Below are 57671 nucleotides of genomic sequence, written 5' to 3' on the forward strand. Positions count from 1 at the left end.
CACACACACCAGATTGATTTGGGTGTTTATAGATTATCGTGTTTTTGTATCCCTCAACTCAAAATTGACAGACTACTAGTACTCGACCGGGGAAAGTAAAAATGTCAACAAAAATGGTTTTTCATCTCTTTTTTACCAAATTCCCAATTTCTAATCCCAAATCCCCAACTCGACACTATTTTCCAAACTCCCCACACTCCCACACTCCCACACTCCCACACTCCCACACTCCCCACACTTCCCACACCCCCCATACTTCCCACACTTCCCACACTTCCCAAACTCCCTACACTCCCCACACTTTCGCCGATCCCAATCCCCATGACTGATGCATTTTTCCATGAACAACTACATCGTACCCCTGCACTAATGGGAAAGTTAAGAGATTTTCCTGTTACTATCTGTGGTGCGGGAGCTTTGGGTGCAAACCTGACCGAAAATCTTGCTCGTTCCGGGTTTAGTAAATTGCGGGTAATTGATAAAGACAGAATTGAAGAGCGCAATCTTTCAACCCAACCCTACTATCGTTCTGATGTAGGAGCATATAAAGCCAAAATTCTTACTAACAGCTTATATCGGGCTTTGGGTATTGCAGTAGATGGACGTTCCCAGGAACTTACTCCAATCAATGTAAAACAATTATTAAATGGAAGTGCTCTTGTCATTGATTGCTTCGATAATAGTATCGCTCGTCAAATAGTCACAGATTACTGTGCTACTCATATACCTTGTCTTCACGTAGGTTTAGCAAGCGACTACGCAGAAATCATTTGGAATCAAAGCTATCGCGTACCGACATCAGCTAACGATGATGTCTGCGACTATCCCTTAGCCCGAAACTTGGTTCTTTTGACTGTCGCAGTTGCTTGTGAAGTGATTACAAGTTTTGTCAGTAGCGAACAACAGAAAAGTTTTACCGTTACCCTCACTGATTTTGCGATCAAGGCTTTTGACTTGTGAGGTTTTGACTTATGAAGCAGGAAAAATCTTCGAATAAAAGAAATTGTAGATCTACGACATATGCCATAATCTATTAAGTTTTAGTCTTAATAATTAAAATTTAGTCCTAATAATTAAGAAATTATAGAGGAAAATCAAAGGCTATGGAGGAAAATCAGCAAAAACAGCGTCGCACAGCTGCTCAAGAATTTGAAGAATCTTTAGAGCAGTTACAAAACATTCTGCAGGAAGATGAGAATACAGAAGAAGAAAATACTCATTCAATTAGCGACACTACAAATAATGGCAAAGTAACTGATAACTCCTCCGGTATTGACTTAGCAAGTTGGGAAGATGCTGTTGCTGATATAGAACAATATTTGGAAAATAAAAATAAGGATAAGAATAAGTAGATTGGTGATGAGTAATGAGTAATGAGTAACTGGTAACTTTAGCCCGTAAGGGCGTACGTGGTGTTAGCCATAAATTGATAACTGTTAACGTGACAGATGTGATGTAGATACACCATTCAACCAGATCTCTGAATTACGACATTCTAACTTGACAATTCCACAGTTAGGAATCCTTAAAGACTTGATAAAAGCTTGAAATTCTTCCATTGTTTTAGAGTTGATTTCTACAGCATTGCTAAGCATTAACCACAAAAATGCTCTGATAAATGTTTCGTGTGTAAAAACTGCAGTAAATTCTTCCTCCAATCGATATATTTTTTGCCGAAAATCTTGTACTCGCTGTATCATATCTGCGAATGACTCTGCACCGATACCATCAACATAGTTTGGATCGCACCTTTCCCAGTAAGATTCCGACATTGGAAGTCTTTCTTTTGCTGTTGTGTTATGACGTCGGTCAAGGCTAAGGTAGGTAAATTCATGTACTAACCATTCTGTTTGAGGAGTAGAAGTAAAGCGCTCAACAGTAGGTTGTGCTGTTTGCTTGGTACGAATGTAAGGCGAAGTGACAATCAAAGAAGGTGCTTGGGTAAACGCTGAAACAGCTTTTTTTGCTTGTTGGTGTCCTTTCTCTGTCAGGTTGATTAAAGCAACATCAGAAGTTGGTAAACCAGCGTTAGCTTCAGACTCTCCATGTCTAATTAACCAGATTGATATCATCGCAGGAATTCACTATTTTTATTCTTAGTTAGATTATCCCTTTAGTAGATGACTTAACTAGGAAAAAGACTACATTTACGGATATTATCCGATGATTTTTGCTACAGGATAAAAAACCCATGCATCACATCCGATCAAAATTCAGACAAATTTCTAATGAAAATTGAGATTTCAGGAAAAAACTCTATAACGTGGTAAAAGACAGTAATAGATTGAAATTAGTCAAATGCTGTAAATATTTATGATTTTCCCCTAAAGGTTTAAGTTTTATTTTGTAAATAATTCTGTAATCGAGATAAATTTTCTATTCTTTTTATGGCACTTGCATTTAGTGAATTGTCATAGATTATTTATCATAAATATATTTTATACCAATCTCAAAAAAAAACTGCTACACATCAATTATTCCAATCTGTTCCCTGTTCCCCCTTCCCTGTCTTGCTTGCACGCACCTACCTACGGTGAACAGCATTCCCACCCTCGGACGCGGCAAAGCGGAACGGGTTAGCTTCGCCGGATTACGTCTATCGGCGGCGGTCTGACCCCTGTTCCCTTTTATAAAAAAAGTGTAGCCATATTAAAGGAAATTGGTATTATTTTAAATCAGCTCAAATCTTGAAGAATATACAAAGATTAGAAACCATGTATTGAAACTATTTTATCTAGGTGTAATATATTTATTAGTGACAAGAGTAGGAATAACTAAAAAATTATACTGAATATTAATTTATCGCTTATTTTCTTGAAATGTCAGCCAATTTTTTGAAAAAGTGATCTGATGTTCAACATCAAATCTACAGAGACGTTTTCTAACTCCGTTTAAAGTTTATGAAATCTTCACGATCTTTTTTTCAGCATGCAATAAGGAAGAAATATCAACTTCCTTTAGTATTCCCAATAGCTTGAGGGAGTAAAAAATTAGTTAAAAATTATTGCTCCAATACTACTACTATTTTCATGGTGGTAAATATGGTGGTAAATATAGTCTTACAGCTTGAATTTGTGATCGCTCTGTAAATTTTTATTTATTTTAAAGACTTGAATATTTAATTCATTATCAAGTCTTTTGCTTCAAAAAAAAGATTTTTTACCTCCAAGTGATATTCTCAGCTATCGCTTAATTGATATTGAGGAAATATCCATGCTTTCTCTCGATCTAATAGCGATTGTTGAAAAAACTTTTTAAAACATAAATTCACTTAAAAGCATTAAATCAATTACTTAAATTTTCTGAAATAGTACTCATACAACTTAAATTAAAAGATAAAGGTTTGGGGCATAACGCAACCAATTACTTATACTTGCAGTAATATTTATTACAAAATACAAGATTTTGCTTCTACCAAAGCTCCATTAACTGACTGAAGAGCTTGTATAAGTTACTAAAATTTGCTTTTAAGATCGATTGTCATTTTCATTCATTTTCAATAATTTTAAAGATTTAACCCAATGCAACATCAAATCTTTTTCAATAACCCTTTCTTAAATAATGATTTTGAAGTTCAATCTTTTGATGGGACTGGAAACAATCTGCAGAACCCTGAATATGGAGTGACTGATAGTGCTCTGGTAGATATTGCACCACTTAATTATGGTGACGGTTTCTCTACTCCCACAGGAGAAGACCGTCCCAACCCACGGGAAATTAGTAACGCTATTTCTCAGCAAAATGAAGATATTTTCGATCCTAGAGGACTGACTAACTTTATTTGGGCTTGGGGACAGTTTCTTGACCACGATCTCAGCCTAACTCCTGAAGATGGAAGTAAGCCTGTTTCTATTCCAGTACCTGCAGGCGATCCTTTTTTAGACCCACAAAATACAGGTAATGTAGTTATTGAACTTAATGATTCTCAAGTCATTGAAGGTACCGGGACTGGTGACAATAATCCCAAACAATTACCCAACGTTATTACTGCTTGGATCGATGGCTCCAATGTATATGGCTCTGATGAAAAGCGTGCTGATTTCTTGCGTTCTTTTGAGGGAGGTAAACTCAAGACTAGTGAAGGTGACTTATTACGATTTAATTTACCCGCAGATAAGGGTGGTGTAGAAAATGATAATCCCACCCGCCAAGTTCCTACAGATTTATTTGTTGCAGGAGATGTCCGAGCGAATGAAAATGCCGTACTATCATCGGTTCACACCCTCTTCGTAAGAGAACATAACTGTATTGCAACAAAGCTTGAGGAAATAAATCCAGAATGGACTGACGAGCAACTATTTCAACGCGCCCGTCAAATTAATATAGCCCAAATGCAATCAATTACTTTTAATGAGTATATTCCAGCATTATTGGGTGACAATGCTTTACCTGAATACACAGGTTATAACTCCGAGGTCAACCCTGGTATTACTCGTGCATTCAGTACTGCAGCATTTCGTTTAGGTCATACTCAACTTAGTTCAAATATTGTCCGCTTAGATACTGAAGGTGAGGTTATTCCGAAAGGAAATCTCACTTTAAGTGAAGTCTTCTTTCCAGGTTCTGGAGTTCTTCAAGAAGCTGGGATCGATCCGATTCTTAGAGGTATTTCTTCTTCCCAAAGCCAACAGGTGGATAATGAAATCATTGATGATGTGCGTAACCTGTTATTTGGTATGGGTCCAAGAGGTTCTGTCAGCGCCAGGGATTTAGCAGCAATTAATATTCAACGCGGACGACTCAATGGCTTGGCTGATTACAATACAGTTAGAGAAGCCTTTGGTTTATTTCGCGTGACTAGTTTTGCAGAGATTACCTCTGACCAAGAGAAACAAAATACTTTACAAGAATTATATGGTAACGTAGATAACATCGATTTTTTTGTCGGTATGCTAGCTGAAGACTTACTACCTAATGCTAGTGTTGGCGAGAGTGTATATGCTGTCCTCAGTTACCAATTTCAAGTCTTACGAGATGGCGATCGCTTTTACTATGAAAATGTCTTCACGCCAGAAGAAATTGAAATCATAGAAAACACTCGTCTAGCGGATATCATTAAGCGAAATACCGATACAACTATCATTCAGGACAACGTTTTTTCTCTCGTTAATAAAGGTACATCTAATGATGATATTCTCAACGGTGGTTTAGGTAACGACACTATTTCCGGTTTGAGAGGCGATGACCTTATTCATGGTTATGCGGGTGAAGACAGCCTCAATGGTAATGCTGGAGATGACATTCTCAAAGGCGGAAAAGGAAACGATATTCTCAAGGGTGGTAAAGATGATGATATTCTTTACGGTAACCAGGGGGATGATAGTCTTTACGGGAATCAAGGAGACGATATTCTCAAAGGTGGTAAAGGAAACGACACCCTGAAAGGTGGTAAAGGAGATGATATCCTCAAGGGTGGAAAAGGAGACGATCTTCTTTATGGGGGTGGAGGAGACGATCGCCTTGATGGCTATTCTACAGGTGGCACAGAATATGACACTCTAGTTGGCGGAAATGGATTTGACACCTTCGTTCTGGGTGATTTTTCTGGAGCTTATTACCAGGGTGAAAGTTACGCAACTATCCAAGATTGGGATTACAAACGTGATTTTATTGAAGTCGGTGGAAATTCCGAACAATACTCTCTTGGTTTTGATAATTTAAGTGGTAGTTCTGAATCTGATACTTTGATTTACTTCCAAGATGATTTGATTGGTGTTATTGAAGATTCAACAAATGTCAACATTTTCCGAGACTTCTTTGTTATCTAAAATTTAGTTAAGTTTAAGTTGTTCGACATTTAGTTTGAAATAAGAAATCAGACTGTAAAAGCATTACAGACACGCTCATTATTAAATTTAAGTGTGCAGTCAGCTTATCAGTCTAATCTTGAATTTTAAGAAAGGATTAAAGAACTAAAAATTCTATCATCACATCTCATTTGTTATTACAAAACTTACGCACTGACAAAGCACTTAAATCCTTATTTTTAGCTAGTGGGTGCGTAAGTTCTATCTTTTTAGAGATTGATTGATAAGTTGTTTCTAGTCCATATTTGAGATTTTGTTAGTTGTGGGAATGAGTCATATGAATCTGCATAATGAATCAAATACCCATCTTTTAGGTGTTTGAGCTTGTATGATATAACTAGTTTAATTTGAACCCAATAAAAATCTACGGTTTAAATTTTGAACTGGTCTTGCATTAAGTGGAAATAATTTAGAAAATTTTTGTACTTGTGTGACCGAAACCTCAATTGGTTTTTTGTAAACAATCCAATTAACCTTTTCCGAACAAGGTGGTGTGGTCAAAGAGCCATAATATCGATAGAATTCTTTATCCGTTGGTAGCAATTCAGAAGCGTTAATTTCTACATTAGGAATTATTTGTTCTTTTCCTTTTTTCTCCGGTAAAACCTCCCAAATAGATTCTAAAGCTTTATTTGCTTTACCCTGTTTGAGAAATACACCTAATACAGCTAGAGACCCTTTTTCATTTTGGTGAACTAGATGTAGTTCCATTGGAAAATTTTGACTGTTAACTTTGTGCTCGCTGGGGTGATGAAAGTGAAATTGCACGAGCTTATAAGTTTCTCCATCTAACTTCAGTACGCTTTCTGACTGATAATTAACTTGGATTGTGTGACCGTTATTAATAATCCGTAATGGAGAGCTTTGATAATCAATTTCCAACTGGTCGAGATTAGCCTCAATAGGTGAGTTTATATCAATTGGTGATTGGGCTGTACCTAAATCACAAGAAGAAAATTCTGGTGATAATTTACCCCAGTTTTCAGGTCCTTCTTCACCGATATAACCCCAATGAGGCTTCTCTTTTTGTTTTGAAGCTACTACTAAATCACGAAAGTTCCAACCAAGGGAAATTGCTGTCACTCCAACAGCTCCGATTGACAAATCTCTTAGCAGTTTTCTTCTTTGCATATGTCTTAAGCTCCAATGTTTAGTTCTTTTGGTGCTGTGTATCGCCTACAACTTCAAATACTATTTATTCGGAAAATAACATATGAGTCTAAGAACATTTTTAAAATTCACTGAATTGTAACTGAAGGTCAAAATTGTGACTTAAGTTAAATCAGAAACATATATTTATTTCTGAAATACGGCAACTTGATCGATTTAATAATTTATGAGGGATGTTGATTGCTCATATGTACCTGAATTATTAGTATTTGACAACTTGCAAATATATACATAGTTTCTTACCTTTTGAGACCTTAAGCACAATTTAGCAAGTAGTATAAAGCACTTTACTATCAGTGTCTAAAATTTTTATATTTATTAACTTTGTAACTTTAGTTACCTTGAGTCTGTTTTGTAATATACCTCACTTGGTATCTGATGAATCAGAAATATATTGAAATGATGATATTTAAATTATACTGAGTAGGGAAATTGATAAAATTGCTAGCTAAATATATGCAGAGGCTACCTATAGGATGTGAAACATCTTTTGATGACGATTATTCTATATTGTCTATTTTCTATATGGCTTACAAGTAAATAGATAGACTTTGATTTTTATCACCCTACTCTTAAGATTTACAGATCGGAGTTCTAAAACCTATTCTAGCTAATGCTTGCTAAAAATTTATCAGTTTCTTGATGCTTGGTAAAAGTGTAAATTTCGTCTAACTTATCCAATGGTGTAATCATCACACCAACCTTAGGAGCATTTCTCAGATCTACAAGTAAAAAATACTTCCCCTTGCCTTGGTATTTTTTTGTAAGTTCACAAAGAGAAGTTTTTATGTAGTAATCTTCATCTTCTGTTACATGATGATGGAAAACTATATTGACATTATCGTCAAAATAAACTTCTCCTGAGTAAATATTCTTTCTGATATTAACAGTTATCTTAACGGGAAATATTTCTGTTTGAATTATGGGCATAGCTTTGAAATGATTCTGATAGGTCTGCACAAAAATATATTTATTGTCTGAGCATTTATTGTTTGAATGATGAATCTAAACCTTGAGCACATCTAGATTCGTAATGCACCTTCAGATAAAAACTCAGGTTTTCAAAATGGGTGTAGCTTAAGAAAATAAATTAACAAAGCTGTAACGCATTATTTTATTTGAAAAAACGTTACAACTATCAATTGAGAAATCAATCTTACTTAAGCTTTCAACTCAAGATTGTGTTCTTTAGCAATTTGAGCCAGCTTCTCAAACTGTTGTTGTGAGGCTTGCTTGATTAACTCATCAGCTTGTTGGGGGTCGTTACCTTCTGATGGAAATAAGTATTTAACATACAGCGAAATAAAATCAGCCATTGCAGCTGCTCCTGATAAACCATGTCTGTCGACAAGTTTTCCTGCAGATACTGCAGCTAAACCATCTCTGATCGGGTTATTTTTCACCTGTAAAAATTGGTCTACAAGTTGGTAGATATATTCATTTGCGGAAAGATTTTCCAATTTACTTTCATTGGGAGTAAATTCATATCCAGCTTCTTTTGCTTGTTCTAAAACACACCATTGAGTAAATTCCTGGAGTGCGACATCAGGAAGAATAGAGAGATGTTGATGTAATGCTAATTCAGACACAGGTTTATAGTTTACAGTGTAGATTTTTGAAGTGAGAATTCAGGAGTCAGAAGTCGTAGAGACGCGACAGAGCCTGCGGCGTCGGCGTTAGCCTCTGTCGCGTCTCTACAGAAGTCAGCTACAAGGAGAACTTATTTTCTGTTGGGCTCACTTGCAAGCTGGAATCAAACTATTACGCAGTACGGAAACGGGCTAACTCTTCACCTGTTTTAGCATCGTGAGCATGAACCGTACAAACCAAACAAGAATCAAAAGACCTAGCTACATGACCGACCTCCACAGGATCGGTGAGATCTTCAATTGGAGTACCAATTAATGCTTGTTCTACTGGACCGCGTACTCCTTCTGCATCGCGAGGTCCACTATTCCAAGTGCTTGGAGCCACAATCTGATAGTTATTGATTTTACCATCTTCAATATCGACCCAGTGACACAAAGAACCTCGTGCAGCTTCTGTTGCACCCCATCCCCGTCCATCTTTTTCTTGAGGCTTAATATACCAGGGATCGTTAAGACGGAACTCTTGCAAACAGCGTTCGGCTTGACGATATAACTTCACAAGTTCGTGAACTCTTGCTAATTGACGTAGGTGAATGCTAGCACCACCCATACGTTTAAAAGTATCAAGGATAAATCCATCATAATGCTGCCAAGATTCGCCGTGTTTACCACCAGCAACTAATTGACGAGCTAAAGGACCCGCTTCCAAGCGACCATAATCTTGATGTTTGACTGCAGTTGACCAAGAATATTTACCATTAAAATCTTTGGCATTATTTTGTATTGGTTTAGTTTTGCGATCGAGAGGGTAAGTATCAGCTTCTCCTTCAGAATACCAAGAGTGAACTGTATTTTCCCGAGCAAAAGAATGGTGCATCGGTACATGGGTGTCACTAGAAGCTTCATACACTCCACTTTTCATTATCATGGCAGCATTACGTCCCTCAATACTGGGATTTTGATACTTTGCCTCGTGGGGTAGATATCCCCAAGTAACGTACTTACCTACACCGGCACCATATCTATCTAAACCTATATCTAAGCCCATCCGCCAATAGAAACCTAAGTCGGAATTACGGTGGCTGAGATTTTCATCTAACCATACCATAAAATCCTCATAAGTTTGAATTTCTTCATAACGTTCTAAAGAACATCCCAACCATACAGGCTCTAACCAGCTAGTGCGGAAATATTCTAGAATTGATAGGGCACGGGTAACATCGGTTAAAGTAGGGGCACACATTACACCCCCTGGTACCATATAACTAGAGTGGGGCCATTGTCCGCCAAAAAGGGCATAAATTTCTACAGGTTTGGCAGAAATAGTAATACCTTTTTCGTAGGAGGTGCCACTAAAAGCAGCAAATCGCTCACAAGCTTCTGTATAGAAAATACTATTTTGATACTTTTTGTTAGTTAAGTCTGTAGCAAAAATACCATAAAAATAACGCGGTATACTTTGTAGAGTTTCAACTATTTGACCCAGATTTCTAGCTAAAATAGCATTACGTGGAACTTCTGTTTGCCAAGCAACATCCAATGCCCAAGAGGCACTCGTAAGATGGGATGCTCCGCAAATACCGCATATTCTGGGAGTAACAATTAAGCCTGCTTGTGGATCTTTGCCACGTAAAATAACTTCAAATCCGCGAAATAGTTCCGCATGGGTCCAAGCATTTACTACATGACCATCTTCAACTTCTACTCTGACATCTAAATCGCCCTCTACTCTCCCGAGGGGCGAAATATCTAAAGTTTGAATTTCCATTCTCCTCTCCTTTTGGCGACTGGGGATAGCACTGTGTGCCGCCTTGCGGCATATAGCGACTGGGGATTGGCGACTGGGGACTTGCAATTGGGGACTGTTTACTCCTAATCGCTTATCGCCTATCCCCAATCCCTTAGACAGTAAAAAAGTCTTCTTCTGCCCAACCTGGTGCGACATCTTTTGATACGATGCTGAGCAATACATAGTCGATTTTGTTGACCCCAGGAGGTGATTCCTTAGGAACACCCATAACAGTTTGGGTTTTAAATACTGTTCCTGGCTTGAGGTCATAAAATGGAAATTCAGGTTCCGTACAACCCAAACAGGGCATTCCAACCCGAGTTTTGGAAGAGACGCGGTTCCACAAAATCCGATTACAAGAAGAATGGGTCATGGGTCCACGACAACCCAAGTCATAAAATAAGCATCCTTTACGCTGACCAAATTCAGCCGCAGATGCTTTATAAGCAAAGTGAATATTGCGGGTACAACCTGTTTGGGTAAAACTTTTGAAAAAGGTTTGAGGACGATTTAGCTCATCAAAAGTGATATCTCCAATTCTACCTGTGGCGATCGCAACCAATATCTGCGTAATCCAATCGGGGTGAGCGGGACAACCAGGGATATTAATTACCGGTACTCCTGACTTGCTGCGAAATTCTTCCCCTAACAAACCACCCTGTTTACGTTTGAGAAACTGTAATCCTTGAGATTCGCTAGGATTAGGTTCCATCGCCGGAATTCCACCCCAAGTTGCACAGTCTCCCACCGCTACAACGTAGTTAGCCACTTGAGCTAAATCCGCTAACCAACTTTTCATTGGACGGTTTGCAAAACGGTTCCATTCACCGGTTCCATTTGGGGCGTTAACAACCGAACCTTCAAATACAAGAACATCAAGAGAAACTCTACCAGAAATGCAATCCCACAACAATCTTTGTACATTGTCACCCAACTCAGTACCTAAAGAAGGGTGCCACAATACATTAATGCCGAAATCAGTTACCAGATCGCAAACCGTAGGTTCTTCTGCGTTGAGAAATGACATGGTGTTACCCGAACAGGCTCCACCTTGCAGCCATAATAAATTAGTCATTAGTGGTCTTTTGTTACAGACTTATAACAGTTAATAGTTAACAGTTAACTGTGCACTCACTACTTAATTTTCTGCACTTGATAATTCAATATTAATTGCTGAGACTTTATTTTTCATCTCAAGTATTTTTGAGCAAATTGTTCACTGTTTACATTATTTTTGGATGATGTGTGAATTGTTCTCATGTAGGGAAATATTAACAGCAAAGAGAACAAGTTAGACACAAATTTTACAGATTTTTTGGCTGTAAATTTTAATAATTTTTGTTGAATTTGGTTTTATGTTATTTTATTACTTTTCTTTTAGTAAAAGTAAAATATCACGAGCAAACAAAAATCTTAAAACTGGGTTAATTATTTTTAATAAAATCTCACAATCCATATAATATGAGAAAAAAGATATTGAGATTGAAAAGACTTGAGTTACCAAATATCATATTCCGAACCTAAAACCTAAAATCTTAAATCTCAAATTCCAAATCTCAAGTTCCAAATCTCAAGTTCCAAAATCTCAACATGAAAATTTGGAATTGTTAATTAAATTTTCAGGAATGGTACTTACTAAAAAATTAAGTATCACAAATTACTTTTTGTAATCTCAAATAATTATGTATTGTTTTGATTTTAATTTACGCTGCATCAGTTTTAAATTAAACATCAAAAAATATATAGTTACCTAGGTTAAGGTTATATGGGGAATTTAATAAAGATTAGAGTTTGTTTTAATTCCTGATTTTCTAATACCAAGGTTGAATTAGAACTATTGGTTGTTTTAGATAAAAAAGCTACTCATTTATAGAATTCATGACGCTATACAGCAACAAATTTTTGGGTTAGGAAAATTTTTCTCTCTTCCCTGTTCCCTGTTTCCTGTTCCCTTTACATAAACTTAGTGCTATTTATTCACCTGCGTCGAGGAAATTGGTAATGATCCCCAGTATGACAGATTCAGCTGTTAAAGCAGCGATGAAAGCTATTACCGAAACTTCAGCAACTACACCAGAAAAAATTGAGATGCTGATTGAAATTGCACAGGGTGTACTTAAAAAGCCCAAAACTGCTGATGATGTATGGAATGCAGTCGCACTATATGATAAAGCTGATGAACTATGTCAAGGGGAACATCCTCTTCTAAAAGCTCGGGCTAAACTAGGTAAAGCCAATGCTTTAAGGACAATTCCAGATAATGGGACACAATTACTGTTACAAGCTAAAACCAATTACCAAGAGGCTTTACCAGTTTTACAAGAGTTAGCTTCACCTCCAGAATTAGCAGAAGCACAAATGAATTTGGGTTTGGTATTGCAGTCACTTATACCGTTTAAATTAGCTCAAGTTACGGAATGCATCCAAATTTATCAACAAGCTTTGCGAATCTTCACCTATCAACAGTACCCACAGGAATACGCTATTTTGCATAATAATATTGCGATCGCATATCTTTCCATGTCCACAGGTTCGCAACAACAATATTTATATGAAGGTTTAGCGGTACAGTCATTTGAAACTGCATTGAAGCACATTAACTTGATCGAACACCCGAAAGAATATGCAATGTTGCAAAATAATCTGGGTAATGCACTGCAATATTTACCATCTTCCCATCCCTTCAAGAATAATTTGCGGGCTGTTACTGCTTACGATGAAGCATTAAAAATTCGTAATGCTCAAGATACACCTTTAGAATATGCGAATACAATTGCGAATAAAGCTAATGCTCTAATTAACTTACCAGACAATCTAGAAAAACCAGAGTCAGGAAATAGTAGGAATCTCCAAAAAGCAATTAATTATTATCAACAAGCATTTGACATTTTTATTAAAAATAAACAAGATGAGCAGGCACAAGTTGTTAGTCAAGCATTACAAGAATTAGGTGTTGCTAAGGAGTAAAAAGTAAGAAGTAAAAAGTAAAAAGTAAGAAGTAAGTAATAAGTCATAAGTAATGAGTAAAAATAATGAGTAATTGGTACAGATAAGAGTTTTAAATACTAATTATATATAATGTTTTAGTTTTTCTCTGTGTAACTCCTATAAGTAAATATCTCTAGTACCGGTGCGCGGAAGTCATTAGGGCAAGCGTGTCCGTAGGACATAAGTAAAAAGTCTTATAGTATCTAGCTTCTCGACTTTATAAATGGTTGCTTTATTTCCGCCGACTTGCACTAGTTTGTAGTTGCTATTAAAAAAGAGGAGAAATATGTCTGAAATTTTGGCTAACCCAACAGTACAAGAATTATTGACAAATTTAGCTGCTGGTGAAATAAATTTAGCTACAGGATTAGTGTGGTTAATATTGGCAGCACTTGTATCTTTAACTGGTGGTGCTATTGGGGGAATGATTTTAGCCGGAAAAGATTTGGGCTATAAATTCTCCGCTATTCTTGGTGGAATATTTGGTACTGCTAGCGTAATTCCCGCAACAATTGTAGGTTTATTTGTTCTCAATTTCTTAGCTGATTTATAGGAGGATTTATGTTAGAGATCGGCTGGTTTTCTACCAAGTTATTTTTTAAAGGCAAAATGCTAAGAGATCCAATCTACTTTTTCCAACAGATTGGAATTGGTTTTAGTATTTCCCTGTTATTACTAATGTGGTTGTCCCAAACTTCAATTCCTTTTTGGGGTACGATCGCAATATCTAGTTTTATCCCTGGGACTATGATGCCATTTTTACTTAAAGATTTCAAAATTAAGTAATTATTAGTAATTATCTAGGTCTTGGGTACTGGGGATTAGGGATTGGATGTTGGGAATTGGACATTACACATCAAACAAATAGTCCTTTCCAGATATAAAACATTTTCTACGGGTAACTCATTACCTTTCCCGATTCAAAAGCACGGGTTTTCTCTTCTTCCCAAAATATTTCTGATGAATTTTTATCATACCGAACAAAAATGAATGATACTGAATTGGAACCTGCAAGCATTGATGAATTGGTAAAGGAAATCAATCGCTTTGAAACTATCATTTCTGAATGGGATGAAAGCCAACGGTGTGTGGTTGTTGGCATACAAAGGGCTATTGAAGACTTACATAAAGAAGCATTGACGCGATTGATTAAGAATATCAAACAAGAATCAATGCCAGCTTTACGTCAGGCTGTTGAAGATGAAGTAGTCTATGGAGTGTTGCTATACCACGGACTCGTTAAATCTCCCTTACAGCTACGGGTTCAGACAGCCCTCGATCGAGTGCGACCACGCTTACAAAGCCATTATGGTGATGTAGAATTGGTTTCGATCAAATCACCAGATACAGTTGAAGTCAGATTGACTGGAACTTGTAGTCATTGTTCTGCTTCTGAGTTAACCCTATCCCAACTTGTTGAGGAATCCATCCAAGACCACTGTCCCGAAATCAAACAGGTTATTGCTGTTCGATAAAGAAACAACTTAAATCTCATTCTCCCTCCATCGCAAGATTTAAGTTTTAAGGTTTTTACTATTCCTCCTTTGTAAGGAGGATTTTCCAACCCTCAAAAATTTCACAGTTAATTTAGCTAGTTGATTTATTTCCTATGCCCGATTCCCCATGTCCTACACCTATTTCCCATACTTCTCTAATGTCACCTCAAGGTGCGGCAGTTATTTTAGGACATAGTATTAAAGCAGGGGAATTAGCTATTCCGATCGCACCAAGCAAAATAAATATGTTTGGACCTCGAGGAGCTTGTTTAATATCGGAAAATGGTCCTTTGTGGATCGCAGATACAGGACATCATCGTCTATTGGGATGGCGAAATATTCCGGTTACCGATTATCAACCGGCTGATTGGGTAATCGGACAACCAGATTTTTACTGTGAGGGACAAAATGCTAAAGGTAGAACAGGAAGAGCAACTTTTAGTGTTCCCACAGGTATATGTAAATTTGGAGAAGGTTTAGCAGTCGCCGATGCTTGGAATCACAGAGTTTTGATTTGGAAAAACTTACCGGAAGATAATAATGTTCCAGCGGATCTAGTTTTAGGTCAGGCTAATTTTAATGATAACCAGGCTAACCGAGGTCAAAAAGATGCTGCTGCCAATACCTTAAATTGGTGTTATGGTGTTTTTTCCATTCGCAATCAATTGTTTGTCGCCGATACTGGGAATCGACGGGTATTAATTTGGCATCAGTTACCCGAAGAAAATGGTCAACCTGCAGACTTAGTCTTAGGACAACCTGATATGATTTCTCACAATGAGAATGGTGGCGATCGCCCTTCAGCATCAAGTATGCGCTGGTGTCATGATATTACCCTATGGGGAGAACATCTGGTTGTAACTGATGCAGGCAATAATCGCGTTATGATCTGGGAAGGAATACCAATAGCAAACAATACTCCTTGCAAAGTAGTTTTGGGACAAAAAAACTTTACTGTTGTCGAAATGAACCAAGGAGTTTATTTTCCTAATGCTAGTAGTTTAAGTATGCCCTATGGAGTTGCTGCAATTCAGAATCAAACTCAAACTAAAACTCAAAATAAAAACCAAGATTGGTTATTAGTTGCAGATACGGCAAATTCTCGATTATTAGCTTGGGAAAAACCTTTATCAATAGAATCTTTACACGGGAAAACAGCCGATATTGTGATCGGACAAAACAACTTTCAAAGCAAAGGAGAAAATCGAGATTATGGATTACCAACCAGAGATAGTCTTAATTGGTCTTACGGAATCAGTACCTGTGGCAAAACAGTAGTAATCAGCGACTCGGGAAACAACCGGATTTTATTATGGAAAACAACTTAAACCCAACATTATTTAATTTATATAGGCACATGTAGGGTGCCGTTAGCGACAGCGTAACGCACCATCAAACGCACCATCATGATTATAAGATTTTGAATTATAAGATTTTAGATTACAAGATTTTGGATTATAAAACTTTGAATTATAAAACTTTGGAAATAACAAAACCAAATAGATGCCTATAGAAGAAATTAGAATTAGCGGTACAGTTCAAGGAGTAGGTTTTCGTCCTACTGTCTATCGTCTTGCTAAAGCTTGTGAATTAAAAGGAAATGTTTGCAACGATGGTGAAGGAGTCTTAATTCAAGCATACGGTAGTAAAACATCTATAGAAAAATTTATCCATAGGTTGTATGCAGAATGTCCACCCTTAGCAAAAATTGATCAACTCAAACGAACTCCCTATCAAGGAAAATTTGACTACGATGATTTTGTCATTTCTGACAGCATTACTACAAAAGTCAAAACAGAAATAGCTCCTGACGCAGCAACTTGTCCCCAATGTCAAAAAGAAATTTTCGATCCACTTAGCCGTTACTATCGTTACCCTTTTACCAACTGTACTAATTGTGGTCCGCGTTTAAGTATTATTCGTGCTATACCCTATGACCGCTGTAACACGAGCATGAAACTCTTTTCTATGTGTTCGCAATGCAAGCAAGAGTATAACGACGTGACAAACCGTCGATTTCACGCCCAACCTGTTGCTTGTTATACTTGTGGTCCTCAAGTCTGGTTAGAGCGCGCTGACGGTAAACCCATTACAGCAGCTATGTTTTCCATGGTAGATGACATTGATGCTGTTTGTACTCTATTGCAAAAAGGTGAAATAGTAGCAATTAAAGGCTTGGGTGGATTTCATCTTGCTTGTGATGCGACTAATGAAGCTGTGGTGCAAAAACTACGCGATCGCAAACAACGCTTTCGTAAGCCTTTTGCTTTAATGGCAAGAGATATAACAATAATTGAAAAATACTGTATTCTCAATCCTAAAGAACGAGAATTACTTGAAAGTCCTGCAGCACCGATCGTATTGTTAGGTATCAGGGAATGGGAATTGGGGAATGGTGATAGAGAAATTATTAGCCAAGAAAAGTTTCCTGCGATCGCTAAATCTGTCGCACCAGGTCAAAAGACTTTGGGTTTTATGTTACCTTATACGCCCTTACATCACTTAATATTGCGACGGATGGAGCGTCCAATTGTTTTAACTAGCGGTAATATTTCTGATGAACCACAATGTATTGATAATAATGAAGCAAAAACCAAATTAAATAAAATTGCTGATTATTTTCTCTTCCATAACCGAGATATTCTCAATCGCGTAGATGACTCAGTTGTTCGAGTTGTTAATGATAATCCAAAGGAAATTACACAAAGTAAAAGACTTTTAACTCTGCGTCGGGCTAGAGGATATGCACCAGCACCACTTAATTTACCACCTGGATTTGAAAAAGTAGTGCCAGTTCTCGGTATGGGTGGAGAGTTAAAAAATACTTTTTGTTTGTTACAAAATGGACGAGCGGTTTTATCCCAATATTTAGGCGATTTAGAAAATGCTGCCACATTTCGAGCCTATCAAGAAACATTAAATTTATATTTAAATTTATTTGAACATCACCCCAAAATCATAGCTATAGATAAACATCCGGAATATCTTTCCAGCAAACTGGGAAAAGAACTAGCAATTGCAAATCAAATAAAATTAGAAAATATCCAACACCATCACGCTCATATTGCTGCTTGTATGGCAGAAAATAATATCCCTTTGGATACTTCTCCGATTTTAGGTATTGCTTTAGATGGTTTAGGTTACGGCGAAGATGGAACTATTTGGGGTGGAGAATTCTTATTAGCAGATTATCGCCAATTTACCCGCCTTGCAACCTTTAAACCTGTAGCAATGATTGGTGGGGAAAAAGCAATTTATCAACCTTGGCGTAATACCTATGCTCATTTAACATCTGATTTTAACTGGCAAGAAATCCAACAAAAATATAGCAACTTAGAAATTATCAATTTTCTAGAATCAAAACCATTACCTTTACTCAATCAATTACAACAAAAACAAATTAATTCTCCCCTAGCCTCATCAGTAGGACGCTTATTTGATGCGGTTGCAGCAGCTATCGGTATTTGCCCAGAAGAATGTAGCTATGAAGGACAAGCTGCAATAGAAATGGAAGCATTAATTAACAATAGAAATTTAGAGAATTGTGAAAAAAATCAAACTTATCCTTTCCAAATTAAAAACTTAGATAAAATTTACTATATGGATCCACATCCCATGTGGGAAGCCTTACTAAATGACCTCCAATCTCATGTAGGTCAACAAATGATTGCGACAAAATTTCATTTGAGTTTAGCGATCGCTATTACACAAATCGTTGATTTACTCCGCCAAAAGTATCCTATAGATCGAGTTGTACTCACAGGAGGAGTATTTCAAAACAAAATTTTGTTACAACAAACAATCAGATATCTTAGTTCGTTAGGAATAAAAATATTAACTCATAGTTTGATTCCACCAAATGATAGTAACTTGTCTTTAGGACAAACAGTAATTTCAGCAGCAAGAAATGTTAAATAAAAAAGTTAACGGGGAACAGAAAAATGTGCTTAGGAATTCCCGGTCAAATTATAGAAATTAATGACACCAACGATAAATTAGCAACTGTCAGCATCGGTGGAGTCAAACGCCAAATTAACATTGCTTGCATCGTAGATGAAGAACATCCTCCTCAATCCTGTGTAGGGGAATGGGTGTTAGTTCATGTTGGTTTTGCAATGAATCGTATTAACGAAAAAGAAGCAGCAGAAACATTAGAGCTATTGGAAGAAATGGCGGAATTAATGGTTGATTATTGAGGAGGTCATGGGTAATTGGTAATTGGTAACAAGTAATAAGTAATAAGTAATAAGTAATAAGTAATGAGTAATGTTAGCGCAGCGGGGCGCGATAGCGCACAGTGATGAGTAATGAGTGATGAATTAATTTTTCTGACTTCTGACTCCTGCTCGCCGTAGGCGCGGTCTGTTCTGACTTCTAACTCCTGACTTCTAACTCCTGACTTCTGACTCCTAATAAATATGAAATATGTTGATGAATTTCGCGACAATTATAAATGTGAAGCCTTATTGTGGCAAATAGGAAAACTATCTCACATGATAGGTAGACCCCTAAAAATTATGGAAGTCTGTGGGGGTCACACTCATTCGATTTTTAAATATGGAATTGAGGAGATTTTACCAAATACAATTGAATTAATTCACGGTCCTGGTTGTCCGGTATGTGTAATGCCAAAAGGTAGATTAGATGATGTGATTTCTATTGCTGAAAATTCTAATGTTATCTTAACAACTTTTGGCGATGCCATGCGAGTACCTGGTTCTAAAGATAGTTTGCTACAAGCGAGAGCAAAGGGTGCAGATATTCGTATGGTTTACTCACCTTTAGATTGTTTGCAAATTGCTCAAGATAATCCCGAGAAAGAAGTAGTATTTTTCTGCATTGGTTTTGAAACTACTGCTCCTAGTACAGCTTTAACTATTTTGCAAGCAGCAGCGGAAAAGATTTCAAATTTTAGTATGTTTTGCAATCACGTACTTGTGATTCCTGCACTTAAAGCATTGCTAAATAATCCCGATTTACAACTCGATGGTTTTATTGGACCCGGTCATGTGAGTATGGTTATAGGAACTCAACCATATGAATTTATTTCCCAGGAATATCACAAACCAGTTGTAGTTTCCGGTTTTGAACCTGTAGACATCCTTCAATCTATTTGGATGTTATTATGGCAATTTTTAGAAAAACGTTGTGAAGTTGAAAATCAATATAATCGCCTAGTAACAGAAACTGGGAATCATCAAGCTTTAGAAGCAATTAATCGAGTATTTGAAATTCGAGAAACTTTTGAATGGCGAGGTTTGGGCGAAATTCCTCATTCTGGATTAAAAATTCGTTCCGAATATGCTCAATTCGACGCCGAAAAAAAATTTACTATTCCCTATTTTACTGTTGCTGACCATAAAGCTTGTCAATGTGGAGAAATTCTTAAGGGGGTGTTAAAACCCTGGGAATGTAAAGTTTTTGGAACTGCTTGTACTCCAGAAAATCCAATTGGTGCTTGCATGGTTTCTTCTGAGGGTGCTTGTGCAGCTTATTACAAATATGGGCGATTATCTCAAATCCGTAATGCCGAACGCTCTATTCCTGAAAAATTAATCAAATAAAATAAATTACGACAAATTCAAATTAAAAATCCCTGGGAAACCTTCCTCCTTATCTTAATAAAACTATATTTGAGGATTTATTATGCCATTTGTTACAGTTCAAATTGCCAAAGGTCACTCCATTGAAAAGAAACGAGAATTAGCAAAAGCAATTACTGACACTTTGGTCGCGACTATGGGTACAAAGCCTGAATGGGTAACCGTTCATATTGATGAGTTTGAACGGGATAATTGGGCTGTTGGTGGTACGCTCCACTCAGATAAACACAAAGGTAGACACATTGAAAAAGGTATTTGATTGAAAAAGGTGTTTAGTTGAAGAAGATATTTAAAAATAGTTAAAATCTTAACTGTTAAATATTTTTAATTTGAGGTGCGTTAGTTTATAAATTAATGTACCTTGAAAACCTAAAATGATGGCAAATGCAACTACGGGCTGCGAACTTAAAGGATATTGAATTTATTCTTAAGCAAGAAAACCGAGATGAATTCATATGATTAATTAGTACTGATGTCAATGCTATAAGATGAGTATTTTCAAATTTACAAATGACAAAATGACTCATAGATTATAAATGTTAAAAATCAAAGTTATAACAAAATCAAATCATTCCTATTAAGTTGTTTTATTATGTATTTAATATCAGAAAATTAATATGAAAATAACTTCACATGGTTCATCACATCATTCGTTATTTCAAAACATAGAAAAAGTCCGACGTCGTCGAGGTAAAGTAAGCGAGCATAACATCACCCTCGCACATGGTAGTGGTGGGAAAGCCATGCGAGATTTAATTGATGATATTTTTGTTGATACTTTTGATAATCCGATTCTTTCCCAGTTAGAAGACCAAGCAAGCTTTAATCTGGCGGGTTTAATGGAATATGGAGATAAACTTGCTTTTACCACTGATTCCTATGTTGTAGATCCTTTATTTTTCCCTGGCTCTGATATTGGGGAGTTAGCGATTAATGGAACTGTTAATGATTTAGCTGTTAGTGGTGCTAAACCTTTATATCTTACTTGTAGCGTCATTTTAGAAGAAGGATTTTCTGTAGAAACTTTACGACGTGTAGCCGCAAGTATGAAAACTGCGGCAAAAAAAGCAGATGTGCAAATAGTTACTGGTGATACTAAAGTTGTCCACCGTGGTGCGGCAGATAAATTATTTATCAATACCACCGGAATTGGGATCATTCGTTCCGGAGTTTGTATATCTGCCAACAACATTCAACCTGGAGATGCGGTAATTATTAATGGTGAATTAGGAAATCATGGTGCTGCTATTTTAATTGCCCGTGGGGAATTAGCTCTAGAAACTGATATTGAAAGTGACTGTCAACCACTACATGATTTAGTCAAAACAATCCTTGATATTTGTCCCGAAATTCGTGCAATGCGGGATGCTACTCGGGGTGGTTTAGCAACAGTTGTAAACGAATTTGCTTTGAGCTCTAATGTGGGGATTCGCTTAAAGGAAGAATGTATTCCCATACGTGAAGAAGTCAAAGGTGTTTGCGAAATTCTTGGTTTAGACCCCTTGTATCTAGCAAATGAAGGCAAATTAGTAGTAGTTGTCGGATCTGAAAATGCCGAAACTGTTTTAGCTGCAATGCACTCTCATCCCTTCGGGAAAAATGCTCGGATTATTGGCGAAGTCATTCCCTCACCGACCGGTGTAGTCCTATTACAAACCAGTTTCGGTAGCGATCGCATACTAGATATGCTTGTCGGCGAACAACTACCGAGAATTTGTTAATTGGTAATTGGTAATGAATGGGTAATGAATAATGAGAATTACTTAATAATTCCCAATTATTGCCTGCCTACGTATGATGCTGTCGCCTCACGCTAACGCCAATCCCAACCCTCAATCATGCACGAACTTGGAATTACTAAAAACATTGTGGCTATTGTCACAGAATATGCTCAAGGGAAAAAAGTAAATCGCGTGTTATTAGAAATTGGTCAACTTTCAGCAATTATGCCTGAATCTATACAGTTTTGCTTTGATGTTGTGTCTCAAGGTACTGTTTTAGCTTCAGCTACACTAGAAATTTTAGAAATTCCTGGTTTAGGTCACTGTTGTGAATGTGGTAAAGAATTTACTTTAGAAAAATATGTTTTTAGATGTGATTGTGGAAGCTCAAAAATAAATATAGTTACCGGTGAAGAATTAAAAATTAAAGAAATAGAAGTAGAGGAACTATGTGTATAACTTGTGGCTGTTCTGATAATGAAAATACGAAAATTACCGATCTCCACAAAGGTGAAGTAGAGACAATTCATTCTCATACTTTAAGTGATGGTACAGTCATTACCCATTCTCACAGCCACGAGTACCATGCCAAACCAGCTTCAGAAATCCATGCTCAGCAGCATGGTACAACTATATCTTTAGAAAAAAATATTCTGGCTAAGAATAATTCAATTGCAGCCCAGAATCGCAGATGGCTTAATCGCCGAGGTATCCTAGCATTAAACTTAATGAGTTCTCCCGGTGCGGGGAAAACTACCCTTTTAACTCGCACGATTAATGATTTAAAACAACACTTGAGTATTAGTGTGATTGAAGGGGATCAAGAAACCTTCAATGATGCAAAAAAAATTCAAGAGACTGGTTGTCCTGTAATACAAGTCAATACGGGAACAGGTTGTCATCTAGATGCGACAATGATACAGAAGGGTTTGCAAAAACTCCAACCGCCCAATAATTCCTTAGTGGCGATCGAAAATGTAGGGAACTTAGTTTGTCCTGCTTTATTTGATTTAGGAGAAAACTTCAAAGTTACCATACTCTCCGTAACTGAAGGAGAAGACAAACCAATCAAATATCCCCATATTTTTCGTAGCAGCCAAGTTATGATTGTTACGAAAATTGACTTAATCCCATATTTACAATTTAACCTGGAAAGTTGTATAGAATACGCACGTCAAATCAACCCAGAAATTAAAATATTTCAGTTGTCGGCATATACTGGCAATGGTTTAGAAAGTTGGTATAATTGGATAGTTAAAAATGCTACTGGTAAACTTCCAGCTTGAAAACTTGAAAACTTAAAACTTGAAAACTTAAAACTTGAAAACTTAAAACTTGAATTTTTAATTCAAGTCAAACTATATATAAATGCGATTGGAATTTAATTAATGATTTCATCGCAAATTATTTTTGCTCTGTAATATATTTCAATTTAATCTCAATTTAATTGCTACATACTAGGAGGTAAATAGATGTGCTGCAAAGCACTAAATTTACCTATCCTTCAGTTTGGTGTGTTTCATTTTAAAGATTAGACTATCGCTTAAATAATTTTAAATTAGAGTTTTAAATTAGATTTCTTGATACCTAAAATTTCTATAAACAATTCCCTATTATTTGTAAATTAATTAGGCTTATAACTGAGTTCTTAATTGCTTCTTATTCTCTTCTTTATCGCCTAACAGCGAAGTCTTATTACGAGAAGAATATAATTGCATGTGTTTGCAACGGTTGAGTTTGGTTCTTATCTGCTAACATTTTTTAGCTAAAAACATGGTGCCTAAAAATAATAAATATCCCCGACCAAATAAGCGTTACAAATACGTTGCTTTCTTCGGTCTTACATTAATAGTTCCGGGTTTAGTTGTTCCTTTAAGTTTATTCATAAGTCGAATTGGTAATTTTTCTTTATCATTAAATGAATTAGAAGTACCCAAAGCGTTAAATGTTGATCATTATATTAAAAAGCCACTCACACTAGAGCATTTTTGTGATAAATACGAAACTATTGGGAGAAATTTTGAGCCTGAAAGCAATAAAACATCAGTAGCAGCAGAAATAACCTTCAAAAGTACTAATTACCCCGATACTCTGACTTTGACAGCTGCACCTTTCCCAAATATTCACGAGCGAGCGCAAAAAGCTAAAGTTTCGGTAGTTATGTATCACGACATTCTACCGAAGAAAGAAGTATTTTTTGATGTCACCCCTAAGGAATTGGAAGCGGATTTTGAGCTAATAAAATCCGAAGGATTAACACCCATCAGCTTGCATCAATTAGTTACTCATTTACGTACTGGAAACCCCCTACCAGAAAAACCGATTCTATTAACCTTTGATGATGGTTATGGAGGTCACTACGAGTATGTTTATCCCCTATTGCAAAAATATAATTATCCAGCTGTATTTTCTGTTTACACCAAAAATATGGGGATCGATACAGGTCGTTCCCATGTAACTTGGGAGCAACTAAGAGAAATGTCAAAGTCTCCATTAGTTACAATTTCCGGTCACAGTAAAACCCATCCTCAAGACTTGACAAAGATGTCTGATGAGGAACTCCAGCAAGAGATTGTAGAGTCTAAAAACATTCTGGAGAGGGAATTAGGGGAATCTATCGATTACTTTACTTATCCTGCTGGAAAGCACGACGACAGAGTAAAAGAGCTTGTCAAAGAAGCCGGATATGTAGCTGCATTAGCAATGGATGACAATAACGAAATATTTGCTGGTGAGTCTAAAGACTTATTTGCGATCGGTCGTTTCGGTCAGTCTAGTTTAGAAGAAGTTGTCAAGCAAGCTTCAGGTGGTCCATCATTACCAAAATGTGGTTTTGACTTCCAAGCAACAATCCGCAAAGAAAAAGTTAGGATTGGTAGAACTCCCCTAATCTTAATCTCTGGCGGTAAACCTGAAACTATTCATGCTGATACTCGCTATCAGGTTCCAGATATTATCAAGAATACAGGTGCTGTTGCTGCAGTTGATGGAGGATTTTTCTCTCTTAAATACCTCAATTCCAATGTGATGATTGGACCTGTTTTAAGCCAACGAGGTAAAGGTTTTATTCCTGGGAATCCGGGAGAAATTCCCAAATTAACAGGTCGTCCTCTAGTTTTGATTAACAACAAAATGGCAAAATTTGTGCCTTTTAATTCCGAGAAACACAACACCTTAAAAGGGATACAATCGGAACTAAATTCTGTTAATGATGCTTTTGTAGCTGCTGCTTGGTTAGTTAAAGATGGAGAACCTCAACCCAGAGAAACATTTGGTGACCTTTATGGTTTTGATGCAATACGTTTTCGGGCTTTTTGGGGTATTAATCAAAATGGACAACCAACTATTGGAGTCAGTGCAAAACCGATTGATTCAGTGAGACTAGGAAAAGTATTAGCTGAAGCTGGATTGCAAGAAGCAGTGATGTTAGATTCTGGTGCAAGTACTTCCTTGGCTTATGAAGGTGAATCTCTGGTTGGATATACTCCCCGTCCAGTTCCTCATGTGGTTGCTTTATTTCCACCCACTTCTGCTTCTTTAGAATCTTCGGATGTAAATGAAAATTCAAACAAGCAGTCAAAGCGATCAGATAAAGATTGAATTTGTATTACCTAGATCTAGATAGATAGTTGATTGAAGACGTAGCAATGCTACGTCTCTACAAGTTTTGATTGCTAGTTTTGCGAACAATTTGCGACCCATTCAATCAGTGCTTGATGTAACCCATCTAACGTATGTTCTTGTGCTTCCACATCAACCCGTCCAATTAATGAATGACAAGTTTTAGAGGTCTGCGGTCCAATAGAAGCAATACAAACTCCTTCTAAACAATGGGACAACAAAGATGATTTGGTATCTTCAGTATTTTCAGCAAATATTTTTTCTGCTAATTCATAGAAAAATGCTACGGTTTTAGAACTAGCAAAAGTAATCACATCTACCGCCCCACTTTGCAAAGCTAACTCAGCGGAAGGAGGAACACCTTGGGGACAACAAGATTGGTAAGCTGCAACTTCTAGTACTTGTGCACCCTGTGCAGTCAATCCCTTAACTAAAACTTCCCTACCACCGCTTTCGACTCTGGGGAATAAAATCTTTTTATCTGTTAGTGCTTCTGGAAAATGTTCTATTAAAGAATCAGCGATGAAATTTGGTGGAATAAAGTCTGGTTGTAAACAACGTTTTTTTAGGCTTCGAGCAGTTTTTTCTCCGACTACAGCAATTTTAGTATTAACCAGTGCGCGTATATCCTTACCCCGTGCGATCAATCTCTCAAAGAAATAATCCACGCAATTAACAGAAGTCAAAATTAACCAATGGAAATCAGCTAAATTTGCGATCGCATTATCTAAAGCCTCCCAGCTAGAAGGTGGAGCAATTTCCAATGCTGGCATTTCAATAACATTAGCACCTGATGTACTTAAAAGTTTTTTAAATTCACTTGACTGTCCAGTGGCACGGGTCACTAGAATTGTTTTACCATTAAGGGGAAGCTGCAAATTTTTAGAAGCAACAGCTTGTGAATGGGTAGATCGAGATTTTTCTGTTTCATGAATAGCCATTTTCTTCGAGTGCAATGCTCGCTTAAGTGGATTCCTTAGATACATAGTCTCAAATTCTAGAAACGAGCGTAACCCCACGACCTCACCAATAACAACCACTGTTGGTGAGAGATTTATCCCGGATACTTTTTTCAGAATAGTTTCTAAGGTTCCCATCCACACTTCTTGTTGTGCTGTTGCAGCCCAACGAATAATAGCAATTGGTGTATTTTGCGATCGCCCATGTTGTTGTAGTCGCTTCACTATTTCAGCAATATTGCGTCCACCCATCAAAATAACTAATGTGTCTATTTTTGAGAGTGCTTCCCATTCAAGGTTATTTGGTTCATGACCGCTGAATACAGCAAAACAGCGGCTGAGAACTTTATCAGTGAGAGGAATCCCTGTCAATAAAGGTGCAGCTAAAGCCGAAGATATTCCAGGTACGACTTCAAATTCACAATCTTCTTTGCGCAAAGCATTAATTTCAACTGCGCTGCGTCCAAAAATAAATGGATCTCCTGACTTCAGTCGAACGACTTGTTTACCTTCTTGGCAATACTTAACTAATATTTGATTAATTATATTTTGGGGAGTACTGGGTTTTCCACCGCGTTTACCTACGTCTAACTTCAAGCAATTATTTGCTACTAAGTCCAGTAAACTAGCATCCACAAGGGCATCATATACCAATACATCAGCATTACCTAAAAGCTGATAAGCCCTCAGACTTAGGTATTCTATACTTCCTGGACCAGCCCCAACAAGGTAAACCTTACCTTTTTTTTCTCCCATTCACCAATCACCAGTTATCAGTTATCAGTTAATGCGCTGTAGACACTAATATTTGTCAGTTAGCAGTTAACAATTACCAATTATCCATTAGCAATTACCCAATCCCCAATCCCCAACTACCACTTATACTTACTGAGGTTAATTTTGCTTTCTGCACTAAATTCAATACCTTCATTTTCAAGTAAATTTCGTTGCAGATAGTCCATACCTCGACGCAGTGGAGAATAGGAAATTTCACCTTTAGCATTGATTACCCGATGCCAAGGAATATCTGAATCTTTATCAATTTGATAAAGAGCATAACCTACCAAGCGTGCCTTACCATAGAGTTCAGCTAAATCAGCAACAGTACCATAAGTAGTTACTTTTCCCTTAGGAATCTGGCGCACTACTTCATATATCCGATCATATGTAGACATTGTTGTCAGTTGTCAGTTAACAGTTAACTATTACCAATTATCCATTACCAATTACCTAATCCCTAGTCGCCAGTCGCTAGTCGCCAATCTCCTACTTCTGACTAATTTTCTGCAATAATTCTTCAACTTTCTTAGCTTTTACTGGTTGGCGTTGTGCTTGTAATAATTCTTGGGCTTTTTTGAGATTAGTAATTGCTTCTTCTTTTTTTTCTTCTTCCATGAAAGCATTACTCAAACGCAAATAAGCTTCGGCTTTTTTCGGCGCGCGACTAATAATTTCTTTAAATTCAGTAATAGCTTCTGCAACCTTACCTTGTTTCATCAAGCTATCACCTAAGAATAGGTGAACAACATCATTTGTTGAATTAATTGCAATTACTTTACGAAATGCAGCTTCCGCAGCTTTATAATCTTGTTGCTGATATAAATCTATGCCTTTTTGAAAGCGGTTGGAGGTGATTAAAGTCTTAACGGCAAAGTAAATTAAGAGAACTATACTAGCTGCAACTACAGCAATCGCAAAAATATTATTTGATTGTAAATTTTCTAGCATCATTTTCAATTATTACATTTTGATAGTGAGGATAAAAAATTTTATTCCCCCAAAATTTAGGAATTCAAAAATTAAATTAATCACAAATCACTATTGAACATAGCTACTAACAAGTTAGTCAGTCTAAGCCAAAAGACATGCAAAAGGGAAAATCAAATATTCAACAAAGAATAACTTCCAAATAAATTGGTAGTAACTAGTTGTATCAATTTTGTCTTGCAAATCCAGGTCTCTACTTTTAAACCACATTAAAATCAGCGCAGCTAAATGGGAAAACATTAAAAAGGAAGAGTTAACAAACTCAAGATCCAAAAACCCAACTAAAATTATGCCGACATAAGAGACACTTAAAACCCAACGTGCCAAATTAAAAACAGTTTCTTTTCCTAATTGAATAGTAAAAGTAGTGATATTGTACTCAATATCGCCATCAACATCAGGGATATCTTTAAAAATAGCGATCGCAAAGGTAAAAACTAGGATAAACCAAGTTAGCGCCCAAACTGGTGGTGGAATGATTTGTGATTGTTTAAATACCCAACTAAAGTGCAGAAATAAACCCAAGTTTACAATGGTTCCTCGCACTGAGAAAATACATAATGCAGCGAAAAAAGGATAACGCTTCAAGCGAATAGGTGGTAAAGAATAAGCGGTACCAATTGCCAAACTAATAAATACCATTCCCAGCAGAAATGGACTGAGAGACCAAGCAAGAAGCAGAGATAAAATACCTGTAGTTATAACAATTATCCTACCTGTACGCAGTGAGAATTCTCCCGAAGCAAGTGGTAAATGTGGTTTGTTAATTCTATCAATTGCCACATCTTCAAGCTGATTCAATCCGACAATATAAATATTTCCAAGCAAACAAGAAATCCAAGTACCAAAAAACACTCCTAACTTTAATTCAGAATCTGGCACTAAAGAAATTACTATCAAATATATGCCTAATACGCTTAAGGTTGTACCAATAATCGTATGTGGGCGGGAAAATTTCCACAAAGAATAAAACCAATTACTTTGAGGTCTTAATTGTCTGGTTATTTGACTCATGATTTGGGGATTGGGGATTGGGGATTGGGAATTGGGGAAAGTGTGGGGAGTGTGGGAAGTGTGGGGAGTGTGGAGAGTGTGGGAGGATGGGGAAGACCAAATTACCAATTACTCATTACCCATTACTTATTACTTGTTACTCATTACTCACTTCGTCCCAGATAACAAACCAAAGCGAATTAACCCACTTTTGTAACCTTCGCTCATTAAACCTAAAGACAAAGCAGCTTGTATCGTGTCCCAACCAGATGTCAACAAACCGAAAATTGCTTTGGGATTGAATGCCGATAAGATTACCAGATCCCAAAATGGCGCTACAGCTTGCGACCAATCAGCAGTACGAATATTGTTTAAAGAAATATTCTGAGCGATCGCTTCATATTCTGGTAAAGAAATCACGTAAGGTAAGTGATAAACCCGATAAATTTCAGCTAAATGTTTTTCCTCTTGTGCTGTTAGGGGTAAACTATCCGTAGGTCGATGACACCAAGTCACTACGATAAGTTTTCCACCAGGTTTGAGCACGCGATGGCATTCTTGGATAAACTTGGTTTTATTTGGCATATGTTCGCCACTTTCAAGTGACCACACCAAGTCATAAGAATTATCTGCAAATGGCATCTCTTGTGCATCTGCAACTTGAAAATTTGTTCTAGCAGCAAAACCTAGTTCGCGAGCGCGTTGGTTTGCTCGTTTCGCTTGTACCGGACTCAAAGTAATACCCGTCGCCTCAGCACCTAATCTTGCTGACAAGTATAAACTGCTACCTCCTATCCCACAACCCACATCTAAAATATTTTTTGCTTGTTCCACCCCTGACCAACTAAGTATTTCCTCAATCAGGTCTATTTGTGCCTGTTTTCGGTCTTTTTCCTCTTTACCATCTACACCATAGAAACCATGATGCATATGTTCGCCCCAAGTTTCTTCCCATAATGAAGAAGAAGCATCGTAAAATTGCTGAATTCGTTGGTATATTGTTGCACTCATGAAGCAAGCAGTGTTAAGAAAAGTCAGAATTTAAATCTACATAAAGTTAGGCTACCATGTGTTTTTATTTGAATTAGGGTGTTTTTCTCCGTCGGGATAGTACCAACTAAATCATCCTACGTAATCATTTGTTTTCATATTTTTACATGACTGTTTCTCGTACAATTTGTTTGGGTTTTCTGACAGTTATTGCTGTTGGGACTATCTTGTTGATGATGCCTTTTTCTACTAGCAATGGTGCTTGGAATAACCCAATTGTTGCTTTATTCACTGCAACTTCGGCTGTTTGCGTTACCGGCTTAGCTGTGGTGGATACCGGTACATATTTTTCATTTTGGGGTCAATTATTTATTCTATTGCTAGCTCAGATTGGTGGTTTGGGTTATATGACCACTACGACCTTTCTAATTCTGCTAACTGGACGTAGATTTGACCTCAGACAGAAAATGGCTATTCAGCAAGCTTTAGACCGTAGAGGGATGCAAGGTAGCGCCAAAATCATTCGTTCAATTATTGCTACTACCTTAATTTTTGAGATTACAGGCATATTATTACTACTTTGGGGATTCGTACCCGAACATGGATGGGGTAAGGGACTATGGCTAGCTATTTTTCATAGCGTTAGTGCTTGGAATAATGCTGGTTTTAGCCTGTTTGCTGATAGCTTGTCGGGATATCAGTCGTCAAAACTAGTGATATTTACTATTAGTGGGTTAATTATTTTTGGCGGTATTGGTTATCAAGTAATTTTAGAAACTTTTGTTTGGTTGCGCGATCGATTTCAGGGAAGAAAAGAAAATCAAATTTTTTCTTTAGATTTTAAAGTAGCTATTAGCACCACTATATTTTTGTTGGTAGTTGGAACTATTGCATTTTTTGGTGTGGAGTTAAGAAATATCGAAACATTAAAAAGCTTAAATTTTGACGGACAATTCTTAGCAGCTTTGTTTCAATCAGTGACCACTAGAACTGCTGGTTTTAACAGTATTGATATTGGTAGCATGACTAATACCGGGTTATTTATCACAATAGCTTTTATGTTTATTGGTGCATGTCCTGGTGGTACTGGTGGGGGAATGAAAACCACAACTTTGAGAGTTTTAACAAGTTGTACCAAAACCATTTTGCAGGGGAAAGAAGAGGTTTTGTTGTACAAACGCAGAATACCAATTCCTTTAGTTCTCAAAGCCATTGGTGTTTTGGTTGGCTCGGTCGCAACTGTGATTGCTGTTACTACTTTTATTTCCCTTACTGATTCCAGTTTGTCATTTTTAGAAATCTTCTTTGAAGTAGTATCTGCTTTTGCTACAGTTGGTCTCTCAACTGGTATCACTGCTGCTTTATCAATTCCAGCTAAGTTGATTTTAGTTGTCACTATGTATATTGGTAGGGTTGGGGTACTGTTATTAATGTCTGCGATTCTGGGCGATCCCCGACCTACTAGTATTCACTATCCTGAGGAAAATTTACTTGTGGGATAGATATAGCGCTACGCGCAAGTAAAAATTCATTAGCGCCTAGCGGAGCGTACCGTAGGTAATGACCTTGCGGTCACACTACGTTAATGCGTGTCCGCAGGACATAAGTAAAAAGCTTACTATATATCGATCAGGACTTTCCCACGGACAACATAAATACGGTCATTGCGACGATAGGTTAGCAAAACATTTCCGTAAGGAAATAGCATTCACCGTAGGTGCGGTTCATCCCAAACCATTGGAAGTTGGTAACGAATGCGTAAGTCCCATAGATCTTATGATTTATAAATCTCCTAACCTAACGATGTAGTGCTATATAGGTTTTAGTACATCTATGAAGAACAGCATTTACCAATGTCCTAACGTAATTAGGGCTTGCTGAATAAAACTGAAACATATAACAGACAAGGTTTTTAAGCTAAAGACCTGAGAAGATAGTTTTTAGAGGGAACAAGAATTAAAGGTTCTTCAAAAAGATTAAAAAATTCTCTCAAACAAAGGAGAAATATATTTTATGAGTGCAAATCACATCAGACGACTTGCAATCATTGGTGGAACTCACGGTAATGAATTTACAGGAGCTTATTTAGTAAAAAAGTTGAAAAGTTTTCCCGACTTAGTAAAACGCTCTAGTTTTGAAACCATAACTCTACTAGCAAACCCCAAAGCATTTGCAGTAGCAAGACGTTATGTAGATCGGGACTTAAACCGTTGTTTTTCTATTAAAGACCTTAGAAATCCCCAGTGTTCCAGTTACGAAGACAAACAAGCCAAGGTGATTCATCAAGTATTAGCCGCAGAAGAAAATTCTAAAGTTGATGCGATTTTCGATCTGCATAGTACCACCGCTAATATGGGATTGACCATTATTCCAGTTAGCGATCGCCCATTCAATCTACAATTAGCAGCTTATTTAAGCAGTATCGATCCAACAATTAAAGTTTACCAATGGCAGCAAAGTCACGATCGCTGCTTTTTGCGATCGAGATTTGAATTGGGATTAACTATTGAAGTTGGACCAATTGCTCAAGGAGTATTGAATGCATGGTTTTTTGAGCAAACAGAAAAACTACTGTGTATGATTCTCGACTACATCGACGCTTATAACCGAGGTCGAGCACCAACAGCACCTTCCCAACTAACCATTTATCGATGTACCGAGATCGTTGACTATCCACGAGATGAAGAGGGGATACAAGCAATGATTCATCCACGATTACAATTTAAAGATTATGCACCTCTTAATCCTGGCGACCCACTGTTTCTAAACTTTGAAGGAAAAACTATTTTTTATGAAGGTGAATCAACAGTTTATCCAGTTTTTATTAATGAAGCTGCTTATTATGAAAAAGGTATTGCCGTATGTTTAACTAAAAAAGAACAAATTCCTATAAAATCCTTCACTCAAGTTGAAAAGTAGTTTTAGTATGAAGCATAGTTTAACTAGTGCAATTAAAGTTAGAGTTATTTAAACTAGATATTATCGGGCTCAATCAACAATGAAATCAACAACTGATTTTAAATGTCCGATTTTGTGCCTTTAATCTAAACAGCAATAATTAAGTAAGGAACTATAGAGTGAGTCTGTCATCATTTGCGTTTTTTCGCGGCTTGCGTAAAGACAATCAGCAATTTGCTGTAATTGGATTGGGTCGTTTTGGTCGTTCTGTTTGTTCCAGTCTACATAAGATGGGCTACCAAGTACTAGCCACTGATGTAGATGAAAAGCAGGTTGCAAAAGCCCTGACAGACGAAATTACTGGTCATGCTTTACAATTAGATTCTACAGAAGCCAGTGCTTTAGAAGAAGCAGGAATTTTCGAATTTGATACGGTAATAATTGCCATTGGTAATTACATCCAAGAAAGCATCATTACTACTCTTAATTTAAAGGAAGGCGGAGTATCCCGGGTAATAGCCAAAGCTTCTAGTGAAGTCCACAGCAAATTATTGCGCCGAGTCGGTGCGGATCATGTTGTTTTCCCTGAAGATGAAGCAGGTTGCGCTCTAGCAAGAACACTGACTAAACCATCAATTCTGGATAGATTTGAACTCGATCCAGATAACAGCATTATTGAATGTATTGTTCCCGAAGATTTTCATCATAAAACTATTGCTGAATTGCAACTTCGTAATCGTTACGGTATAAACGTGATTGCAGTCAGCCATGATGGTAAATTTCAAATCAATCCGGAACCAAGTCAACGTCTAGAAGCAGGTACAGCAATTGTTGTGATTGGCTGCAATCAAGATATTAACCGTTTGCCGATTTAATTGATGGGTGATAGGTAATTGGTAATTGGTAATAGATAATTGCTTATTAGGCGGATAACAACCATTTATAGCACTACGTGTTTAGTTTATGACATTGGTGTTAGACGCAGCGCGTTCTCAGGCTGTTCTGTTTGTCCTACGGACACGTTACACTAATGTCGTAGACGCGGTCAGTATACTTTTGTTAGCACCTAGCGACAGCGTACCGTAGGTCATATTTTGACTTTTGACTTTTTACTTGCGCGTAGCGCCATAACTGAACTTGAATCAAACATCTTCATAGGAAACATCTTTTACAAAACAAAGAGTTGTATAAATTTTTTTGAACCCTATGGATTCGTATAATTTCAATGCACCATTAGGATTATCTGCATCTACACCCAATTTTGCAACATTCATCCCAGCAGCTTTTAGTTGGTGTAAATTCCTCAATAAAATAGCTTTTCCCAATCCAATGCGACGAAATTCACGCCGTGTTGCTAAAATACTAATCCACCCTTCTTTATATTCTTTATGTAAATTGTCTTCTGGAAAGATTTCACCATAACAGCAGGCAGCAAATCTACCATTAGAATCAACTGCAATCAAGTCTAAGTCAGATCTATAGTTTTCACTCTTAAGCCAGTGCTGTAAGTCTTCCAATGTTACATCATGATGATTCCAGTGGTCTTGAAAAGAATCATTGAATAGCTCTATCCACTTAAGTACATCTTGCTCTGGGTTCGTTGGACGCCAAGTAAAACCTTCCGGGAAATCTGGTTGGGGAATTTGCTCAGATAACGATCGCTCCATCCGTAAAAAGTAGCGATCAATAGTAAAGCCGTGATTTTTTAAAATCGCAATTCGTTCAGAAAAAGAATCTCGACAGCGAGAACGCAGCTTAACTTCAAAACCACGCTCTTGTCTTACCTGACGCATTCTTGATTCACCCCACCGAATAATCTCAGACTGGAGAGTATAGTTTCTAAGGTTAGGATGAACGTAAATAGATAAATAACCATCAATAACATCACTTGGTTCAGTTATCCATAAAGAACCGAAACCAACAAGCTTGTTATCAATGTTTTCCCATAAACATATATCGCTTTTTTGGTTGAAACTAGGAGTATTGAAATCATTTCTTAGTTCAGAAACTGATGTTTTTTGATCTAACTGATAAGTCGTATCACAAACATTAATTAGATTAGCGATCGCTTCTAAATCTACTTCCCCTACATAAGGACGCATATTTATATTATTAGTATTATTTCCCATAAGACATATACGAATAAAAAACTAACCATTAACAATTACCAATTACCCATTACCAATTACCATATGACACTTACGCGTCACGCTTCGCTAACACTGCACCAGCAGTGCGGGCGTATACCAATTACCAAAACAAACTTATTGCATTCGCAAAATGTTACGCACCTTCATCAAAATTTCTCCTAATTTATTTTTTCCACTACCGTCAGCACCACAGCCCCAGTAATAATCACTTCGTGCATTTTCAATAATTAACTCATCACTAGTAGCAAGCAAAATTTCTTGAATATCGGGATGATTTTGAAACTTACACAATACTGCTTGATACATAATTTCATCTTTCACACTTTCCCAATCAGTGCGTAGTGGGTGCTGGCGAGAACGTCCCATATTTGCAGCATCTTTTGGAGTTGTGACATCTCGTATTTTGTCAAACCAAAGGTGATCGGTTTCGACAAATTTTTGGGCTTGAAAATAATGTTCGCTAGTTATCCACCAATCTCCATCTAGCTTAAAACCATGTTGAGAAAAATTAGAAAAACAACCATAAGGCTTTTCACGAGCACTATAAAAATAAATTGTCATAATATTGCTCTGTTAAATATTTAGATATTTTCAAAAAAAAAGACATCGTAGTAGACTGACACGCCTAAAATGATGCAATAGATTTGTCCTAAAATTTATTTCAATTAATGATTTTTGGATTTTGCTAATGCACTATTTTAGCTGTGTCAGTCCAGTAGGGTGTGTTAGGCGCGCAAATAATATTTTTCTAAGGTTACTTTTCATCACCGCGCCGTAACGCACCGCCACATAAGATTAATGTATAAAGATGTGTTAAGCACTTAAGAGAATATATATTTTTTAGATTAAATTTAATGTCCAGTCGTAACACACCATAATTGCAACATATATTTTGATGTAATTTGATATCAAAAATTATTTACTTAAAAAATCATCTTTTAAATATTGTCAAACTTATTTATTAAAAACCTAATTTTTGCCGAGCATTGAGATAAATTTGATAAACGGAATCATTAAAGCTAACAAATATGATTTTTTCTAAATCATCATTGCCCTGAATAAAATTCAAAGTTGACTCAAGGGCAATATTACAAGCTTTTTGAAGTGGATACTCATAAACACCACAACTAATAGCAGGAAAAGCAATACTTTTGATTTGATTTTCAACTGCTAATTGCAAACAGGAAAAATAACAAGAAGCTAATAATTCTGGTTCATTCTGTGTCCCACCTTGCCAAATTGGACCGACAGTATGAATGACGTATTTTGCTGGTAATTGATATCCCTTAGTAATTTTTGCTTCTCCTGTAGGACAACCATTTAGCAAACGACATTCTTCTAGTAAATCAGGTCCTGCAGCACGATGAATTGCTCCATCCACACCGCCACCTCCAAGAAGAGAATTATTCGCAGCATTAACTATCGCTTCTACTTCAAGGGTAGTAATATCTGCTCGAATTATCTCAATTTGAGTTGTCATATCATCACCAAAAGCATTGACGTTCTAAGTAATAAATCGATTGTATTTTATTCACATATTCAGGTATTTTGTTGTTTATATTCCTCCTTAATTCGGATTTTTCTTGAGAAATATTGATATTTTTTACTTGTTTATTCTGGTTTTGGAAAGCTTTGAATTGAAAATTTCCAACAGAGATATCTAACTTGAAGGTTAAGTGAACTCTCAGCATTTTCTCTTTAACCTATTTTTTCCTGCATCCCTCTTATCTACATTATACTACAACTGTATTACAGAAGAAATTATTTTACTTTTAATAATTAATTTTTAATAAATTCTTTTTAGTAATTCATTTTAGTTATCAGTTTATGATCCTAACGAGCTAAATTTAATAATCACCAATTACCACTAAGAACGCGCGCAAAGCGCGAAGCGGCGGCAGGCGGCAGGCAGGCACGCACGCAGTGCTTATGGCTCTTAGCGGAGCGTGACGCCAGTCATACGCCACGCTTCCGCTAACGCCAAAAAACTAATGGGTCGCAAAAAAGCAAACCCACTAGCTTCTTAATCACTCATAACCGATGCACAACTCTGTGCTTCCAACCATAGTTTGTGGAGGAAAAATTCAGTGCGATCGTTAATTGCAGTTACAAATAAACCATTTGCATCTTCACAGCCATCTGATAACCAAGCACCCTTGAGACTTACTTCTACACATTCAGAATCACAGACACAGAAACTGAAAACTTCCCTATCTTCGCGTTTGGCTTCGGCTTGAAGTGTTTCCAGTCCCAAGACATCAACAGGAAGCAAAAAAGATGCAGTACTTGGTTCCACGCATAGAGGTTGACAAACTCGCAGCGCTAAAATCACTCTAGACTGTACCCAATCCTCCAAAGACTGAGTGAGGTATTCAAGGTGAAAGTTAGTTTCCATATAAGTTAATTTCAGCATTCCTCATGCTCTCCTGTTATTCCAGGTTTGCTTCTTGCGCAACGCTCTTCCAAAATTCTTCAGCAAACAAAATTGCTGGGTGGATTGGAGCCTTGGGCTTTGTGCGTAAATTCATCCCCATCTCTCGGGGACTCTTGTCTCCTTTGCGGAAATTGCACCTTTCGCAAGCAGTAACAACGTTATCCCAAGTATGTTGACCGCCTCTAGAACGAGGGATGACATGGTCTAATGTTAGGTTTTTAACGCTACTGCAATATTGGCAACTATGGTGGTCTCGCCGCAGTACTTCTCGGCGATTAACGGAGGGAACTTTCCATATCCGTTCGCCAGAAGAAGTTTTTAGACGGATTTGTCTGGGTACGTAAAGAACTAAGCTTGGTGAATGAAATCGCCATCCTTTTTCTGTTGTTAATTCGATGGGTTCTGCTTTGTTTGTAACAAGCAGTACAACTGCTCGCTTAATGTTTATACGAGACAATGGTAGGTAATTTTGAGAAAATACCACCACAGATTGCTCTAAGATTTGTCTTGCGCTTGTCACAGCTTGACTCCTCATAAATAAACCCCCGCTTCAAACATGGTCGGAAGCGGGGGCTTGGAATTGACTTTCAGTCTTTTAGTCCTTCATTGGTACAGTATTTCTCGACCTGTACCTCCCGCGTTTTCGTTCTCGTTGGGGTGCTAAATCTCGCCCACGAATTTTTGTATATATAAAATTGGTATATTCACGATCTTTGTTAAATTCTGCAATTAACCGCCTTTTCAGGCTATTTACGCCCACACATAAAAACTCCACTCCCATTGCGCCTGATTCCCGACTGTAAATGCCGTGGGAATAATGCGAGGAAGTAGAGATGGGCTGAGTTAATATCACAGAAAATTTCACCTATATAAGAATTGTTTGTTTGATCCTTTCTTTAAAGATACTACACTTGTATTACTATCCTGTCTATAGTTTTGTACATAAAAGGAGCAAAAATCATGCATACAATTACTCGCACTCCCACCACCGACATGGAAGTTACTAGCATTCGCTTGGAGCGAGAACTCAAGGATAAACTTAAAGAACTTGCGGGCAATCAGGGATATCAAGCCCTGATCAGAAATATTCTGTGGAATTATGTTCAGCAAAAATCGGGAGATTGGAAGCCGCGATTTTCCAAAACTGATATTAGAGCCAGTATCGCTGCAACCGCTCAACAAGAAGAACGTTGTGTTCTCACTGGTCATTTAATTCAACCCCAACAACCAATGCTTTTAGGATTAACAAGAAATGGCGATATGGTACCTTTGAGTGTTGAGAGTTTAGCCGGATAACTATATAGTTCGGCAAAGTGCAGCCCAGCCACATTTAAGATTTCAATCTTGGGATGGTTGGGCTGCTATTGCAACAAGAATTTGTAGTTATAGGAATTTTTTGGCAGTTTCTGATTTGAATGTAAAATATTTTAATCAAAAAACTTATAGCAATAATTAGTTTTAATTATATTAATTTAAATTATGAGTTATTTTATTTGAGTATAAACCCTGTAGACTATTGCCAAATTAACCACAAAGGACTAAATTCCCACTTAAGATGTAATGAGACTTAAGAATATCAGGCTAAGCATTTGTTTTTAAGGGAAAAGTCAAAGAATACTGAGTAAATTCACTCAAATTCACCTTTGGGTAAATTTGGCAGTTTTGACTTTGAGGTGTTATCACATTTAATCATAATACTTAAGTAAAAATAAAACCAAAACTACAAGTATCACATTTTCTTTGAATTCATCAGTGTTAACGCGGATTCCTCTTGGCGTATATCGATCTGAATTATAGAGTATTTACGGTTTATGTAGATTTACTCAAAGGATATTCTGAATCAGAGTTAGGGAGTCGTGAATTCATTAATTCGTCTAACCTAATTTACATTCTTTCCTTGTAGCTTTTTAAATATAAACATGTGTTAGTACTTTTACTCAGTATGAGCCTGTTTATACAAAAATGTTAAAAATTATTCAGATTATGTAGTCAAATTATTTGGTCATCTGAAACATAAAAGAGCTATAACAAGTGAGAGATATTGCTCAGAAATATATGAGTTCATCAGGGTGCAGCCAAAGCGATCGAGGATTATGGAAATGCCAGGAGTTGGGAACAAATAAAATGGGGTCATTATCCAAGAGTGTACCAGGAAGAAAAAAGCGTTTATCGTCCTTGCCGCAATACTCTGATGAATTAGATATAGATCGACAACAAAAGTACCGGGTTAAGCTGATGCAGCATGAGCAATATGATGCCCACCAGTTAGCACAAAAAATTAATCAAAGTATTGCTAATAGCCCAACTCCAGAAGATATGCTGCAAGAGATTGCCGAGTTACTAGGCTTGGCTTTTAAAGTCGATTGTTGCTGCTTGGTTACAATTACTAATGGAAGTACGGGAGAGACAATTACAGCAAATTGGTGTGCCCCTAAAGACTTAGATTTACCACATGCAAATGAAATCCTATCCAGCGATCAATGGGAAAAACATGAGTTAGTATTTGCATCTGAGCCGCCAAAAATTGAAGATATTAATTCAATTAATAATACTTTGGCGATCGCTCACGGGCATTTACCCTTACCAATCAAGTCGGTGCTGGTAATTCCCACCAGATTTGGCGGAAAAATTGATGGCGTAGTCTTTCTGATTAAATCCCAGCCCTATGAGTGGAAAGATTCAGAAAAAGAACTACTCAGAGCGATTGAATCATCATGTGCGATCGCTTTTTCACAATTAGCACAAACCCAGTTGATTGCTTCCCAGAAAAAGTATGTGGAAACTTGTGCTCTTCATCAAAGTTTAATTCAGCAGTTAACAATTTTGAGTCGCAGCAACCTGGAGCTAAATCAAATGCTCCAATCTGCTATAGCAGCGACGGCTGAAGCATTGGAAGCAGATCGTGGTTTATTAATATCCTTAAAATATACTAATCCCTTGTTTCGCTGGAATCGTTCCAAGGAAGATATTCCTAAAGCCAAAGCGAGAATAGTGGGTAAATGGTCAAGAAATCTGGATAACATTGTAGTTGATCAATCGGAATCTGCCGAAGATGCTTCTTATTGGCTAAAAGACTGTGGTTTATCTCGGCGTGCTTTTTCTGATTCCAGTAAACCAGTAGTAATTAACAATAATTCCGACCGTCGTCGTGGTGATACATCCGGAATTGCACCAGTATTCGCATTGGATGCATTTCCAGCATTACTTTTAGTCCCTTTGGAAAGTCAAGGAAGAGTCCTAGGATTTATGGCGCTACAACAGTCCGTAGCTCGCTGTTGGAAGCCTGCTGAATTAAATATGGTGGAAATGGTATGCGCTCAATTAAGTAACGCGATCATCCAAAATCAAACTTTAAGACAGGTTCGAGCTTTAGTAGATGAGCGTACCGATAAGTTACAGGGTAGCTTAGAAGTTCAAGCCAAATTGTACGAAAGAACTCGCCAGTACGTAAAACAGCTAGCAGAACTCAACGAGCTTAAAGATGAATTTCTCAGCAATATGAGCGATCGTCTACGTTATCCTTTGACGAATATGCGGATGGCGTTGCGTAATCTACGTCAAAAGGGAATAGATCCCGAACGTCAAGCAAGATACTTAAATATTCTTGAAGAAGAATGTACTAAAGAAATTGACTTGATTAACGATCTGCTCACACTGCAAAAATTAGAAACTCATCAAGAGCGTCCCCAATTAGAAAGCATTGATTTAAATACTAAAATTCAAGATATTACAGAACGTTTTAAGAAAAAACTCTCAGATAAAGGATTAGAAATTTTATTTGAATTACCAGCAGATTCACTCGAACTCCAAACGGAAATAGAGAGTTTTGAGCGTATTCTTACTGAATTACTATCAAATGTTTGTAAATATTCCGAACCTGATACAAAAGTAGAATTGCAAGCAGAACACCAAATTTCTGACTCCACAGATAAAATATCCATTAAAATCATTAATGTTGGTAGGGGTATATCTCAAGAAGAAGCTACATATATTTTCGATAAATTCCGTCGGGGTAAAGGTCGGTGGACTCCCGGTACTGGTTTAGGATTGGCGTTGGTAAAATCTTATGTACAGCATCTTAATGGAACGATCGCTGTTGACAGTTCTGAAATTCCCAACTCCGAATTAAGCAAAATTTGTTTTACTTTGACTTTGCCACAATTTGCTGAGGAAACTGAACCACCAAATGAAAGTAACTGAAAAACATTACGCGCCTAAAAAAATCAATTTTTCCGCTTTTAGCAACAGCACAACAAATCAGGAGAATTTGACTGCAGACGCGGTTAATTCAGAAGCTGTTGATGTCAAAGTCGAAAAAATTTCTGAGCGACAACGACGCATTAGCGCTAAAATCCATATTCTCCGCCCAATAGAACAGGTCTGGAAAGTCCTTACAGATTATGAGGCTTTAACTCAGTTCGTCCCTAACCTTGTAAAAAGTCGCCTCTTACCACATCCTACAGGCGGCATTAGATTAGAACAAATAGGTTCTGGGCAATTATTACGGATGAATTTCTCGGCACGAGTTGTTCTCGATCTGGAAGAATATTTCCCCGACAAGATTTGCTTCGAGATGGTTGAAGGAGATTTCAAAGTTTTCTGCGGATATTGGCTGTTAGCACCGATTTATTTAGAGGGGGAAGTTGCAACAAGTCTGTGCTACACCATTGAAGTTTTACCCAGACTAACAATGCCAGTAGGATTAATTGAACGTCGAATGAGCGATGACTTACGTTCAAATTTGTTAGCTATTCGCCAACGGACAGAAAACTTGTTTAGCTACCCTTAGAATTTGCGATGAATTAGGTAGAGAAAATCAATACTTCTCTACCTTAAAGACCATCTTTATACTTGGTTTACAGATTTTTAATATCAATAAATATATCAAATATAACAAATAAATTAAGCTTATATTTTAGTCATTAGTAAACATATATCTAGGATAAAATATTCTTAAAAAATAAGAAGATATTAAAAACTAATAATTTAATCTTAAATAAAGTCCATAGAAGCTTTAGGTTTAAGCTAAGATATCAAATTAAACAGTAAAGTTTGCTGCTATGTTTCTGGTGTTTTAAATTTCCGAGAAATTTCTCAGCATTTTAAATTATTGCCGACCTAAAAAAATAATAGCTGCGACATAAATTAATTTACGTCGCAGCTATTATTTTATAATGATTTTTCTTTGTATACCCCCAAGGGAATTCGAATCCCTGTTACCTCCGTGAAAGGGAGGTGTCCTAGGCCTCTAGACGATGGGGGCCTGTGCATCAGACTTTTAATAATTTAGCGGAGTTTCTTATTTGTGTCAACAGTTTTTGAGCAAATTTTTGGCCGGGTCAAAATACAAAATCCTCAACTTCAAAGGAGCATACTAGTATTGTGTCAAGAAAAGAATATCAACCTGTTGATTAAAAATGTCTCACATTACCTTTGAAAAACAGAGGTGAAGATCCAGCCAGTAACTAGGGGAATATTGCCTTAAGCTCTAGGTTTTACATTCGCCATTTTTAACTTCTGCCAAATTTGATTTGACGTCATTTATAAGTATATAGACTTTGAGACCTGACTAATCTTTAAGACAATTCAATGCAAGACAAAAGTATACTATAGGAAAGCTTTAGTGTTACTAAATTAAAATAGATGTATATGTTAAATGAAAATGTCAAAACAAATTACATTTAATTGCCGTATATCAAGGATTAGAGCTTATGTACAATCGATGGGAAATTAAATCCTAATGGGCAAATATTTCTGCCTAACGTTTGACAAAGGGGGTAAAATTTTGTTTATTTCCCCGAACATGAGTATAAAAACTATCTGTATTTCCCCGTTTAGCAAGGGTATAGTATTGCAGCCAGTGCAGTTAGTCTTTACTATTCTTAACAAAAGATTTTGAAATATATGGATCAAAATCTCGAATATGGAAGAATCTTTTGAAATCACTTTGCAGATGGTGATAACCATCGTCGCAGGCATTAGTGCTCAAGTACTTGCTGCCTATCTTAAATTGCCTGGCATTGTATTCTTGTTGTTCTTTGGTATTTTGCTTGGCTCTGATGGCATTGGGCTGCTACATCCTCAAATGCTAGGAACTGGCTTAGAGGTAATTGTTGCCCTTGCCACAGCGATTATTTTGTTTGAGGGTGGATTAGATTTAGACCTGCGTGAGTTGGGTAAAGTTTCTACAACTTTGCAGTTGCTAGTAACTTTAGGCACTTTGGTGACACTGCTCGGGGGTAGCATGGCCGCACACTGGCTAAGCGAGTTCCCTTGGCCAATCGCTTTCCTATATGCCTCCCTAGTTGTAGTAACTGGACCTACAGTAGTAACTCCCTTACTCAAACATATAAAAGTCGAGCGACAAGTAGCAGCAATACTGGAAGGAGAAGGAGTTTTAATTGACCCTGTTGGAGCTATTCTTGCCGTTGTCGTCCTCGACACAATTTTGAACAGTGATGCTGGTCCAGTTAATGCTGCCATTGGTTTGTTGCTGCGTTTGGGAGTCGGAGCAGTAATTGGTGGTGTTGGTGGTTGGATCATGAGCTTAGTTTTCAAACATGCGAATTTCCTCTCCTTCGAGTTAAAAAACTTACTAGTGCTGGCAGGATTATGGGGTTTATTTGCACTATCCCAAAATATCCGCAGCGAATCTGGACTAATGACCACCGTAGTCGCAGGGATTGTATTTGCCAATTCTTCAGTCCCAGAAGAGCGCCAATTACGTCAATTTAAAGGTCAATTAACCATACTAAGTGTATCTGTGCTGTTTATATTACTAGCTGCAGATCTATCAATTGACAGTTTATTAGCCTTAGGGTGGGGTAGTTTATTTAGTGTCTTAGCACTAATGTTTATCGTGCGCCCAATAAATATTTTGCTATGTACTTGGAATAGCAATTTTAATTGGCGACAAAAACTATTTTTAAGTTGGATTGCACCAAGGGGAATTGTTTCAGCTTCTGTTGCTTCCTTGTTTGCAATTTTGCTAACTCAGCATGGTATTAACGGTGGTGATGCCATTAAAGCTTTGGTCTTTTTGACGATTATCGTAACGGTAGTTTGTCAGGGACTAACAGCAGGTTGGCTAGCTAATTGTTTACAAATCACTTCTAAAGAAGCTACGGGAGTTGTAATTGTCGGCTGTAACCCCTTGAGTATGTTAATTGCCCGCTTCTTCCAAGAGCGGGGAGAAAAAGTCGTAATGATTGACACCAACCCAGAGTCCTGCGAACAAGCCGAAGTTCGAAACATTCAGGTCATTGCTAGCAGTGCATTTGATGTAGAAGTATTAGAAGGAGCGGGTCTGGGATCGATGGGAACTTTTTTGGCTGCCACCAATAATGGTGAAGTCAATTTTGTATTGGCACAAAGAGCAGCAGAAGAATTCGACCCTCCAAGGGTTTTGGCTGTTTATCCGAGAGATCCTACCGCCAAAGTTCCTGTAAATAATAGTCAGAAGGTCAATCAAGCATTTGTTTCTGACTTGGCAATTAAGCGATGGAATGAATACTTAAATAATGGGCAAGTAAAATTGCTAACTACTACACTCAGCCAATCAGATATTGAAAATCAAAAAGAATCTCTCAAAGAATTGGTAGAAGGAGGGGACTTGGTACCCCTACTTATGGAACGAGAAAAACATCTCATGGTCATGCCCGCCTCCCAACAATGGCAGATTGGCGATCGCATTATTTATCTGCTCCACGATCCCAGACCAACTTTACTTAAGCGTCTTTCTGGAGGAACTCAATCAAATCGCCTATCTTTAGACAAATTGCCTGAAGTAGAAGAATTCCCACTAGCAAAGCTATCTCAACTTTCTGCTAGTGATACATCAACAGCCTGATTTAATTTTTCTCGTTCTTCCGATAAAACCACATTTGTGGCCTTCATTTGTTTTTCTTGCCAAATCAAACTTGATAGGTGAACTACAGCCAGTACAACTACACCTACAGAGAGGAGATAGCTATGGATAGTGTAAAGGTGTTGTATTGTTACTGAATTAATTGCTCCACCGCCAGTCAGAATGTTTTTTAACCAAACTCCAACCAGGGGAATCGCCTGAATTGTACCGAGTTCAATATTAAATCTCCAGTATCCTTCCTGGGTCCAAGCCAAAATAATTGCAGTCCAAGAAAGCCCAATCGCCGTAAGAGCTAAGAGAATACCGCTAACCCATGCACCCAACCAACTGCGGCGAAATTGTCTGCCTAAAAACATCACCACAATTTGTATTAAAGCGATCGCTATTATTCCATTTCCAGCCAAGCTGTGAATTTTACGGAAAAACCAACCATAAGGAACTTGGAGAGTTATAGCCTCCAAGGATGTATATGCCCCGCCTGCGGTTGGTTCGTAGTAAAAAGATAGCAAAATACCACTAAAAGCAGCGATTAGACTCAAAGTTAAGACTACAACCGATAAAATTGTTGCAATTCTCCTAATTACCCAATCGAATTGATTGATTTGCATTACTGAAGCTTCCTTTCCAGAAAATTGTAGTTTTATTACAATTCTAACCAATAATCATTAAGAAATGTTTCAGAATGTAAACAAGATAACTTAACTTAGATAATTAGCCCAGGTACTAAGTATATCTGGGGAGCCATACCACCTTTGCGGGCTTTTGGGGGAATGGCGAACATCTTCAATCACAATATTTTGAGCACCTTCTAAATGAGCAGCTTCAATGGGGGTAATACCATCACCCCAGGTGTCCCCTTTGCCACAAGTTAATAAATAACTGTTATAAGCCAACCAACTACCTAACTTTTTGTTACCAAAAACTGTTTTCCCCGCCACGCAAATGTAATTTACATCCTTATAAAATGCCCCAGGGTAGTTTTGATTAACAAAATCAATCGTCCGGCGCGTCCAGCGTTCTTGACTAAAATGGGGTGTACCTAAAGTAATTAGATTTGCAACCAGTTTATGCCCATTGCATGGTAACGATTTATCATTACTTCTTCCGGAGTAAGGTAATTCTCCTAGATAAATTCGGGCGATCCATCCTCCTGCGGAATGACCGATTAAATTAATCTGGGGAACATCAAATTCAAAGAGGACATTTTTGACCGTTTTATCTAATTTTTGGAGAATATTAATGAAAGAGCTTCCTCCCAGTGTCGGTATCCAGTCCCTTCTTCCCAAAGGCACAGTTACAGCAGGGAAACCTAGTTCTTTAAGAGATTGTTCTAATTTTTGGTAGGATTTGGCAGACTCAAAATATCCCGGCAAAATAACTGTTGGTAGTGGCATTGCAGTCTTATTTTGAAAGCTTGATTTTTTTGTATTATTTTTTTGTATTCCTTTATTAATAATATAAACTTATAGGTTAATTTTACTAATTTGTGGCAATGCCAATAGGCAATTTTTACGGTCTAAGCGTAGGAACCGGCGATCCAGAATTAATTACTGTTAAAGGATTACGAATTTTACAAAATTCTCCAGTGGTAGCATTTCCTTCTGGTTTACAAGGTAAACCTGGAATGGCAGAAAAAATTATTAGTCGATGGTTACAACCAGAACAAATACTGTTACATCTGAACTTTCCCTATATACAAGACGAACAAATACTATTAAATGCTTGGGAAGAAGCAGCAAAAATTGTTTACGAACGTTTAAAAACTGGTCTAGATGTAGTTTTTGCCTGTGTTGGGGATGTCAGTTTCTACAGTACATTTACATACTTAGCTCAAACATTGAGGAGACTTTATCCTGATGTAATAGTTGTGGTAATACCAGGAGTTTGTTCTCCAATGGCTGCTGCGGCTGTATTAGGTATACCTCTCACAATCAAAGATGAGAAATTAGCAGTTTTACCAGCAATCTATTCCATGAACGATTTCGAAACTGCATTAGAGTGGGCTGAGGTTGTTGTACTGATGAAAGTTAGTTCTGTGTACGTTAAAGTTTGGAAGATTTTGCAACAACGCAACTTGTTAAAATCGAGCTTTGTAGTAGAAAAAGCAACTTCAGAGGAAATGGTATTACATCCCGACTTAACTAATTTAAGTAACTTAAAATTGCCTTATTTTTCAATTTTGATTGTGCAATTACAATCTAGATATTTTTAAGATTCATGATTTTGAAAGCAAAATCACATCCATATAGCCTGAATCCCAGTAATATATAACTTAAACTGATAAAATAACAGCCAGAATACTCTTAAACGTGTTCTGTTTTCAGTATCTTTATAAGAAGTTATTATTTGTAGAGGGGTGCTCCTCCTCAGCCATTGTTGGAAATAATTAAGAACTTTAGACAATAAAATTACACAATTTCCATAGAGCCGAGTGAACGAAAACAAGTTACTATGTCTTACGTCTCATTGCTGAAAACCATACCAGATTTTTTTAGTCAACCTGTAGGGATAGCGGCACTAGCATCCGTTGGTATTCATGGTGTCATTGCTTTTCTGCTGCCCTTAATGCCGGTAGAGACAAAAAAAACCAAAGAAGTCAAAATTCCGAAAACTGTTGGACTTGTTGAACTCGACCAAGCCGACCAGAAACGTATTCCCCAAACAAATTCCACAAACATAACGCCTAATCTACAAGCTAATATGCAAACGGGTGTTCAGTTGCCTGAATTTGCGACAAAAGCCACTCCGTTACCAAGATTAGCTCCTCCTCCATTGGTAACACCTCCAGTTGCTTCGAATCAAATCATGCCACCTTTGCCCATATCACGAAGTGAATTGGGAATAGATCCCTTACCCAAAAATCGGCAAATTAAAACAAGACAAAGTAATCCTTTTCGCATACGTCCGCAAGATAGATTTGGAGCGAAAAAATCTTGGAGTGCTAGTAGACCGGAACTTAAGTTTGAGGATCCTATTAAGAATTCTAATGCCGGAGCAAATCAGCAGTTAAGAGCAAAAGTAGCAACTGGAACTAATACTAGTAATAACGCTCGAAAAGATTTACAAGCTAGTTTACCTAGGGTAAATCCAGCTGCAATGCCTGCTAGGTTACCAGGAAAACCAATTCCGGTTTCTGAGGATATCACCTCTGTTGGTGCTTTACCTCGGGGTAACCAAATTTTAAATAACTCGTCGAGGGAATTAAATGTCACAAATAATACTAATGGTCTGACTTCCAGAACAAGATTGGTTACGGGGATAACAAATTCACCACAGGTAAATAACGTTCAAACACCCCAAGTCAAAGTTAAGTCTCCATCTCGGAAGAAAGTCGTTACTGAACCCGAACTTATTGCTAGAGCAAAACAGATTACTCCCAACATTCAAATGCAAGCGGTTCCACTGCAACCTAGCCTTGACTTACCGAAAGGTGAAAAGGCTACTAATGTTAAGGGAGGTTTAGTTGTCGATGGCGAAGGTAAAATTAATTACTTTGAATTGCTAGATAAATCAGTATCATCTAATCTCAAAGTTGCTGTCAGAGACTACTTCAAAAACTACTTCCAGAAAAATCCAATGAAGGCAACTGGAAAACCTAAGTATTTTTCTTTTAATGTTGTTTTTGAACCAAGTGACACCCTAAATCTCCGCGAACGTTTGCGTGCTATTAAAGACCAACGGGATTTAAAATTTAGTCCTTCACCAAATGGTGCAGTTCCTGGTAGCGGAGTTACTAACACAGAAAAATCATCTTCATCACCAGTTGTTATTAAATCTGTAGTTAGAACAGACAAAGCTACTGATAACCGTCGAAATAATCAAACTTCTTATAATCAAACTTCTCAGCCTGGGTTTTTATCTCAGCGTTTACCAATTATTCCAGAGAATAATAAAGGTAGTTTAGAAAACCGCACCCAAGTCTCATCTTCTTCCAAAGAAAACCAGAGAAATTTGATTTTGCGGCTTCGTAAATTACGACAACAGAGACAAATAAAAACAAAAACCTCAGATTTTCAATAATCTCAGGTCACAGGGTTAGATTATTAAGTTTGATTAGTTAGTTATCTGGTGGGTGGTTCCAAATTCATTTCTTTATTGCCAATACAGTTAGGGTAAAGCATGATAAGAAATAGAATTTGGAACCACTTACTCATTTTTTTGAATGCACTCAAATCGGAGATGTAGTATCGGATATCCCGATATTATTATTGTGTACAAACAAAAATTATTTATGCTGGGTCTGACAAATTAGAACTAAGGAATGAGAATTTAATAACCTGTAATTATGAAATTTGAAATGGTGCGTTATGTGATGCTAACAGCACCCTATTTTTTTCATTTATTTCATCCACATTCCTAAGTGTTACTAACTACTAACCTTCAACTATAACTTTACCGACCATGCCAGCACCGCGATGGGGTTCGCAGTAAAAAGTATATTCGCCAGCAGGAGCATCACCAGGAATAGTAGTTTCAAATTCTTGACCTGGGCTCATTAGTAATTGCTTATGGGAAAGTCCCTTTGCTAGATCGGCACTTTTTGCAGGATTTTGGGTTTTGTCAAAAACCACATTGTGGGGAGGAACTTTATTATTTACCCATTTAATAGTATCACCAGGCTTAACTGTTAGTTTGGAAGGCTCAAATGCCAACATTCCTTTGTCATTACCAAGCTTGATTGTGTATGTTTCGGCGGCAGCGCTATCTACGAATACAACAAAGCTGCTGACAAAAAAGAAGATAGCGCAGATCGCTAAACCAATACGTTGTAGATTTGCTGCAAATAATTTCATAAAACCTCTCGGAAGTGTTGAAATCCTAAGTCTTGGGAGTAGGGTGGAAAAATTTAAATTTTTCAATATCATTCATTGTAAATAAAATTTACCAAAATATGACGCTTTGTCATAGATAGAATTTTTTTTTTAATAATTGCCTACAATTGTGAGGCTGAAAGCACGATCCTAAACTCGCAGAATTAGGAGCCGGTGGTCATGAATCAGGGGTTAGGAGTCTGAATATGATAACCAGGTTAGGTTAAGTTATGCTAGCCACTAACAGGAAACCCAAATAGAAAAGCAGAAGAATCTAAATCTGTGTTAAGATTTCACCTTCTGCTACTTTATTGAATATACTTAGGCTTAATCAAAAAAGTTTATAAATATACTTTGACCTCTGTAAGTCTAGAAGTATATTTTGCCACCACCCCATCTTTTACCAACAACCTTAGGCTGCAAAAGGATGTAACCTGCGATCGCTTCAAAGTCTTCTTCATTTAGGTTTCTCATTTCTGTGAAAATATCTGCGCTTTTCATGCTGGGGTGCAATTCAGAAATTTCGATTTCACCATCATAGGTAGTGGGATTTTTCATGTAATCCACAAGACCTTGAATATTGTCCCGAGCAGGTGTAGCTAAAGCCAGAGTTTCTGGATCTAGCCCAACGTTCTGGTTAGTTTTGGTTACACCACCAAGATGACAATCGGCACAAGCGAATCTGAACAACCGCTTACCTTCTTTAATCTGTTTGAGACTTAGGACAACATCATCACCCTTATCATTTAAAGGTACCGTGCGTGTAGCTGTATCTAATTCTACTGCTGTTGCACTACCCAGGCAAAACTGAAATGTTAATAATAAAGTAGCTACAAAAATGCCAACTAGTTTTCTAAACATATTTCCCCTTAAGGATTTCGACTCTCAACACAGCAATGAATACCAGCGAGACTTAATCTTTTGAGTGTTAACTATTCTTGTTAACTGCTAATCGATCGATGATTGATTCTTTTTAACTGATTAATTCAGATTAAGCTGCTTTTATACAATTATCACGTGAATAGTGCAATTTGTTGCCCAAACTACCAGGATATCTTGTCTTAAGTATCTGCGATGGGGAGGTAACGGAGAATAAAAAAATGTAGATTAACGGTGTTTTATCTTAATTGCTTTGCTTTTAAGTGACTTTTTGCTCTCAGTAATTTGCGTCTTGTTTTAACCTTTACCACCTGTAAATTTTACACTTTGAATAAAATATCGATTGAAAAAGCTATAGATAATTAAAACCGGTAATGTAAATACCATTGAAGCTGCCATGATGTAATTCCAATAGCTAATATATTGACCTTTGAAAGTGTTAAGCCCCAAAGGTAGGGTAAACATTTCAGGGTCGAACAGAATCACCACAGGTAATAAAAAATTATTCCAGCTATTCATAAAAACAAAAATTGCTTGGGCTGCTAATGCAGGTTTGGCGAGGGGAAGAACTATATGGCGAAAAATCCCGAATGTTGTTAAGCCATCAAGTGCAGCAGCTTCTTCTAATTCCCGAGGAAAATTGACAAAAAATTGTCGCATCATAAAAATAAAAGTTGCATTGACCATCCCTGGAACAATCATCCCCTCATAGGAATTCAGCCAGCCAAAGGCTTTTAAAATTAAGAAAGTAGGAATTAATGTTACCTGGACTGGTACGGCTAAAACTGCCAAAATTAGCAGAAACCAAAAACGTCTTCCAGTAAAATTCAGTCGAGCTAGGGCGTAACCAGCCATTGAATTGAAGAGTAAATTAGCAACTGTAATACTGGTAGCTATAATTACACTGTTTAGCAACCAACGAAAAAATAATGGTTCTTGGAGAAAAATTTGTTTGTAATTATCGAGAGTGAAGTGTTTTGGGAAAAAATTGGGTTCCCCACCAACTATTTCCGATAGGGGTTTAAAAGAGGCAGAAAATGCCCACAAAAAAGGAATTATGGTGAAAACTGCATACAGAGCCAATACTAAATAAAGTAGTATCTGTACCCAGGAAATACTCAGGCGCTTAATCACACCCGTTCACCTCCGAATAACCGTCGCCCAAACAAAGTAATTATGATAATTAATATTGCTAATAAGAAAGCGATAGCTGCAGCGTACCCCATTTGCAAGTGACGAAATACAGCTTGGTATATTAATAAAACTATTGTTAATGTGGCATTGTTAGGACCACCCGTACCACCGGAAAAAATATAAGATTGGTCGAATAATTGGAAAGTACCAATGATACCGATCGCCACCACAAAAAATGTCACTGGCTTGAGTGTGGGAATGGTGATGTGAATAAACTGTTTCCACCAATTAGCACCATCTAATTCTGCAGCTTCATACAGTGTTTTGGGTATATCTTGTAATGCTGCTAGGTAAATAACCATATAAAAGGGAGCAGTTGACCAAATATTCATCATCATGATGACTTTGAGAGCTACGCCAGGATCGCCTAACCAGTTGTAAGTTGGTAGTCCCAAAGCAGCAAGCAAATCATTTAATAAGCCATTGGTGTTATAAATCCACATGAAGATGAGAGTTAGTACAGCAGAAGAAGTGACTGTGGGTAAAAAGTAAAGAATGCGCCACCAGTTTTTACCGCGAATCCCAGAATTAAGGGTAACAGCTAAAATGACTGCCAAAATTGTTTGTGTGGGGACAACAATGACAACATACTCTGCTGTATTTTTTAGAGCGATCCAAATTAGTTCATCATTAACAAGTTGAGTAAAGTTACGAACGCCAACAAACTCATACTCAATAGTGCCCAGTAGTTTTACATTGTGCAAGGAAAGAAAAACAGCAAATACAATCGGCAACACTACGAAAGTTCCTAGTATTAGGATAGTTGGTGCCATAAAAAAGTAAGCAGCCAAATTTTCTGTAATGTTGTACTTCCTTGGAAAGGGAGAAGTTTTCACTGTAAGAAGTACTTAATTATGATGTTAAATATCATATTGAATTTTGTACTGCATGAGGAGATGTTTTTGGATTTCTTAAGTTCCTAAATCAAACTTTTTAGTATCTCCAAGCGTTTCTGTTTCGGTAATTTTTAATTACTTTCAAGAAGATTACTTAATAATTCCAGAATGTTCTGACATATTGGTCATTGGTTCAATTCTTCCACCTAAATACTTACCCAAAAACTCTTCAGCCTTTGCATAGAAATGCAGTCGATTTTGAGGACGCGTAAAACCATGTCCTTCATCAGGGTAGAGAATATATTCAACATTCTTGTTAGCATTTCGCATTGCGACGACAATTTGCTCGCTTTCTATCTGTTTCACTCTTGGATCCTTTGCACCTTGTGCAATTAGTAATGGAGCTTGGATACGGTTGATAAAAAACAATGGCGAACGAGATTTGAGCAAATCCGCTTCTTTTTCTAAATTACCTACACGATGGTAGAATCTGGCTTTGACCGTATTCCAGTCACCAGGAATACTTTCCATTAAAGTTAACAGATTACTAGGACCAACCATATCAACACCAGCAGCAAACACATTGGGTGTAAATGTTAAACCAACTAAAGTTGCGTAACCACCATAAGAACCGCCCATAATGGCTATTTTTTTTGGATCTGCAATACCTTGAAGAATTGTCCAGTTCACTCCATCAATCAAATCTTCATGCATTTTTCTTCCCCATTCTCTATTACCAGCATTGAGAAATTTCTTCCCATATCCAGTAGAACCGCGGAAGTTAATTTGTAAAACTGCATAACCACGATTTGCCAACCATTGGACCATGGGATTGTAACCCCAAGTATCTCTAATCCAAGGTCCTCCGTGAACTAGTAGTACTGTAGGTAGTTTCTTTGGTGGAATTCCAACGGGTATTGTCAGATAACCATGAATCCTGAGTCCATCGCGGGACTGGTAGGATATTGGTTGCATTTTTGCTAGTTTGACATTTTCTAGAGCGGGTTTGTTGCTAAATAATCGCTGACTTTTTCTAGTAACCCGGTTGTATTTGTAGTAGTAAGTTGGTCCATTATCTGAGTTATAAGCTACCAACCATATTTTGTCTGCAAGGTCGCGGTCGAGTACGCGAAACTCACCACCGTGAATTTTTGATAAAGCCTGAAAATCAGCAGTAATACTTTTGTCTAATACTTGCCATTGCAATTTATCTTTATAAAATCCAACAGCTTGGACATATCGCTTTGTTGGGTGAATAAAAGTAGCATTAAGGTCATATTGTAAATTTTGAGCAATAATACTTTCTTTTTTTGTTTTCAAGTTCAATGCCGAAAGCCTAATCGTTTCGGCATTGTGATTGCCTAAAATATAAAGGATTTTTCCATTCTCGGAAAATCCTAAAGCTGTACCACTCTCATCTGGACCCCAACGACGAATAACTTTCCAGGGTTTTTGATGGTTATCTTTAATCGACAAAGTTGAGCCACCATCGGGAGTAATTCCTATCGCCGCACGTATTTTAAATTCAGCATCCGCTATCGTATCAATGAAGTGACCAGGATTTTTCACTCGCAAGGTTGTTTTACCTGTTTTGAGGTTAACTTGATAAACATCATGTTTACGTTTATCTCTAATATTTAGACCTACTAATAATTGATGGGGAAAATTACGATCTAAAGCAATTATTCGTGCCTGGACATTTTTTTTTGGAGTTAAATTTGTAATTTTTCTAGTCTTGATATCTATCGCAAAAATCTGGAAATTTCCATTATTATTTACATCTTGACGATAAATTATTTGCTCGCAATTATAACTCCAAAAATAACTTTGAATGTAATACTTTTTATTATTAGTTAAAATACGATCGTTCGGTCTATCAACATTCCTAATCCATACTTGCAGTAAATTATTTTTATCAGGTGCCATGTATGTTATGTATTTACCATCTGGTGAAATCTGTATATTTAATTTGTCTGGACTAGAAAACAAAGTTTCACGCTTAATTAATGGTGGTAAATCAGCCAAAGATAAACGAAGATTATTTGATATCTTCGCTGCTACTGACAAAGACAGAGGAAGTAATGACTTATACCTGCCATTCATTTCAAGTTTTGAATTTTGCATATTCATTCATATCGAGTTGGGAATAAAAATAAATTTAGTTAAAAACCAATATTTTTGGATTTGGCTTTAAGTTTTTTTGATACAAAAGGATAAGTGTATTTATTTACGTTATCTTTGATTACAAACTATTCAAAACTTTCCTAAGAGAAGGATTTGATTGAATTTGAAATTTCACAAATTTTTCCTGATAATTAAGTTTGTACTAACTCCGTTAATTTGGTGCATCTGTTGTCAGATTTTGCAATGTAATAGTCATTTTGTGAAAGACTTTACAGAATCTTTAATTTATGTATGGGAACTACAGCTATCTTATATTGCTCTAAATTTAAACTAAATTACCAATTTTTTTTCATAACAATGCTTTTGCACAAGCAAAATATAATAATAATTCTAAATGAATTTACGCTTGCAAAAATCTTCCAGAGACTTGAAATGTGATGCTTTTGCAGTCAAGATAAATTACATCTTCGGACAAAACATATGCAAATCTTATAGCAGAATTAATAATCCATAAACCAATATTTGCAAGCATTTCACCCCAAGTTTCAGCAAATTTATTCTGTACCTATTAACTGGTGAACTGCTGTAAGTACTAGTAATAAATAAAACTCGTTAGTCAGATATAAACGAAGAAAATTCCACAGCAAATTTAATCTACTGTAGCTCGAAAAAGATAATTTGAGGTGATATAAAAATTCCCACCTTCAGTGATAATTGTAGGTGGGGAATTCAATTATTGATTATGAAAAATTCTATTCTTCAACACGATATCCTAATTCCGCCAAGCGAATCCGAGACTGACGCCACTTAGGTTGTACTTTTACAAATAGTTCTAAATATACTTTACCAGCAATTAACTTTTGGATCTGTTCTCGAGCAGCGCTCCCAATAGCCTTCAGCATATTACCACCCTTACCAATGAGTATGCCTTTCTGGGAATCACGTTCCACGTTAATGGTTGCGAGGACGCTGGTAATAGTCGGTGTTTCCTCAACTTTTTCAATTGCGATCGCCACCGAATGGGGAATTTCTTCACGCGTCAATGATAAGATTTGCTCGCGAATTAATTCACCCATAATAAAACGCTCTGGTTGATCGGTGACCAAATCGGGCGGATAATAAAGCGGTCCTGGCTCTATGTTTTGAATTAATAAATTTTGTAGTTCCGGGAGTCCTACTCCCGTTTTGGCTGAAAATTTAGTCGTCTGCCATTTTTGCGATCGCGCCAAGCTATAATAGCTTTCATCCTGCTGAGAAGATACCTCCGGTTCTTGCTTATCAATCTTATTTAAGCCTAAAATTACAGGCGTTCTACTACGACTTAATAATTCTCCGATATAGCGATCGCCTGCACCGCAAGAAGATGCTGCATCAACGACAAATAAAATAATATCTACAGATTCAATGGCAATTTTGGCATTTTGTACCAGAACTTTTCCTAACTGGTGATGGGGCTTATGAATTCCTGGTGTGTCTACAAATATCAATTGTGCTTCTGGTGTAGTTAATATCCCACGAAGGCGATTGCGCGTTGTTTGAGCGACTGGAGATGTAATCGCAATTTTTTGCCCTACTAATTGATTCATCAAAGTTGATTTACCAACATTTGGACGACCAATAATTCCAATAAATCCAGATTTGAATCCAGGAGGAGATGAGGGAATAACACCTTCTGCTGAGCCTAATACTATGTCGTTCTCTATACTTTTCATTCGGAGTATCACTTTTATATTTTATGAGCTATGGCTCGTTATTTTGTAAAAAACTAGCAAATAAACATAAAAATATTTGTCGATTTAAGGTATCACGCTCTAAATATTAGTCTAATCTACAAACAATGAACTTATTTAATATAGTGAAGTATATTCAATATAATAAAACTCAAGAAAATTCAAACATAAGTTATCATTTTTATATTTACATTTACATTTACAAAAAATATTTGGTTGATATTTTATTTGGTAATACCAATAATATCTATACTT

Annotated in this window: 52 protein-coding genes and 1 tRNA gene; 27 read left to right on the forward strand and 26 right to left on the reverse strand. The window is 37.1% G+C overall.

The genetic code is table 11. The annotated features are described in order from the left end of the window. Positions 1-104: 104 nt before the first annotated feature. A complete protein-coding gene (locus tag QNJ50_RS12430; protein ID WP_300635705.1) occupies positions 105-323 on the reverse strand; it encodes a hypothetical protein in 219 nt (72 codons plus the stop codon). Here QNJ50_RS12430 and QNJ50_RS12435 point away from each other — a divergent pair. Both QNJ50_RS12435 and QNJ50_RS12440 read left to right on the forward strand, forming a co-directional pair. After that, positions 322-960, forward strand: a complete 639-nt coding sequence (locus QNJ50_RS12435; protein ID WP_300635707.1) for a ThiF family adenylyltransferase — start codon at positions 322-324, stop codon at positions 958-960. The two genes, QNJ50_RS12430 and QNJ50_RS12435, sit on opposite strands and share 2 nt — an antisense overlap. A 143-nt stretch (positions 961-1103) precedes the next feature. After that, positions 1104-1352, forward strand: a complete 249-nt coding sequence (locus QNJ50_RS12440; RefSeq protein ID WP_300635708.1) for a hypothetical protein — start codon at positions 1104-1106, stop codon at positions 1350-1352. Positions 1353-1436: 84 nt separating this feature from the next. Here the strand turns inward: QNJ50_RS12440 and QNJ50_RS12445 are convergent, their stop codons facing one another. Then, positions 1437-2072 carry a histidine phosphatase family protein gene (locus QNJ50_RS12445; protein ID WP_300635709.1) on the reverse strand — a complete coding sequence of 212 codons (636 nt, stop codon included), beginning with the start codon at positions 2070-2072 and terminating at the stop codon, positions 1437-1439. A 1449-nt stretch (positions 2073-3521) separates the two neighbouring features. Between QNJ50_RS12445 and QNJ50_RS12450 the strand changes: the two genes are divergently transcribed. Continuing rightward, the gene (locus tag QNJ50_RS12450) at positions 3522-5768 is read left to right on the forward strand and encodes a peroxidase family protein (protein WP_300635711.1); all 2247 of its coding nucleotides are present in this window, start codon (positions 3522-3524) and stop codon (positions 5766-5768) included. A 381-nt stretch (positions 5769-6149) separates the two neighbouring features. Here QNJ50_RS12450 and QNJ50_RS12455 read toward each other — a convergent pair whose 3' ends face one another. The 5 genes from QNJ50_RS12455 to QNJ50_RS12475 form a co-directional block, all read right to left on the reverse strand. Beyond that, positions 6150-6938: a carbonic anhydrase gene (locus QNJ50_RS12455; RefSeq protein WP_300635713.1), complete on the reverse strand. Its 789-nt coding sequence runs from the start codon at positions 6936-6938 to the stop codon at positions 6150-6152. Positions 6939-7583: 645 nt separating this feature from the next. Continuing rightward, positions 7584-7907: a hypothetical protein gene (locus QNJ50_RS12460; protein ID WP_036268939.1), complete on the reverse strand. Its 324-nt coding sequence runs from the start codon at positions 7905-7907 to the stop codon at positions 7584-7586. Between the two features lie 230 nt (positions 7908-8137). Beyond that, the gene (locus QNJ50_RS12465; protein WP_300635718.1) at positions 8138-8566 is read right to left on the reverse strand and encodes a hypothetical protein; all 429 of its coding nucleotides are present in this window, start codon (positions 8564-8566) and stop codon (positions 8138-8140) included. Between the two features lie 172 nt (positions 8567-8738). Continuing rightward, positions 8739-10334, reverse strand: coding sequence for a nickel-dependent hydrogenase large subunit (locus QNJ50_RS12470; RefSeq protein ID WP_300635794.1), 1596 nt, complete (start codon positions 10332-10334; stop codon positions 8739-8741). Between the two features lie 133 nt (positions 10335-10467). Further along, a complete protein-coding gene (locus tag QNJ50_RS12475) occupies positions 10468-11430 on the reverse strand; it encodes a hydrogenase small subunit (protein ID WP_300635720.1) in 963 nt (320 codons plus the stop codon). A gap of 926 nt (positions 11431-12356) precedes the next feature. Between QNJ50_RS12475 and QNJ50_RS12480 the strand changes: the two genes are divergently transcribed. From QNJ50_RS12480 to QNJ50_RS12540, 13 genes are all read left to right on the forward strand, one after another. Next, entirely contained in the window at positions 12357-13322 is a 966-nt protein-coding gene (locus QNJ50_RS12480) for a hypothetical protein (RefSeq protein ID WP_300635722.1), read from the forward strand. A 307-nt stretch (positions 13323-13629) separates the two neighbouring features. Further along, positions 13630-13896, forward strand: coding sequence for a hypothetical protein (locus tag QNJ50_RS12485; RefSeq protein WP_300635724.1), 267 nt, complete (start codon positions 13630-13632; stop codon positions 13894-13896). Positions 13897-13904: 8 nt separating this feature from the next. Next, positions 13905-14129 (forward strand): hypothetical protein, encoded by a 225-nt coding sequence (locus tag QNJ50_RS12490; RefSeq protein WP_300635726.1) that lies wholly within the window; start codon positions 13905-13907, stop codon positions 14127-14129. 200 nt (positions 14130-14329) lie between these two features. Then, positions 14330-14818: a NifU family protein gene (locus tag QNJ50_RS12495; protein WP_300635727.1), complete on the forward strand. Its 489-nt coding sequence runs from the start codon at positions 14330-14332 to the stop codon at positions 14816-14818. A 134-nt stretch (positions 14819-14952) separates the two neighbouring features. Continuing rightward, a complete protein-coding gene (locus QNJ50_RS12500; protein ID WP_300635729.1) occupies positions 14953-16167 on the forward strand; it encodes a hypothetical protein in 1215 nt (404 codons plus the stop codon). Positions 16168-16342: 175 nt separating this feature from the next. Beyond that, positions 16343-18757, forward strand: a complete 2415-nt coding sequence (hypF, locus tag QNJ50_RS12505; RefSeq protein WP_300635731.1) for a carbamoyltransferase HypF — start codon at positions 16343-16345, stop codon at positions 18755-18757. 23 nt (positions 18758-18780) lie between these two features. After that, positions 18781-19035 (forward strand): HypC/HybG/HupF family hydrogenase formation chaperone, encoded by a 255-nt coding sequence (locus tag QNJ50_RS12510; protein ID WP_027845904.1) that lies wholly within the window; start codon positions 18781-18783, stop codon positions 19033-19035. Positions 19036-19257: 222 nt separating this feature from the next. Beyond that, positions 19258-20403: a hydrogenase formation protein HypD gene (hypD, locus tag QNJ50_RS12515; RefSeq protein ID WP_300635735.1), complete on the forward strand. Its 1146-nt coding sequence runs from the start codon at positions 19258-19260 to the stop codon at positions 20401-20403. Between the two features lie 82 nt (positions 20404-20485). After that, complete coding sequence (locus tag QNJ50_RS12520) at positions 20486-20701, forward strand: 4-oxalocrotonate tautomerase family protein (RefSeq protein WP_300635737.1); 216 nt, start codon at positions 20486-20488, stop codon at positions 20699-20701. A gap of 358 nt (positions 20702-21059) precedes the next feature. Further along, positions 21060-22163 carry a hydrogenase expression/formation protein HypE gene (gene hypE / locus QNJ50_RS12525; RefSeq protein ID WP_300635739.1) on the forward strand — a complete coding sequence of 368 codons (1104 nt, stop codon included), beginning with the start codon at positions 21060-21062 and terminating at the stop codon, positions 22161-22163. 117 nt (positions 22164-22280) lie between these two features. Next, positions 22281-22622, forward strand: coding sequence for a hydrogenase maturation nickel metallochaperone HypA (gene hypA / locus QNJ50_RS12530; RefSeq protein WP_300635741.1), 342 nt, complete (start codon positions 22281-22283; stop codon positions 22620-22622). Next, complete coding sequence (gene hypB / locus QNJ50_RS12535) at positions 22613-23449, forward strand: hydrogenase nickel incorporation protein HypB (protein ID WP_300635743.1); 837 nt, start codon at positions 22613-22615, stop codon at positions 23447-23449. Before hypA ends, hypB begins: the two co-directional genes overlap by 10 nt. 487 nt (positions 23450-23936) lie before the next feature. Further along, a complete protein-coding gene (locus QNJ50_RS12540; protein ID WP_300635745.1) occupies positions 23937-25763 on the forward strand; it encodes a polysaccharide deacetylase family protein in 1827 nt (608 codons plus the stop codon). 74 nt (positions 25764-25837) lie between these two features. Here QNJ50_RS12540 and cobA read toward each other — a convergent pair whose 3' ends face one another. The 4 genes from cobA to QNJ50_RS12560 all read right to left on the reverse strand — a co-directional run bounded on the left by cobA (position 25838) and on the right by QNJ50_RS12560 (position 29524). Further along, entirely contained in the window at positions 25838-27499 is a 1662-nt protein-coding gene (gene cobA / locus QNJ50_RS12545) for a uroporphyrinogen-III C-methyltransferase (protein WP_300635747.1), read from the reverse strand. A 116-nt stretch (positions 27500-27615) separates the two neighbouring features. After that, positions 27616-27918, reverse strand: a complete 303-nt coding sequence (locus tag QNJ50_RS12550; RefSeq protein ID WP_300635749.1) for an MGMT family protein — start codon at positions 27916-27918, stop codon at positions 27616-27618. Positions 27919-28009: 91 nt separating this feature from the next. After that, the gene (locus QNJ50_RS12555) at positions 28010-28471 is read right to left on the reverse strand and encodes a tetratricopeptide repeat protein (RefSeq protein WP_300635796.1); all 462 of its coding nucleotides are present in this window, start codon (positions 28469-28471) and stop codon (positions 28010-28012) included. 123 nt (positions 28472-28594) lie between these two features. Then, the gene (locus QNJ50_RS12560; RefSeq protein WP_300635751.1) at positions 28595-29524 is read right to left on the reverse strand and encodes a homogentisate phytyltransferase; all 930 of its coding nucleotides are present in this window, start codon (positions 29522-29524) and stop codon (positions 28595-28597) included. On the opposite strand from QNJ50_RS12560, the gene QNJ50_RS12565 reads away from it, so the two are divergent. Continuing rightward, on the forward strand, positions 29504-29689 hold the full coding sequence (locus QNJ50_RS12565) for a hypothetical protein (protein ID WP_300635753.1): 186 nt from the start codon (positions 29504-29506) through the stop codon (positions 29687-29689). The genes QNJ50_RS12560 and QNJ50_RS12565 overlap by 21 nt on opposite strands. Here the strand turns inward: QNJ50_RS12565 and QNJ50_RS12570 are convergent. After that, positions 29672-30514, reverse strand: coding sequence for a methyltransferase domain-containing protein (locus tag QNJ50_RS12570; RefSeq protein ID WP_300635755.1), 843 nt, complete (start codon positions 30512-30514; stop codon positions 29672-29674). The two genes, QNJ50_RS12565 and QNJ50_RS12570, sit on opposite strands and share 18 nt — an antisense overlap. Positions 30515-30660: 146 nt before the next feature. On the opposite strand from QNJ50_RS12570, the gene QNJ50_RS12575 reads away from it, so the two are divergent. The 4 genes from QNJ50_RS12575 to QNJ50_RS12590 all read left to right on the forward strand — a co-directional run bounded on the left by QNJ50_RS12575 (position 30661) and on the right by QNJ50_RS12590 (position 34266). Continuing rightward, positions 30661-31995, forward strand: a complete 1335-nt coding sequence (locus tag QNJ50_RS12575) for a TrkH family potassium uptake protein (RefSeq protein ID WP_300635757.1) — start codon at positions 30661-30663, stop codon at positions 31993-31995. 58 nt (positions 31996-32053) lie between these two features. Beyond that, positions 32054-32302 (forward strand): hypothetical protein, encoded by a 249-nt coding sequence (locus QNJ50_RS12580; protein WP_300635759.1) that lies wholly within the window; start codon positions 32054-32056, stop codon positions 32300-32302. Positions 32303-32506: 204 nt separating this feature from the next. Then, positions 32507-33412, forward strand: coding sequence for an aspartoacylase (locus QNJ50_RS12585; RefSeq protein WP_300635761.1), 906 nt, complete (start codon positions 32507-32509; stop codon positions 33410-33412). Positions 33413-33570: 158 nt separating this feature from the next. Further along, positions 33571-34266 carry a TrkA family potassium uptake protein gene (locus QNJ50_RS12590; RefSeq protein WP_300635763.1) on the forward strand — a complete coding sequence of 232 codons (696 nt, stop codon included), beginning with the start codon at positions 33571-33573 and terminating at the stop codon, positions 34264-34266. A 267-nt stretch (positions 34267-34533) separates the two neighbouring features. Here QNJ50_RS12590 and QNJ50_RS12595 read toward each other — a convergent pair whose 3' ends face one another. From QNJ50_RS12595 to QNJ50_RS12615, 5 genes are all read right to left on the reverse strand, one after another. Beyond that, the gene (locus tag QNJ50_RS12595; protein WP_300635765.1) at positions 34534-35520 is read right to left on the reverse strand and encodes a GNAT family N-acetyltransferase; all 987 of its coding nucleotides are present in this window, start codon (positions 35518-35520) and stop codon (positions 34534-34536) included. A 135-nt stretch (positions 35521-35655) separates the two neighbouring features. Next, positions 35656-36102, reverse strand: a complete 447-nt coding sequence (locus tag QNJ50_RS12600; RefSeq protein WP_300635767.1) for an NADAR family protein — start codon at positions 36100-36102, stop codon at positions 35656-35658. A gap of 400 nt (positions 36103-36502) precedes the next feature. Continuing rightward, positions 36503-37021: an O-acetyl-ADP-ribose deacetylase gene (locus tag QNJ50_RS12605; RefSeq protein ID WP_300635769.1), complete on the reverse strand. Its 519-nt coding sequence runs from the start codon at positions 37019-37021 to the stop codon at positions 36503-36505. A gap of 543 nt (positions 37022-37564) precedes the next feature. Next, positions 37565-37954, reverse strand: coding sequence for an alr0857 family protein (locus QNJ50_RS12610; RefSeq protein WP_300635771.1), 390 nt, complete (start codon positions 37952-37954; stop codon positions 37565-37567). A gap of 16 nt (positions 37955-37970) precedes the next feature. Further along, complete coding sequence (locus tag QNJ50_RS12615; protein ID WP_300635772.1) at positions 37971-38495, reverse strand: HNH endonuclease; 525 nt, start codon at positions 38493-38495, stop codon at positions 37971-37973. A gap of 440 nt (positions 38496-38935) precedes the next feature. Between QNJ50_RS12615 and QNJ50_RS12620 the strand changes: the two genes are divergently transcribed. The 3 genes from QNJ50_RS12620 to QNJ50_RS12630 all read left to right on the forward strand — a co-directional run bounded on the left by QNJ50_RS12620 (position 38936) and on the right by QNJ50_RS12630 (position 42764). Then, the gene (locus tag QNJ50_RS12620) at positions 38936-39271 is read left to right on the forward strand and encodes a hypothetical protein (RefSeq protein WP_027841734.1); all 336 of its coding nucleotides are present in this window, start codon (positions 38936-38938) and stop codon (positions 39269-39271) included. An 828-nt stretch (positions 39272-40099) separates the two neighbouring features. Further along, positions 40100-42175 (forward strand): GAF domain-containing protein, encoded by a 2076-nt coding sequence (locus QNJ50_RS12625; protein WP_300635798.1) that lies wholly within the window; start codon positions 40100-40102, stop codon positions 42173-42175. After that, positions 42162-42764: an SRPBCC family protein gene (locus QNJ50_RS12630; RefSeq protein ID WP_300635775.1), complete on the forward strand. Its 603-nt coding sequence runs from the start codon at positions 42162-42164 to the stop codon at positions 42762-42764. Before QNJ50_RS12625 ends, QNJ50_RS12630 begins: the two co-directional genes overlap by 14 nt. 401 nt (positions 42765-43165) lie before the next feature. Here QNJ50_RS12630 and QNJ50_RS12635 read toward each other — a convergent pair. After that, a tRNA-Glu gene (locus QNJ50_RS12635) sits at positions 43166-43238 on the reverse strand. 660 nt (positions 43239-43898) lie between these two features. Here QNJ50_RS12635 and QNJ50_RS12640 point away from each other — a divergent pair. Further along, entirely contained in the window at positions 43899-45824 is a 1926-nt protein-coding gene (locus QNJ50_RS12640; protein WP_300635777.1) for a cation:proton antiporter, read from the forward strand. Here QNJ50_RS12640 and QNJ50_RS12645 read toward each other — a convergent pair. Together QNJ50_RS12645 and QNJ50_RS12650 are read right to left on the reverse strand one after the other, a co-directional pair. Next, on the reverse strand, positions 45791-46450 hold the full coding sequence (locus QNJ50_RS12645) for a cytochrome b N-terminal domain-containing protein (protein ID WP_300635779.1): 660 nt from the start codon (positions 46448-46450) through the stop codon (positions 45791-45793). The genes QNJ50_RS12640 and QNJ50_RS12645 overlap by 34 nt on opposite strands. 90 nt (positions 46451-46540) lie before the next feature. Next, the gene (locus tag QNJ50_RS12650) at positions 46541-47236 is read right to left on the reverse strand and encodes a lipase (RefSeq protein ID WP_300635781.1); all 696 of its coding nucleotides are present in this window, start codon (positions 47234-47236) and stop codon (positions 46541-46543) included. A gap of 98 nt (positions 47237-47334) precedes the next feature. On the opposite strand from QNJ50_RS12650, the gene QNJ50_RS12655 reads away from it, so the two are divergent. After that, on the forward strand, positions 47335-48054 hold the full coding sequence (locus tag QNJ50_RS12655) for a precorrin-2 C(20)-methyltransferase (protein ID WP_300635783.1): 720 nt from the start codon (positions 47335-47337) through the stop codon (positions 48052-48054). 239 nt (positions 48055-48293) lie between these two features. Then, positions 48294-49862 carry a hypothetical protein gene (locus QNJ50_RS12660; protein ID WP_300635785.1) on the forward strand — a complete coding sequence of 523 codons (1569 nt, stop codon included), beginning with the start codon at positions 48294-48296 and terminating at the stop codon, positions 49860-49862. Positions 49863-50215: 353 nt separating this feature from the next. Here QNJ50_RS12660 and petE read toward each other — a convergent pair whose 3' ends face one another. The 6 genes from petE to era all read right to left on the reverse strand — a co-directional run bounded on the left by petE (position 50216) and on the right by era (position 57398). Next, a complete protein-coding gene (gene petE, locus QNJ50_RS12665; protein WP_300635787.1) occupies positions 50216-50635 on the reverse strand; it encodes a plastocyanin in 420 nt (139 codons plus the stop codon). 387 nt (positions 50636-51022) lie between these two features. Beyond that, complete coding sequence (psbV, locus tag QNJ50_RS12670; RefSeq protein WP_300635788.1) at positions 51023-51514, reverse strand: photosystem II cytochrome c-550; 492 nt, start codon at positions 51512-51514, stop codon at positions 51023-51025. Positions 51515-51829: 315 nt separating this feature from the next. Further along, on the reverse strand, positions 51830-52663 hold the full coding sequence (locus QNJ50_RS12675) for a carbohydrate ABC transporter permease (protein WP_300635799.1): 834 nt from the start codon (positions 52661-52663) through the stop codon (positions 51830-51832). After that, entirely contained in the window at positions 52663-53499 is an 837-nt protein-coding gene (locus tag QNJ50_RS12680) for a sugar ABC transporter permease (RefSeq protein WP_300635801.1), read from the reverse strand. Before QNJ50_RS12680 ends, QNJ50_RS12675 begins: the two co-directional genes overlap by 1 nt. A gap of 213 nt (positions 53500-53712) precedes the next feature. Then, positions 53713-55686, reverse strand: coding sequence for a S9 family peptidase (locus QNJ50_RS12685; RefSeq protein WP_300635790.1), 1974 nt, complete (start codon positions 55684-55686; stop codon positions 53713-53715). A 752-nt stretch (positions 55687-56438) separates the two neighbouring features. Then, a complete protein-coding gene (gene era, locus QNJ50_RS12690; protein ID WP_300635792.1) occupies positions 56439-57398 on the reverse strand; it encodes a GTPase Era in 960 nt (319 codons plus the stop codon). Positions 57399-57671: the final 273 nt, after the last annotated feature.

Origin of the sequence: Mastigocoleus sp. MO_188.B34 (assembly GCF_030065675.1) — a bacterium.
GTDB lineage: Bacteria > Cyanobacteriota > Cyanobacteriia > Cyanobacteriales > Nostocaceae > Mastigocoleus.

Bases quoted from the DNA above. Each gene is read 5' to 3' on its own strand.
- QNJ50_RS12435 (WP_300635707.1), top strand. From the start codon at position 322: ATGACTGATGCATTTTTCCATGAACAACTACATCGTACCCCTGCACTA.
- QNJ50_RS12430 (WP_300635705.1), bottom strand. From the start codon at position 323: ATGGGGATTGGGATCGGCGAAAGTGTGGGGAGTGTAGGGAGTTTGGGA.
- QNJ50_RS12440 (WP_300635708.1), top strand. From the start codon at position 1,104: ATGGAGGAAAATCAGCAAAAACAGCGTCGCACAGCTGCTCAAGAATTT.
- QNJ50_RS12445 (WP_300635709.1), bottom strand. From the start codon at position 2,072: ATGATATCAATCTGGTTAATTAGACATGGAGAGTCTGAAGCTAACGCT.
- QNJ50_RS12450 (WP_300635711.1), top strand. From the start codon at position 3,522: ATGCAACATCAAATCTTTTTCAATAACCCTTTCTTAAATAATGATTTT.
- QNJ50_RS12455 (WP_300635713.1), bottom strand. From the start codon at position 6,938: ATGCAAAGAAGAAAACTGCTAAGAGATTTGTCAATCGGAGCTGTTGGA.
- QNJ50_RS12460 (WP_036268939.1), bottom strand. From the start codon at position 7,907: ATGCCCATAATTCAAACAGAAATATTTCCCGTTAAGATAACTGTTAAT.
- QNJ50_RS12470 (WP_300635794.1), bottom strand. From the start codon at position 10,334: ATGGAAATTCAAACTTTAGATATTTCGCCCCTCGGGAGAGTAGAGGGC.
- QNJ50_RS12475 (WP_300635720.1), bottom strand. From the start codon at position 11,430: ATGACTAATTTATTATGGCTGCAAGGTGGAGCCTGTTCGGGTAACACC.
- QNJ50_RS12480 (WP_300635722.1), top strand. From the start codon at position 12,357: ATGATCCCCAGTATGACAGATTCAGCTGTTAAAGCAGCGATGAAAGCT.
- QNJ50_RS12485 (WP_300635724.1), top strand. From the start codon at position 13,630: ATGTCTGAAATTTTGGCTAACCCAACAGTACAAGAATTATTGACAAAT.
- QNJ50_RS12490 (WP_300635726.1), top strand. From the start codon at position 13,905: ATGTTAGAGATCGGCTGGTTTTCTACCAAGTTATTTTTTAAAGGCAAA.
- QNJ50_RS12495 (WP_300635727.1), top strand. From the start codon at position 14,330: ATGAATGATACTGAATTGGAACCTGCAAGCATTGATGAATTGGTAAAG.
- QNJ50_RS12500 (WP_300635729.1), top strand. From the start codon at position 14,953: ATGCCCGATTCCCCATGTCCTACACCTATTTCCCATACTTCTCTAATG.
- hypF (WP_300635731.1), top strand. From the start codon at position 16,343: ATGCCTATAGAAGAAATTAGAATTAGCGGTACAGTTCAAGGAGTAGGT.
- QNJ50_RS12510 (WP_027845904.1), top strand. From the start codon at position 18,781: ATGTGCTTAGGAATTCCCGGTCAAATTATAGAAATTAATGACACCAAC.
- hypD (WP_300635735.1), top strand. From the start codon at position 19,258: ATGAAATATGTTGATGAATTTCGCGACAATTATAAATGTGAAGCCTTA.
- QNJ50_RS12520 (WP_300635737.1), top strand. From the start codon at position 20,486: ATGCCATTTGTTACAGTTCAAATTGCCAAAGGTCACTCCATTGAAAAG.
- hypE (WP_300635739.1), top strand. From the start codon at position 21,060: ATGAAAATAACTTCACATGGTTCATCACATCATTCGTTATTTCAAAAC.
- hypA (WP_300635741.1), top strand. From the start codon at position 22,281: ATGCACGAACTTGGAATTACTAAAAACATTGTGGCTATTGTCACAGAA.
- hypB (WP_300635743.1), top strand. From the start codon at position 22,613: ATGTGTATAACTTGTGGCTGTTCTGATAATGAAAATACGAAAATTACC.
- QNJ50_RS12540 (WP_300635745.1), top strand. From the start codon at position 23,937: ATGGTGCCTAAAAATAATAAATATCCCCGACCAAATAAGCGTTACAAA.
- cobA (WP_300635747.1), bottom strand. From the start codon at position 27,499: ATGGGAGAAAAAAAAGGTAAGGTTTACCTTGTTGGGGCTGGTCCAGGA.
- QNJ50_RS12550 (WP_300635749.1), bottom strand. From the start codon at position 27,918: ATGTCTACATATGATCGGATATATGAAGTAGTGCGCCAGATTCCTAAG.
- QNJ50_RS12555 (WP_300635796.1), bottom strand. From the start codon at position 28,471: ATGCTAGAAAATTTACAATCAAATAATATTTTTGCGATTGCTGTAGTT.
- QNJ50_RS12560 (WP_300635751.1), bottom strand. From the start codon at position 29,524: ATGAGTCAAATAACCAGACAATTAAGACCTCAAAGTAATTGGTTTTAT.
- QNJ50_RS12570 (WP_300635755.1), bottom strand. From the start codon at position 30,514: ATGAGTGCAACAATATACCAACGAATTCAGCAATTTTACGATGCTTCT.
- QNJ50_RS12575 (WP_300635757.1), top strand. From the start codon at position 30,661: ATGACTGTTTCTCGTACAATTTGTTTGGGTTTTCTGACAGTTATTGCT.
- QNJ50_RS12580 (WP_300635759.1), top strand. From the start codon at position 32,054: ATGACCTTGCGGTCACACTACGTTAATGCGTGTCCGCAGGACATAAGT.
- QNJ50_RS12585 (WP_300635761.1), top strand. From the start codon at position 32,507: ATGAGTGCAAATCACATCAGACGACTTGCAATCATTGGTGGAACTCAC.
- QNJ50_RS12595 (WP_300635765.1), bottom strand. From the start codon at position 35,520: ATGGGAAATAATACTAATAATATAAATATGCGTCCTTATGTAGGGGAA.
- QNJ50_RS12600 (WP_300635767.1), bottom strand. From the start codon at position 36,102: ATGACAATTTATTTTTATAGTGCTCGTGAAAAGCCTTATGGTTGTTTT.
- QNJ50_RS12605 (WP_300635769.1), bottom strand. From the start codon at position 37,021: ATGACAACTCAAATTGAGATAATTCGAGCAGATATTACTACCCTTGAA.
- QNJ50_RS12610 (WP_300635771.1), bottom strand. From the start codon at position 37,954: ATGCTGAAATTAACTTATATGGAAACTAACTTTCACCTTGAATACCTC.
- QNJ50_RS12620 (WP_027841734.1), top strand. From the start codon at position 38,936: ATGCATACAATTACTCGCACTCCCACCACCGACATGGAAGTTACTAGC.
- QNJ50_RS12625 (WP_300635798.1), top strand. From the start codon at position 40,100: ATGGGGTCATTATCCAAGAGTGTACCAGGAAGAAAAAAGCGTTTATCG.
- QNJ50_RS12630 (WP_300635775.1), top strand. From the start codon at position 42,162: ATGAAAGTAACTGAAAAACATTACGCGCCTAAAAAAATCAATTTTTCC.
- QNJ50_RS12640 (WP_300635777.1), top strand. From the start codon at position 43,899: ATGGAAGAATCTTTTGAAATCACTTTGCAGATGGTGATAACCATCGTC.
- QNJ50_RS12645 (WP_300635779.1), bottom strand. From the start codon at position 46,450: ATGCAAATCAATCAATTCGATTGGGTAATTAGGAGAATTGCAACAATT.
- QNJ50_RS12650 (WP_300635781.1), bottom strand. From the start codon at position 47,236: ATGCCACTACCAACAGTTATTTTGCCGGGATATTTTGAGTCTGCCAAA.
- QNJ50_RS12655 (WP_300635783.1), top strand. From the start codon at position 47,335: ATGCCAATAGGCAATTTTTACGGTCTAAGCGTAGGAACCGGCGATCCA.
- QNJ50_RS12660 (WP_300635785.1), top strand. From the start codon at position 48,294: ATGTCTTACGTCTCATTGCTGAAAACCATACCAGATTTTTTTAGTCAA.
- petE (WP_300635787.1), bottom strand. From the start codon at position 50,635: ATGAAATTATTTGCAGCAAATCTACAACGTATTGGTTTAGCGATCTGC.
- psbV (WP_300635788.1), bottom strand. From the start codon at position 51,514: ATGTTTAGAAAACTAGTTGGCATTTTTGTAGCTACTTTATTATTAACA.
- QNJ50_RS12680 (WP_300635801.1), bottom strand. From the start codon at position 53,499: ATGGCACCAACTATCCTAATACTAGGAACTTTCGTAGTGTTGCCGATT.
- QNJ50_RS12685 (WP_300635790.1), bottom strand. From the start codon at position 55,686: ATGCAAAATTCAAAACTTGAAATGAATGGCAGGTATAAGTCATTACTT.
- era (WP_300635792.1), bottom strand. From the start codon at position 57,398: ATGAAAAGTATAGAGAACGACATAGTATTAGGCTCAGCAGAAGGTGTT.